A 57,671-nucleotide genomic window follows, 5' to 3' on the forward strand; every position below is an offset into this window, starting at 1 on the left:
CATTGCAGCTATTAAAGAGTATGTTCGCGAAGCTGGAATGACGGAAGATATTCAAGTAACTGGAAGCACCGAAGATAATGTCCCTACCATTCAAACAGGGATTGGCGTTAGTGTATTAGGCTTAGTAGATAAAAATAGTTTTTTTGCTGGCACCTCTTTACCCGGAGATCAACTTGTATGTATAGGCATCCCAAAGAGCGGCCCTAAATATGAGATTCGCATTGATGATCCAGAAATTATTTCATTAAAGGAATTATTGAAGATTCGAACATTGCCTTATGTTCACGATATTTTGCCGGTAGGTTCAAAAGGGGTTTTGCATGAAGCACAGCAATTAGCTGAAAGCAGTGCATTAATCTATTCTCCTATTAATTATGACGGAATCGATCCCGAGCAGTCTGCTGGACCCTCAACTTGTGTGTTAGTCTCTGTTCCTTCAAAAAATATAAATGAACTAAGAGATGAGATTCAAACCCCAAGCTTTGTCATTGGTGAACTAAGGAAGGAGTGAGTGTATTGGTTACAGAAGCGGCCATTCAAATTAAGAACTTGAACTACACCTATGAAAAAGCTGATAAACTGACTCTTACAAATATTAATCTTTCTATTCCTAAAGGGTATTTTACAGTTGTGATGGGGTCTGCAGGAGCGGGTAAAACAACTCTACTATTAACCTTAAATGGGCTTATTCCACAATTTATGGAAGGTGAGTGGGAAGGCTCCGTAAAAATCGGTGAAGACTACACAGATGAAACCCATATTCAGCAGCTTATTCAAAAAATTGGCTTAGTTATGCAGGAGCCTGAAACGCAAATCTTCGGGTTGACGGTCGGAGAGGATGTAGCTTTTGGACCTAGTAATTTAGGAGTTTCCGTCGAGGAAATTAATGAGAGAATCGAAGATTGCTTGTTTAAAGTTGGGCTATCAGGCTACGAAGAGCGTTCCACAGAATTTTTATCCGGCGGTGAGAAGCAGCGGCTTGCTGTTGCAGGGATTCTAGCGATTGGCCCTGATATTATCGTGTTAGATGAACCAACATCTGAGCTAGATCCTGAGGGGAAAGATGCCATTTTTCAAATTGTAAAAATCTTACAAAAACAACGTGGGATGACCGTTGTGATGGCAGAGCATGAATCAGAGAGAATTCTTGCTCATGCAGATCATGTGATCGTTCTTAAAGAGGGATCGATCATATGGGATGGTGACCCACAGCAATTGTTCGCAGAAGAAAAGTTAGTTCAATTGTTCAATTTGCGTCCTCCAGAAGTTTCAAAGGTTTATTGGGAATTAAAGAAAAAGGGAATTAAACTAGGCGAAAAATCGCCGAGAACTGTCGAAGAGCTATATGAATTATTAAAAAGCCAGCCACTAGCATACTCAGCCGCAACCTCGACAACGTGTCTGGAAAAAGAAAACCATTGTCACAACACCTCAGAACCTATCCTTCAAGTAGAAAACTTAAAACATGTATACCCAAATGGACAAGAAGCATTGAAAGGAATAAATACAACGATCTATCAAGGAGATTATATCGCCATTATCGGTCAAAATGGTGCAGGAAAATCTACCTTTTGTAAGCATTTTAATCGGCTATTATCGCCAACTGATGGGAGGATTTTGTTTAGAGGAGAGGATATCTCTAACAGATCGACTTCAGAGCTTGCTCAAAGCATCGGATATGTTTTCCAAAATCCCGATCATCAAATCTTCTCGCCGACCGTTTATGAAGAAGTAACATGGGGGTTGAAAATTAGAGAAGTGAGTGAAGAAAAACAAAGAAAGCTTGCTCATGAAGTACTTGAATTTGTTGGACTGAATGAATACGCGACCAAGCATCCTCTCTCTCTTAGTAAAGGTTTACGACAGCGATTGGCTGTTGCTTCAGTGCTTATTCTTGAACCTGAGATACTAATCATTGATGAGCCGACAACTGGTCAAGATTGGCAAGGAACACAGGATATGCTCCAATTAATAAATCGTTTGCATGAAAGAGGTCATACCATCATCATCATTACCCACAATATGTCGTTAGTGACAGACTATGCCAAGCGGATATTTATTATGGGAAAGGGGCAATTACTAAAGGATTGTCAGCCGAGTGAGACATTCAATGACCAAGAAATCCTGAAACAAGCAAAAATAACTCCTACCCAGCTCGTTCAATTAGCAGAAAAGCTGCATTTAAGCGATAGCGATATGACGGTCCCGACAATGGTAGAAAAGCTTCTGGATAGGGGGCATTCACTTGCTTGAATTTATTCAGAGTAATAGTTTTATTCACAGACTTGATGTAAGAGTAAAAGCCTTAGCGTTCCTGCTGCTGACGATTATCTCATTTATTTTTAATCATCCGCTTTTTAACGCTAGCTTTGCGATCGTCATTACGTTTATTTATGTCTATATGAAAATCCCATTTAAGCAATTGTGGAAGTTATTGAAGCCGTTGCTGCCCATTTTCATCGTGATGCTTACGATTTCCGGCTTTACTTATCCGGCGAGTAAGTTTAGTAGTGAGCTAGGACAACAAGTTCTTTTTTATGGCTGGTTTGATGAACGTCTTCCTTTCTTATATGGTGGGCTTTTCTTCGGGCTAACATTGGTTTTTAGAATCTACACAATGGTTATTTTGACATCTTTGTTTACGGCTTCAACACCATTGGAAGATTTTATCCAGTTATTGAATGTCATGAGGCTTCCTCAGCCGATCACGTTTATCGTCGTTACAGGTATTCGATTTATCCCAACGATGCAGAAAAAGGTTAACCAAGTTTATGATGCACAGAGGGCGAGGGGGGCTAAGCTTGCAGAAGGTGGATTTCTAAGGCAAATAACTACCTTTATCCCAGTGATGATTCCCCTTTTCGTTGACTCTATCCGAATGTCTGAAAAGCTTGCAATTTCAATGCTGAATCGTGGCTATGGGGCCACGAAAAAACGGACAGCCATGAAAACCTTGAAGCTACAAAACATCGATTATTTATTTTTAACCTCTAGTATAGCTATAATTGGCATGCTGCTTTATATACGAATATTAGGGTATGGAATCATTTAAGACAGCTTAAAGAGAAAAAGTAGAAGGAGTTGCACATACATGTCATTACACAAGGTTGTTGGTAGTTTAGTTGGTGTTGCCTTAGGAGATGCGATGGGAATGCCATCAGAACTATGGTCAAGAAGAAAGGTAAAGCAACGTTTTCAGCGAATCACAGAATTTCTCCCTGGACCAGACGACCATTTTATCGTGAAGGGGTTTAGAGCTGGGGAGTTTACAGATGACACTTCTCAAGCGATTAAAATCTGTCAATCTATCATTGCTAATCATGGAGTCGTGAAAGCTACACCTATCGCTAATGCAATCCTAGAGTGGGCAGAGGAACATGACGCATTTAATAAAAAATATTTAGGACCAAGCTCCGAAAAGGCACTAAGAAGCATCCAACAGGGCATTCCAGTTGAAGAAGCAGGCGGAATGGGCGATACAAATGGTGCAGCCATGAGAATAGCCCCAATCGGAATGATTAGTAAGTCGGAGAATCTTCAAGCACTAGTTGATAATGTAGAAGAGGCAAGCTTAGGTACACATAATACAAATATTGCGATTGCAGGAGCAGCGATGCTAGCAGCCGCAATTTCAACGGCCATTGATACCGATGATTGGGAATTGATTCTAAATAAAGCCTTTGAGGCTTATGATATTGGGTTTGAGCGTGGAAATGACTATTTCGGTGCCTCATCAAAGGAGCGGCTTAAGCTTGCTCTAGAATGGATTCGCAATGGGGAAGAAGAAGAAAAATTAATGGATAAACTGTATAACATCATTGGAGCGGGTGTTGCTACAACAGAAGCGGTTCCTACCGCAATTGCCCTTGCCTACTATGCGAAGGGAGATCCTATAAAAGGAGCCTTGCTAGCTGCAAACCTTGGCGGGGATTGTGATACGATCGGTGCGATGGTTGGTGGACTATGTGGTGCTTATTCAGGAATAGGTGCGATTCCAATGCAAATGGTTGAGCAGTTAGAGGATGTAAACAATGTGAAGCTCCGTCATATTGCTGAGGAACTTTATCAATATCGATATTAATTAAAATGGGTATGATAAAAAGTTCTCATCCAAAACAAAATTGCTGAAGTTTATCTATTCAAGTCCCAGGTGAAGATGACTCACTTGGGACTTTTTTGGTTGAAAAAATGCTGAATGAATCACCCCCCCTTAAAGGTAAGTGATTATTTTTGTATTAAACCTTTAAAAAGACTTTAATATTTTGTAAACGGACTCTTAAATGAGTAATATAAATATATAACTGAATTTTTTTACTAAGGGGATCGATTTATTTGGAAACAAAACGGGCGTTACCTATATTATTCTTAGTTATGTTCCTAGTAATGGTAGGCTTTGGAATTATTATTCCGGTGATGCCTTTTTATGCTGAGGAAATAGGAGCAAATCCGACAGAGCTTGGTCTGTTAATGGCGGTTTATTCCTTAATGCAGCTTATCTTTGCACCAATGTGGGGGAGAGTTTCAGATCGCATTGGACGGAAGCCAGTCATTATGATTGGAATTGGAGGATTAGGTGTTTCATTCCTTTTAATGGGCATTTCTAATCAGCTATGGATGCTATTCGCTGCCAGAATCATTGGCGGGTTTTTATCTTCAGCAAATATGCCCACGATCATGGCATATGTCGCAGATATTACGACACCAGAAAATCGTGCAAAAGGAATGGGGATTATTGGAGCTGCAACAGGCATGGGCTTTATTTTTGGTCCTGCCATTGGTGGTGTATTCTCAAAAACAAGCTTAACATTGCCTTTTTATATAGCAGGTGTGTCAGCATTCATTACCTTCTTTCTCGTCCTGTTTATTGTAAAAGAATCATTATCACTTGAAAGCAGACAGGGACATACTCAACATAAAACATCCATGCTCAAACAATTTACTGGGGCTGTGTCCATGTTATTCACATTGCAGCTGTTTATTTCCGTATCATTAGCTGGTCTGGAAGCAACATTTGCTTACTTTGCTGCGAAGAAAGCTGGCTTAGGCACTGTTCAATTAGGATATATTTTTATGATAATGGGACTGGCAAGTGCGATCGTTCAAGGTGGTTTAATTGGGAAATTAACGAAAAAATTTGGAGAGGGCACAGTCATACAAGGAGGAATTATTGTTTCAGCTATTGGCTTTGGGCTCATTTTGCTTGCTGATAGTTTCGTTACCTCTGCTATTTATTTAACGATATTTGGGATTGGCAATGGAGTCATTCGCCCAACTGTTTCCGCATTAATTACGAAAACATCTACAACTGGACATGGAAGCTCAACAGGATTGCTTTCTTCCTTTGACTCGCTTGGCAGAATAATTGGTCCGCCTTTAGGGGGATGGCTGTTCTCCATGCAAATTGGACTTCCATATATTTCTGGGATGATTTTATCGGCAGTAGCATTTGTCTTATATCGAACTTATCTAGTTAAATCCAAAACATTACAAGCAGCATGAAATAATCCAATGGATATTTCTCGAAAATCTAGGAGCCTTCCTTTTGGGAAGCGCTCCTTTTTTTGTTTAAAAATGACAAATTTTATGTTATCTTTACAAGTGATATAAAGTAAAAAAGGGGATTTTGATAGTTTGCTGAAAAGCTAGGGCATTCGCCGAACGGATTTGAAGAAAGCTATGCATTTTCAATGCAAATTTTGTGGATTGGGGATAATAATTTGGGACTTTTTTCAAAAGGGAAAAAAAGGGGAAGTTCGTTCGTAATAACATCTGCAACAGTAAAAAAAGAAGTTTTTATTAAGGTAAACAAAGGTTCTGATGTATTAAAACAAATTGAAATGATGAACCTCACACTTGATGATTTGTGTATGATTCGAACATTTCAACCAGTCATTGAGCAACATTTAACTGAAATAGTTGAGCAGTTCTATCAAAATCTTGAAAAAGAACAGTCTTTACTAGACATCATACACCAGAACAGTACATTTGAGAGGCTTAAAAAGACGCTCCGTACTCATATCTATGAAATGTTCAGTGGACAGGTGGATGAAGATTATATTAAACAGCGCTATATGATTGCTCATGTGCATGTGAAGGTCGGGCTTGAGCCAAAGTGGTATATGTGTGCATTTCAGGGGTTGCTGCAGTTAATATTCAATATCGTTGAACAACATACTGATAACACGAATGACTATAAACATGCAATACTAGCGATAACAAAAATAGTCAGCCTTGAACAGCAAATGGTTCTTGAAGCTTATGAATTAGAAAATGCGCGAATTAGAAAAGAAGCAGAAGAAGTTAAAAATCAAATCATGCTTAAAGTTAATCAAAATGCAGCAGACTTAGCTGCGATAAGCGAGGAAACAAGCTCTGCTATTCTTCAAATGACTGGGAAATCGAATCAAATAAAGGCAGTCACTCAAAAAGGGTCTGAAATTGCCATAAGTACAGAAAAAAAATCAGAAGAAGGAATTGAACGCTTAAAAAAGCTTGAAATGATCATGAATGAAACAGAACAAAAGGTGAAGAATATTTCAAGGGATATGGGACAGTTGGTCGACAATACGAGGAAGATTGAACAAATGGTTGTGCTTGTCACGTCCATAGCTGAACAGACGAATTTGCTCGCATTAAATGCAGCGATTGAAGCTGCTCGTTCTGGGGAGCATGGAAAAGGTTTCGCTGTTGTAGCTGAGGAAGTGAGGAAGCTTGCAGAAAGTACAAAAAGTTCGGTAGCAGAAGTATCACAGCTGATTCATGATATTTCCTTTACAACGACGAATATGTCATCCTCTATACTAGGGGCGTCTGAAGGAATTAAAACAGGAACAGAGGAATCACATAAAACAAATGAATTCTTTGATCATATCTTACAATCGATGAGTCAAGTCAAACAGCAAAATATTAAAATTGATGATGAGATTAGTGATTTCAATCAAATATTCGAAGATATAAATAAAGCTGCTGAACAAATTGCCATAAGTTCGGATGAGCTAACGAATATGACGACATTATTATAAAAAACAAATCCCGAATCAATTTACATAAGACTCGGGATTTGACTTCTATCATCTTTATTCGTACTTCGTTTACCTTAAGCAGCTACATTCTTTTGGTTGCCTTCTTTAATGAATAAGACAGAAATTGTACCAATTACAAGAAGTGCTCCAGCAAAATAGAATCCAGCGTTTAATGATCCAGTTATGTCTACTAACCAGCCAGTAATATATGGTGCTAAGATAGAACCACACATACCGATGAAGTTATAAAGACCGAACGCTGTACCTAATGCGTGTTTAGGAGCGTTATCTGCTACAACTGCAACAAGAACTGGGTTTGTACTAATTTTACCGAAAATACCGTAACCGATTAATGCTGCATATAGAACCCACATACTATCAAATGCAACGATTGAAACGATTGCGATAATTGAAAGTGGAAGCATAACTAGTAATACAGGACGACGTTTACCCATTCTGTCAGCGATCCAGCTGAATAGAATAGAAGCAGGAATAGCAGCCCATGGAACAAGTGAAGATACGACTGCAACTTCTGTTCCCTCGATTCCACGTGCATGCTGCAAATAGTAAGGAATCCATGTAACAACTACGAAGAAAGCGTAAATTGCACAGAAAATGGTAATGTAAGCAAAAATTAAATTTTTGGTAAATAAGTCTTTCATTTTAAGCTTTTCGGCAGGAGCAGCCTTTTCTGAACCAGTTTGAGCTTTTGCTTTTGGATTTTCTTTAATAACCCACCACATTGCTAAACCGATAAGAACAACTGGGATAGCAATAATGTAGAATGGAGCTCTCCAGCTCATTCCAAGTGTATCAACTGTGTAGCTAGAAATGAAGTAGCCTAAAGATAAACCAAATGCCATACCATTGTTAATAATCGCACTACCTACAGTAATATGTTTCTTAGGAATGGCTTCAGTTGAAAGTCCATATTGTGGTCCATAATAGAACCCTTGGAAAATACCTACTAATAGCCAAGCAATCATGAATAGTGCGAATGATGGCATCATACCTGTAACTGCTGCCATAATACCAAACATAATGACACCTGGTACAAGTACCTTTTTCTTACCGATCTTATCTCCCAGCATTCCAGAAGGTACGTTCATCCCTGCATAACCAATGAAGAAGATACTACTGATTAAACCGAGTTGTGCACCAGATAAGCTAAATTCTGCTTGGATATTATCCATTACTGGGTTAAGAATTGCACGAGTTGCATATAATGCGATCCACCCTAAAAAGAATACGGTTACAACTTTGATCCAATAGGGTATTAGCTCTTTTTTTTCAGAACTTGGATCATTCTGTTCCATAACTTTTGCCATCTTGTTTTCCTCCTAATTTAATTTATTTTCTGTGACAGCAAAGGAAAAATGTAATTATTTCAACCTCATACAAACTATAAAATATTAGGCATTGCAGTCGAATAAAAATGAAAGGGTTTACATTGCAAAAAGATTAAAAAATCATAAAAAAATCCCGCACGGCATTAATAGCAGGACGGGAAAAAATGGATTTGTTTTCTTGTGTCTCAGTCATTCAGTGCAATCAAAGACTTATTTTTTTGCAACACTTTTCAGCATATATCCGAGACCAGGATAGGTGACAATATATTCCTCTTTATTTTTAATGGATTCTTTAATTTTTCGGCGAATTCTTGCAATTCCAACCCGTAAATATTCAACATCGTCACGATATTGTGGTCCCCAAACTTCCGATAATAATGTTTCATGCTGAACTACTTTATCTAAATTAAGCGCCAATATTTCCATAACTGAATACTCGGTCTGTGTCAGCTTAAATTCTTCATCATTAATCCAACAACGCTTACTGCCGAGATCGATTGAAAATTCGCCTGTGCGAATGACAGATGACTGTGTCACAGAAGTGTCACCTGAACTTGCCATACTCCTACGCAAAACAGCATTTACTCTCGCGAAAAGTTCATCTAATGAAAAAGGCTTTGTTAAATAATCATCTGCTCCAACATTTAATCCTTGTACTTTATCTTTCGGGTTGCTTCGAGCAGTTAGCATAATAACAGGAACATTCGAGAACTTACGCAGTTTTTCTAATACGTAAAAGCCATCTTGTCCTGGCATCATAATGTCAAGCAAAATTAAGTCAGGTAAGACAAGATCGAATTTCTCAAATAGCTCTTCTCCAGAGCTCATCGTTGTCACTTCATAGCCAATAGACTTTAAGTTAGCAGAAACAAAACGCAAGATTTTTGGTTCATCATCAACGATACATATCTTTTGAACTTTCATTTTCACTCTCTTCCTTTCTTTATAGGAAAATAGAGGATAAAGGTGCTACCTTTCCAAGTCTCACTAATCACTTCGATTTTCCCTTCATGTGCTTCCATAATGCCAACGCAAATGGCCAGACCTAAACCTGTTCCGCCTGTTCTTCTCGTGGCTGTTACATCTACTTGATAAAAACGGTTAAAAATTTTCTCAATATGGTCTTTTGAAATGCCTATTCCATTATCGGTAACAGAGATCGTCACATAATCTTCTTCCATATCTAAAGTAACATCAATTTTCTTTACGGCTGAATCATTATAACGAAGACCATTCGTAAATAGATTGATCAATACTTGATGAACACGCATTTTATCAGCATAAAAAGTGAAATCCTCACTTAAGTGATTATGAAATTGTAGAACAGCGTTTTCTCTCAATGACAGAGGTATTTGTTCCATTGATTTTTTAATGACGTGATCAGCTCGAACCATATCACGCTCCACATACATCGTGCCTGACTCAATTTTGGATATATCCATCCAGTCATTTACGAGATGAAGGATTCTTTCAATATCTTCATGTATTCCTTCTAATAGCTCAAGCTGAAAATCCGGCTCCCATTCTACCTCTTGACGGAGCAATGTTTCAACACTGCCTTTAATATTCGTAATCGGTGTTTTAAACTCATGTGAAGTAAGGGAAATTAAATTATTTTTTAGTGTGTCAATTTCCTCTTCCTTTGTAATATCACGTAATAACAGGCCTTCACCAATCGTATCATCATCTAATATAACTGAAAATTTATGAAGGATATAAAACTTTGGCTTCTTTAATTTTTGTGTATGTTCTAGTTTTAGTTCACCTTTATCATTCGTAAAGAAGGCGGAAAGCTCCTCACTATCGACATCAAAAAGCTCAATGAACTTTTTAAATACATCATCTAAGCTAGATAATTCTTGCTCATTTCCGTTGCAGACGACATTTAGGAAAAATTCATTTACATATTCAACTTCTTTTTGATTGTTTACGAGCATTAAGCCTTCTGACATACTTTCCAAAACGGCTTCCAGCACTGCATGTTTATTGCGAATTTGTTCAAAGAAAAACTTGTTTTGCAGCATTACAGCTAATGAACGCGCAAATGTGTGAAGAAATTCCTGGTCGCTTTTCGTAATCGGTTGATCACATGAAAGATCAACAATTAAAAATCCTTTATTGTCTTTTTCAATTTGAATCGGCTCCATATATTGTTGGTCTCCAACCATATTCTCTCTTAAATATTCAAGTAAATTTTGATTTGTATAAATGGTTTTGTTTGTAACGGCCAAGTCATGAAAGAAAATATGAATAGAATAGTCCATTAACGGTTCAATCTTTTTCAAGCAATGCTGAATAAAATGAGCTAAATCTTTATTAGAAGAAACGGAAGTAATTAACTTATTCACAGCTTTAAGCTCCAAGTTTTTATTCCGTAAAATAGCTGTTCTTTCCCGGACTCTTCCTTCAAGCTCTTTATTCAAGTTAATTAAGCCTTTTTTGTTTTCTTCCACTTCATCAATCATTCTATTGAAATAATAAAAAAGTTCTTCCATTTCCTTCGGACCATGCCGTTTTTTTGTCACTGTATTTTTCTGTTTGATTCCACTTGTATAGTCTTTAATATAGTCAAGCAAGTGGCGCAGTGTTATTTCAAGTCGATTTGATAAGAAAAGGCTTACACCGACCATAATGATAGCCGTGCCGATAAGAAAGATGATAATTGTGATGATCGCCTTTTTATACGTATTTGTAATGGCCTCAGTGGGCTTAGCCACCCAAACAATCCAGTTAAATGATTTAACTTTTTCGTAAGTTATATATACATCTTCTTGCGGATTGTCTAGTTTAAAGAAGCTACTGCCTTCTTCATTGCGATTTTTACTAATATATTGGACAATTTCAGAATCGGAAAGGTTAACAAACTGTCTTTTTGTGTCAACATATGGGTGAACAATGACATTCTTATCTTGATCAATTAAAACAGCATAGCCTTCATTCCCGAAACTGCGGTCTTTAATATGCTCACCTAAGGCATTTAAATCTAAAGCTCCGAGGACATATCCAATTAATTCTCCTTCATCATCCAAAATAGGAGAGACGATAGCCACTAATAAAACATCTGTCCCACCACGTCCATGATAAACAGGAGAAATGACGGTCGATTTTGTTTTTACAAGCTCTTTGTAATAATAACGATCACTAAAATTAAGATTTTGTCGTTTGGCTCCATCTGTATAGACTTCCGGGTAAAAAACAATCGATTGTCCGTTACTATCCCCGACATACATATTTACAAAGCCAGGATAATTTAGTTTTATATCCCTAAGCTGTTTTTGAATCGCATTTTGATCACGTGCTTGAAACGCATCTCTGACACGCAGCGCTTCAGTTTGAATCGCCTTTTTATGGTCTAAAATATAATTGCCAATGAAATCAGAAAGGTACTTTGTTGTTTGTGCTTGATATTTTTGATTTTCACTAATTAAAGAGGACAATTGATAAATTTGAAAAACGCCAAGAAATGCGATCGAAAAAAAGGCAATTAATAAAAATGAATAAATAAGTTCTTTTTTAAAGGAGCGAGATTTTCTCATATGTGTTTGTCCTCCTTTCCTGTCTATTTTAAAAATGGCATCTGCTCAAGCTTAAATATAAAACAAAGCAAGAGTAGATACCATCTAAAAAATAAGGCTCTTTTCGCATATATTGTTGTTTTTGCCTTCAAATTTTGCACGTTGATTTCCGCAGGAGTCAAGTACCCTCCGCTCCAATCAACTCAGATAACTAAACAAAAATTACACTAAAAAGCAATAAACTTACAAAAACAGCCAAAAATTGATTTTATTTTGTTACATGTGTACCTGCTTGACCTTCCATTGCAAGATCTGCTTGATCTAATGAGCAAATGATAGCTCTGCCGCCTTGCTCAGCAAATCTGATCGCTGCTTCCATTTTAGGTCCCATACTTCCTGCAGAGAATTGGCCTTCGGTTACATATTGCTTCGCTTCTTCAAGTGTAACATGAGTTAAAGCCTTCTGATCAGGCTTTCCGTAGTTAATATACACATTTTGAACGTCAGTTAATACCATGAAGACATCAGCTTTCACTTCTTCAGCTAATCTAAAACCACTGCGATCTTTGTCAATAACAGCTTCAATTCCAGTAACGGTACCGTCTTCGTTTTTCACAACTGGAATTCCGCCACCACCAGCAGCAATGACAATGACATTATCGTCTGTTAATTTCTTAATGACATCTGAACCGTGGATTGATTTAGGCATTGGTGAAGCTACAACACGTCTCCAGCCACGGCCTGCGTCTTCCATCACTGCCCAGCCTTTTTCTTCTGCTAATTGCTTTGCTTCTTCCTCTGAGAAGAAAACGCCGATTGGTTTATTTGGATCTTGGAATGCAGGGTCATCTTTAGAAACTTCTGTTTGCGTTAAAATGCTAACGACAGAATTAGTTAATCCCAGCTTTTGTAATTCGTTTTTCAATGTTTGATCCATCATATAGCCAATGAAGCCTTGTGATTCAGCACTACATACATCTAATGGGAATGGAGGAACAATGTCTTTCGCTTCCTCATTTTGACGTAAAATGTTGCCAACTTGTGGACCGTTACCATGTGTAACAATAACACTATGGCCATTTTTAACGATACGAGCAATTATTTCACTGCTTTTACGAACGTTTTCTAGTTGGTTTTCATATGTTGCTTCCTGTTTTGGTTGTAAGATTGCATTTCCACCTAAAGCAATAACTACTTTTTGTGCCATTAATCAATTCCTCCAATTTGTAAGTTAAATAAGTTGTAGTGTTTAAGATTGTGGGACTTCGCGCTTTAATGCCAATAATCCAATGAGCATGCCAAAGGCTGTATCGACACCTGAGCTATGACCCATAGTGAGTAATTGTCCAAGTTGTTTTTTTAATTCTAGTTGATGATTCTCTTCTTGTAAATTATTTATTATATTGACGACTGATGAACTGAATTCTCCCTTTAATGCATACATTAAATACTCTTTTCCAATATCAGTTGTGACGGATTCAAGCTCAATGATTTTCTGTAGTGTTTGCAAAAAAACGGGACTAAATACGTTAAAGACTGTATGAATAGCCAATAAACCGACGAAATGGTCATCACCAGAAGGTGTTAATCCTTTTCCTCTTCCTAAAAAGTAGCGAATCACGCTTTCTATTTTATTGACATCATTAGAAAATAGAGCGTTCATTAAATGATAAAGCACAACAACCGTTCGATCATTTTGTTCAATCTGTTTGTCTGATAAATAATCAATGATAAATTGTCCAATATCAATATCTAACCCTGTTTTTTCTCCATTTGTTACGAGAATATTGATAAACTCTTCTAATTGAAGAGGGGACAATTTAACCTTATCTGATTGCTTATTGATTAAGTTGGAATAGGGAACACCACTTTTTAAATGAACAATCATCTTTGCATTTTCAAAAAACAATTCTTCTGTTGCTTCATTCCAAATAACAGTAGAAGAGGGACGAATAGAACTTACTAGCATTTTTACGTCCTTGCTCTGTAGATGAATTCCGAATGGGAGGCGGCCATTATTCGTCGTACCGAGAAAAAATAAACGCTCTCCCATTCGGATGTTCATCCCATTATTAAAAATGCTATGAACAATACCGATTTTGTTATTGATAAGGAATAGAGGAATATTTCGCTCATATTCCTCTACAAAAATGGTTTTATTTAGCAGCATTTGTGTTTTTAAATAAGGCCAAGCTTTGTTGCATATGCTTCAAGCGCTTTTTCAAAGCATTCTTTAGGAGCACGAACAGTACCAGCACCAACTTGTCCTACTCCAGCATTTTTATGGGCAATCCCAGTATTGATCACAGGCTCAATCCCTGTTTCTACTACTTTACGAGCGTCGATTCCGAGGCAAGCCCCTTGGAAATCCCAAGTTGGAATCGTAAAGTTACTGTTTTGGTCGATACAAATTTCCATCATTTCATTACTTGTTGCTAGAGCGTCATTGAATCCGCCAGCACCAACGAAGCGTGTAACACCAGGAGCTGCGATCATCGCCATTCCACCAACACCGAATGTTTCTGTAATAGCACTATCTCCGATGTCTGGGTTTGCATCATCTTGAGAATAGCCTGTGAAGAATAATCCTTGTGGTGTATTAACAGGTGCAGTAAACCACTCATCACCCATTCCGCTAATACGAATACCGAAATCTTTCCCATTACGGCACATAGCTGTTACAACAGTACCTTGTTCAATTGTTCTTGCACCATCAAGGACAGCTTTGCTCGTTGCCATTGCAATATTTAAGAAGAATTGGTCTGTATCAGCTAAGAATTGGATAACATCTTTACGATCTTTTTCATCCATGTCTAATTGAACAATTAGAGGGCTGATTTCTTTTAAGAAAATTAAAGAAGCTGCAATGTTACGTTGGTGGAATTCATCACCCATTGTAATAGCCTTAGCGATCATAACGTTAAGGTTTAGACCACCATCAGATAATTTCAATGCTTTTGAAATCGTTGGTCCTAATATGTTTTGCATCCATTTTAAACGAGTGATAACTTCTTCAGAGTAAGCACCGAAACGAAGAACTTTTCCGATACCTTCGTTCATAATACAGTATGCTTCATTTCCTTCTGAGCGGTTTTCAACTACGAATACAGGCATATTTGCAGAAGTAATACCACCCATTGGGCCAACAGCATTTACATGGTGACAAGGAATAAATGTCACTTCACCATTTTCAAGCATTTTCTTTGCTTCTTCTTCTGTTTCAGCCCAGCCTTCGAATAAAGAAGCACCGATACATGAACCTTGCATTGGGCCAGTCATATCATCCCATTTAATTGGTGGGCCAGCATGAAGCAGAACCTTGCCTTCATTTAATTCTTTAATTTTGTCTTTTGCAGGAACTACATCTACAAGGAATGGTGCTGAACCTGAAATCTTGTCAATAACCGCTTTATTCGCTTCATCCATCGTATTGAATTGCATGTGAATCCTCCTCATATTTTAAGTATTGTTGTTTTTGCCTTCAAATGTTGCCCGTTGATTTCCACTTCGGTCACGAAAACAATCTTATTTTAATAGGGCTAAAATCTTTCTCATTTTTTCGTTTCCACCAGCAATTGGTCTCCAATCAAATTGAACGACACGGCCACCATATGCAACGATGGAGTCTGTGAAGCTCTTTAAGCCTACATTAATAACGCTTGGTTTTTGATTGACTAAATCTCCCATTTCTTTTGAAACAGTTAAATCAAATGTTTTTGCAGGTGCTGTAACTTCAACATGTGTTTTTTCAACATCATTCACTTTTAAGCCAATAATCGCAAGTGCTGTTCTTACTGCTTCATTATTGCTGTCTTTTACAATCACTCCAGCTTCAGAAAGGAGCTTCTTCTGTGCATGATAATCTTGTGGATCACTTACAGTTCCACAAACAGAAGCAACGATTGGTAATGTACGTCCTTCGCTATTTGCGTGAGCAACAGCCTTTTTAATAGATGGAAGTAGAGCAGTTGCCATATCATCATGTGAACCATAGCCTAGAACGAAGTCAAGAACGATTACTGCAGTTTTTTCATCTGCACCAGCCTCTTCAATGAATCGAGCTCTTGTTTCAGGGTCGATCATTGGGTGAGGTTTCCCTTGTGTATACTTGTCGTCTCCTAAGTCTACAACTATATGACCATCCTTCTTGAACACATAGCCATCTTCATTTGTAATTTCTGAGCCAAGTCCTAATGCGTCAGAAAGTAATACAGCTGCTTCAGAAGCTAAAGTACCACCAGAGAATAATCCTTTAATTGTTTTTTGATCAGGTTTTAACTCGATATGTTCTACATCATAATTACCAGAGTTATAGTTTGCTTTAATTTCATTTCCTTTAGCTAAGTCAACCGCAATAAGAGCAGTTTCTTCTAAAGTATAAGCTTGGTAAACATTTCCTTCATATTGTGTTGGTTTTTCACCTAAGAAAATCGCTACAACTGGCTTAGACACACTTTGAAGTAAATCAACAACTTCATTTCGTACTGCTTTTGCTGGCGGTTTAGAAATAACACAGATAACTTCTGTTTGAGCATGGTTTTCTAATGCACGAATTCCGTCCATCATCGTAATCGCACCAACTGGTTCTTTAAGATCGCGGCCACCAGTACCAATTGCATGGCTTACACCTTCACCAAGTCGATCAATAATAGCGGATACTTCTTGAATACCAGTTCCAGAAGCACCTACAATTCCGATGCGTCCTTTTTTAATAACGTTAGCAAACGCGACAGGAATACCGTCAATTATGCCTGTTCCACAGTCAGGACCCATTACTAGCAAGCCTTTTTCATGGGCTTTTTTCTTTAAACGCACTTCATCTTCCATAGGCATATTATCACTGAAAATAAACGTATGAAGACCTAGGTCTAATGCTTTTTCTGCTTCTTCAGCTGCATATTGACCAGGTACGGAGATTAAGGCAAGAGTTGCATCCGGTAACGCTTTTTTTGCTCGATCCCATGTGCGAACTGTTTCATAATCTTGACCTTTATTGCTGATCGCTTGATTTTGTAAATATTCTTCAACTTTTTCTAGCACTTCGTTCACTTTGTTTTCATCATCTGTATCAATTACGATAGCCATATCATTGGATTCTGCTGATTCCAATTCTGCTGTATATAGCCCTGATGCTTTATAAATATCTTTATTCGCAGGTGTTCCCATCATAATTTGGGCTTTATTTACACCTTCCGTGGCAGAGATTGCATTCGTTAATAACATTAAGTTAATAGAGTCTTGATAGGAGTTCTTTTTAATAATTGTAAAAATCACTTTCCATTCACCTCGGTTTTTATTTTTTACTTCTTTGTGTGCCAAGCTTCAAAATGGCTATTTTTAGCACAACTAAAAAAACAAGTGACGAATGCCTTAACCTCAAATGCATTATAGATAATTCGGTATTGCAATCGAATAAAATTGAAAGGGTTTACATTGCAAAAACATAAAAGATTTTGTTCTTTACATTATATATTTGAATTGTGTACTATAATTCTAATTACCCAACAATGCCTTTTGATAAGGAGTAAGTCATGAGGATTTTGTACAGATGATTTACTTAAATGAAGGGGCTTTATATAGCAGTTCAAATAGATAATACATACTAGATGGAAAGGGTGGTCATCGTGAAACAGAAAATTAGAACAAAGCTAATCGTCATTACTGCCATTTTGTTAGCGCTTCCAATCCTTGTTATCGGGGCAGTCAGCTACAACTTAGCAAAAGAAAGTCTGGATGGGTTAGGTGCTATAGGGTTAAAAAATAATACAAAGATGGCAATACAAATGATAGACGTATTGAATGGAGAGGTAGAGAAAGGGAATCTCTCATTAGAAGAAGCTCAAGAAGAAGTGAAGGTAAAGCTATTAGGAAAAATGCAAGCTGATGGAAAAAGATCGATTGATACAGATGTAGATATGGGTGAGCATGGGTATTTCTTTGTATTGGACAAAGAAGGTATTGCAGTTGCTCACCCGAATAGAGAAGGTGAGAATTTATTTGGATCGCAAACACCGAAAGGAATTTATTCAACTCAAGAGCTTATTAAAATAGCTGAAAAGGGTGGCGGATATTTAACCTTTGACTTTGCTGTCCCAGGTGATTCTAATCGACTTGCCCCTAAAATCAGCTATTCTGAACTTGATCCGAACTGGGGCTGGGTGATTGTTGCTGGTTCATATTTAATGGATTTTAATAGTGAAGCTAGTCATTTACTCACTGTTTTGTTAATCGTCTTAAGTGGCGCACTTATTATTGGAAGTGTAATTATTATATGGTTTTCAGGTCATCTTTCTAAGCCACTTAAATTAATTACAGCTAAAGTTGCTGAAGTGGCTAACGGAGATTTAAGTACAGAACAGGTAACGGTAAGAAATAAGGATGAAATCGGTCAATTAACCGACAGCATTAATCAGATGACAAGTAACTTAAAAAATATGATTTTAGAAATCTCAAATACGTCATTACAAGTTGCTGCAACATCAGAGGAATTATCAGCAAGTAGTGAAGAAATGAGTAGATCAGTAGAACAGGTAGCTGGTTCGATTCAAGAACTTGCCACAGGAAATGATGACCAAAAGGTAAAAATGGTCGAAGCTGAACATTCTTTCTCAATTATTTCTGATGAAATTACGAGTATTGTAAAAAATGTAGATAGTGTAAACAATATGTCCCAGCAAACTTCTCTTGTCGCAGAAAATGGCAATGAAGTAATCAAGCGAACAATTGATCAAATGGTCATCATTCAAAATCAATCTGATTTGACAGGGAGTATGATGGATACGCTAGGCAAAAAATCAAATGAGATTGGAAAAATCGTTACGCTTATAACAAGTGTATCTGATCAAACCAACTTGCTTGCGTTGAATGCTGCTATTGAAGCTGCAAGAGCAGGAGAACATGGGAAAGGATTTGCGGTTGTAGCTGACGAAGTACGAAAATTAGCAGAGCAATCTAGGGAGGCGGCTAATCAAGTTAGCCAGTTAATCATTGGGATACAAGAGGATATTAATCATTCTGTGTTGGCGATGAATGAAGGCAGTCAATCTGTTGAAGAAGGAATTCAACTCGTTAATGATGCTGGACAATCCTTCCAAAAAATTGAGGAAGAGGTAAAAAGAGTTTCTCTCCAAATTAATGAGGTTTCGGCAGCGGTTCAAGAAATTTCAACAGGAGCGGAAACGATGGAGGTCGTCATTGATGATACGACAAAAATCGCTGAAGAATCAGCAAATCATTCTCAAAATATAGCAGCTGTTGTAGTAGAACAGAATGCATCGATGGAGGAAATTGCAGCTGTGTCGGTAGAACTAGCGAAAATGGCTGAAAAGCTTCAAAGTACGATTAGAACGTTCAAAATCTGATTGAAGACTTGATTAATGGCGAACTGCTTTGTTAGATTAAATAATGAAGCGGTTCGTTTCTTTTCTATCATAATGGAAGAACGATACCAATTCTGTGATCTAGCGCATATTATTTTGATTATTGTTTTGAAATAATATACAAGGAATATAATTTTGCAAAGAGAAAGTGGTTTATTATGGAAATACAAAAATTACGAACGCCATGGCAGCAATTAATTTGGTTAATGGTATTATTAACGATTTTATCTGGCATTATTTTGCGAGTATTATATCTTACCCCGATCGGAAAAATTAATTTTATCCATTTAATGCATGCCCATTCCCATTTAGCGATTTTAGGCTGGATCTTTCCTGCCATTATGGCGCTGTTTCTAGCGATAATACTTAATGGCAAACAAATTTCTAAAGGAGCAACAATAATATTTGTATTCATACAAATCATTAACTTCTTTATGTTCATTGCTTTTGTTATTCAAGGATATGCATTGTATTCGATTATTTTTTCAAGCTTGCATCTTATTTTATCTTATATTTTTATTTTCTATTTTTTTCGGGAGCTAAATAGAAACCAAATTAAATTGAATACGACTGCAGGTTTATTTATAAAAGGGAGCATTTTTGTTCTGTTATTAGGCTCTCTTGGTCCATGGATTCTTGCTTATTGGAATGCGGCTAGTTTAGACAAAAATTTTGTTTATGATCTTCTCGTTCACACCTTTCTCCATTTTCAAATTAATGGGTGGATTACCCTTGCTATTATTGGCGTGATTTTGTTTATTTTAGAAAAAGAAGGTGGGGCAAAACGTAGAAGTTTAATTGAAGTAGGATTTTGGCTTTATTCCATCTCACTACTACCTAGTATTATCTTAAATGTCGATTGGACAGTAGCATCTTCCTCTCTTATATTTATAGCTATCATAGGCTGGACGTTAAAAATAGGCGGAATAACCGTCATTCTCTATGGAATTGTGAAATGTAAAGATTTGAAGAATAGTTTCACTGGCTGGGCGCGGTTTTTCCTTTTGTTCGGTATATTCGCCCTGTTTGCCAAAACGGCTGTAGAAGTTGGCAATACGATACCAGCTTTGATTCCTTTCTCGATGTATACGAGAAATATTGTTGTCGGTTATTTGCATTTAGGTTTAATAGGGTTTGCTTCCTTCACCTTGATGGCCTTGTTTATTAAAATAAAATGGCTGGAAACAAAGTCAATGAGATTATCTATCTTGCTCATAAGCTTTATCCTTTATGAAGTGCTACTATTTGGAGATGGCCTGCTTTCGTCGCTATTGAATAAGCCAGTTCCTCATATTCATTTATGGCTCTTAATTGTTAGTGCTACTCTTGGGGTAGCAGCCTTGTCGTTATTTATGAAAGCCCGTGTTAAAGTTCATTTTTGATGATGCTATTTTGTTGATTGGAGCGGAAATCAACAGTATGTTTAACATAATCTTTGAACAAGGAAAAACGATCAAATAATGGTGATCCTGTTTTTTTAAACAGGGTCTATTTTGTTATATCTTAATAACTTGTAGATGGAAGACATTAGAAATAGAATCATTTTGAAGTGAAGCCAAATAAATTTTCCTCTATCGTGCTGATATCGACAAAATTTCGAACAGGCGTTCAACATTACCTTTGCTAAAATAATGGTATACAATTTTTTATTTTGGGAGTTTGATTGCTTATGTCTTTGTTTACCAGATGGATGGAAAGTCTAGCTGAAACAATAGAGATTAACGAAACATGTTTACGCAAAATTAGCCCTTTTAGCAAATGTGAAAAGTGCCTAGATATTTGTGAAGATAAGGCGATTACTTTTGACAATGGCAAACCTGTAATTGACGAGGACAAGTGTACTTTATGTACAAAATGCATCACCGAGTGTGTCGTTCATGCGATAGAAGGGAATGTCCCGAAACGTGAAGTTATTCATGATACACTTATATATAATGATGAAATTGCCCCATCAAGAACGGAACTATTATACTATTACAAACAAGGCGTAGTAAAATTGGCTGTTGATGGTGAATTAAATAGGGCTTGGGCACAACATTTAGAAAGTGCCAATCTGTATTTGCAAGTAATGGATTTAGAGCCATTTATGATCGTAAAAGAGAAACCAGAGAAGTCCCCCGCAGAATATACAAGAAGAGATTTATTTCGTCATTTTGCGAAGGAAAGCAAAGATTTGGCAGTGTCCTCGTTCACGCCGGCAAAATGGAGATTTAACCATAAAGTCTTTTCCTTAAATAAAGCTTTTCCTGACTGGGACTTCTATGAGATTGAGATGGATAAAGAGAAATGTAATTTATGTGAAATCTGTATTAAGCTCTGTCCAGAGGATGTCTTCAAAATTCAAGAAGAAAAAATCATCATGGACTTGTCGAAGTGCAATGGTTGCATGCTTTGTCAGGATGTATGCCCTGAGCAGGCAATCAATGTTCGTGAATACGTCCATCCGAAAAAAGTGATAGAACAAAGACTTCATTCGTTCGTCTGCCGGGCGTGTACAAGAAAAGCGTTAAGTTGGAAAGAGACGGATAACCTTTGTTTTGTGTGTGAACGTAAAAAAAACTTAGGCTACTATTAATAAGACAATAAGAAAAGGGTTGATTCTTATATAGAGCCAACTCTTTTTTTTACACTTCCCTCTATTAGATTAAGTGCAATTTAGTTTTGATATATTTACGAATGCATCATAATAAGCAATTCCCTTTGCTCCAGAAATTTTATTTCCCATGTCTGTTTTTAAAACGGAAATTAAATCATTAACATTAACTTGTGAATCAGGGTACCACCCTTGATAAATCATGAGAATATCCTTCGGAACTTGAGTACTATAAACCGATTTGATTTCTATTACTGCTTGATCATTGAAAACCTTGACTACTTCTCCATCAAAAATGCCTAGCTCCTCCGCAACCTTTGGATGAATTTCCACATGGGCTTCTTGCACTTCGTCTAAATTCAAAAACTGAAATTGTGAGTTAAGAGCATACGGATGATGAGGGGTAATCAACCAAAAAGGATAATCTACTGTCGGTGATTTCCCTTTCACAAAGAGTGGCATAGCGGGAAAACCATTTTGCTCCGCTTCTGGAGAGTAAAATTGATATTTCCCTGTTCCAGTAGGAAATTGTTTGTCTTCCCATGCAACTTTTGAATGGGTTGATCCAGTAAACTCTTTTTTTCTTAAATCCGAAACTGTCTTTATCCCATATAGGTCAAATACTTTATCGTTAAATTGAGAATTAAGATATTCTTCCTCTGTTGAATGGTGGATAGGAAAAGAACAGAGATTAGGCTCAATTTCATTAAGCCTTACAGCCAGCTCCTTCATAATGCTCCATTCACTTCGACTTTCGTAATAAGGAGGAATAGCCTTTTCATTTAAAGCAATTTCTTTATGCCAATAGCTTGTGACAATATCTGTTTCTTCAAAGTGGGTTGTTGTTGGCAAAATCAGATTAGACATTTCGGCTGTAGGGGTCATAAATTGCTCGACAGTTACGATAAAAGGAATATTTTCTAGGTGGCTGCGATTTAATTGAGGATGTGGCTCTTGGGTTAACGGGTTTCTACATGAAATCCACATCATTTCTATAGGTGGTTGTTTTGCTAGTGCCAGACCTTGTTCAATCCAATCATTCATGTCAATGAGACGATTGTTAACATCTCGTTGCCCAGTATTAGAAGATAGTTGATTTGAAAATACTTTTGTTTCTCCACTGGTGAAAAAAACACCACCGCCTTTTTTTCCAATATCCCCATGAGCCGCTCCTAGAGCTTGAATGGCACGAACGTTTTGTCCTCCATTCGAATGCCGTTGTATTCCGATCCCCATAATTTGCGTAACAGCATCAGCTTCCTTCAACCAAGTCAACAATATTTTTTTTGCTTCCTCAGGTACGTCACAAATTCTCAAGTATTCTTGGATTTCGATTTTCTTAATCTGTTCGATAAATTCTTTAAAGCCAAAAGAATGTTCTTCGATAAATTGCTGGTCTAAGGCATTAGAATCAAATAGCTCTTTTAGCAAAATGTTGGCGAATGCACCATCAGTACTTGGACGAATTTGAATATATAGGTCTGAAAGCTCAGCTGTTTGTGTATATAAAGGGTCTATGACAACAATTTTTGCTCCTCTTCTCTTTGCTTCTAAAAGAATAGGAATCAAGTGAATGTTTGTTGCTGCAGGATTTCCTCCCCAAATAATGATGAGTTTGGCCTCTTTTATTTGTGAAGGATCAGACACTTTAAAAGCACCTATGTCATAATTTATAGCATCTTTACCTGCCGATGAACAAGGTGCTCCGATGATTCTTGTTGTTTGACCTATGCTTGAAAAAAACTGTTCTGTAACAAAATGCTGGACACCTTCATTTCCTGAATATTTATATAAAGCTGTGGGTAGGAAGCTGAGATGTCGTTTATATATATTCATTAATTCATTAGTTAATAGCGAATAAGCCATTTCCCAAGTAATCTGTTTGAATTTACCTGATCCTTTCGCCTTTTGATAGTAAGGAAATTTTAAACGATCAGGATGGTAATTTCTCTCAATATAGGAATATCCCTTTGCACATAATTTTCCTTTTGTATATGGGTGAGTCGTATCTCCATTTAAATGAACGATACGTTCGTTTTCTACAGTGGAAATCATCGTGCATGCACTATAGCAGTTTCTTGGACAAGCATGTTTAAACTGATTCGATCCAAGCTTAATCATTTGTATATCCCCCCATTTTGAATATGAATTTTTTGTTATCATTCGTATTTTGTTCACAATATATTTAACAAAAATTCATGAGGCTGTCGTTTGATTCTGAATAAAAATCTTTTAATATTATAAATGATAAATAATATCTATAGGGTATTATCTTTAAGTGGGGCTTCTGATCCATAATTAAAAATGGTTGCCTATTCTTAATTAAAGTTTTTGATAGGAATAAATCTAATTCTTCAATGGTTAGTCACATATATACTTGAACTTGTCGAAATAGCTGTTAAAGGATCACAAATGCAGCTATAGATGTATGTATGACTCTACACTCCTGATGTTCCATCTTATCATATAAAATAGATGTTGAAGGGAGTTCGTAAGGTAAGGAGTCGAATTACGAAAGTGATGTAAAACTGTTTATTTGTGATATACTTCACAAGATGGGGTTGCTCCTTCTAATTTGGCTATTTTATTCATGAAGAAAGGAGAATTTCTATGATGGAACAGATGGCTTTTTCCCTAGACCTTAATAAATGTATTAAGTGTAAAAGTTGTGAGATGGCCTGCAACGAATATAACAACCTCAGCGGAATACATCGGAGGAAATTGCTCTCCTTTGAATCAAAATGTTCTACATCCTCTATTTATTTATCCATTTCTTGTAATCATTGTAGGAATCCAGTTTGTGTCTTTATTTGTCCAGAGAATAATTTTTACAAACGCCAAGACGGAATGGTTATCCATAACCCTAGTAAGTGTAGATCCTGTGAAAGATGTGTGAAAGCCTGCCCGTTTCATGCTCCTAAAATAAATCCGAAAACAAACAAAGCGGATAAATGCAATTTTTGTATAGAACGGATTGACCAAGGTTTAAAGCCAATCTGTGTGGAAAACTGTCTTACTGGTGCTCTTAAAATAGTAAAAGTAAAAACAAATAAGCTCAAACAATATGCACTTAACAATAAGGGTACTCCTTTTGCCACCTATACGAACCCATCCCTCCTTGTTAATGAACAAGAAAGAGGACGGATCTTTTTAAGAGAAGGATGAATGATTTATGAAAAAATCAATTCAAGATTTATTACCCTTTTTTCCATTGCATCAATGGACCATTTTAACTTCTTTACCGAAGAAACCACTTTATTATGATACAGTTAATCAGCTTGTTCACGGTCATTGGCTTGAAAAAAAAACATTGCTAATAATTGAAACGGAAGTTGAATGTAAAAGATTGAATGAAGGAGAAACGGCTAAACAATTAATTCAAGATCCAAATCTTGTTTGCATCGTTTTTTGTTTTCAGAATCGTATACCAATCGATGAAGAAATTCTTTTATTCTTTCAGAAATGTGGGCTGCCATGTATTCAAGTAGAAAATCGTTCATTAGTACAAATCTTCTTTCAAAGTGATGAGCCTTTTTATTCCTATAATCAAGTAAGCATGGAACTTGCCGGTTTTAAAAATGAAGGATTTACAAAATTAGCTTCGAAGTGGGCAATAGCATTGGATACACCGCTTCTGTATTTAGATGAAGAAAAACAACTTTTATGGCAAACGGGGGGAAAAGAGGAGATACGGGAGGCGACTCGATGGTTAAATGCTCATCGTAGAATAATTGAGATGGGCAACTATCAAAATTCTAATATATTTTTAGTTGATAACATACTCGATATAAAAGAGCCAAGCCATTCATTTGATCTTTACTATATGAATATTACTGGCTCGAAGAACCATGCACTAGTGGTTTCAGCGGATCTAATGAGTTGGCAAAGAAAAATCATTGATAAACTAGTAGGGTTGACTGCGATCTCATTGCAAACGGAGGAGGTTCTTCAAGAACAACAGGAACGATTTAAAGAACATTTTATTTATGATTTGCTTTATCATAAGTTTGAATCAAAAAGGATGCTGGTAAAGCAAGGGAAGACTTGGGGTTGGAACTTAGAAAAGCCCCATCATTTAATTATTTTGAACATTGAATTGCCTAATGAATTAATGATAAATATGAATTGGTTTGATGAAATAAACCAATTTTTGCAATCTGACGCAGCTAATATCAAGGAAAAGACGATTGTTCTTCCATTTCAAGATCAAATTATTCTCTTAATTGAAGATGAAGAAGTAAAGGCTAGTTTTGCTAGAAAAAATGATGTTAAACAAATAATGGGTCAATTAGAAGAATTGCTTTCTAGTAAATGGCCAGACTATGCTTTTATTTTTGGCATTGGCAAATGGTATCAAGATACTATAGATCTAAATAAAAGTTATCAGGAAGCAAAAATTGCTTTACAATTTGGCCGCGATTGGTTTGAGAAAAGGAATATATTTCATATTAATGATTTAGGAATACTCAGTTTGCTTAGTCATGTTCACGGGGAACTTCTTTCAGATTTTTGTCTGGATTACCTATCTGGCTTAATAGAGTTAGATCAGGAATCTGAAACAGAATATATTAAAACGTTACAAGTCTTTTTTCAATACAATGGAATCATTAATGAAGTGTCTGACGTGCTCCATATTCATCCGAATACATTGAGGAATCGTTTAAAGAAGATTGAGGAAATTACGGGATTACAGCTAAATGATTCAAATGAGATGATGAATCTAACGATTGCTGTTAGATTGCTTTCTTTTATCAATCTATAACAAAAATAGTTTTTAGCAAGCCTAGCTTAAGTATTAAAAAATAAGCTGGGCTTTTTTTGGTCCATAATTAGAAATGTTCGATTATTCATAATTGAAGTTAGATAGGAGTCAATCTAATTCTTCAATGATCAGTCACATATCCCATTGAACTAGCCTTCAATAGCTGTGAAAGGATCACAAATCCAGCTATTGAAGACTGTAGGAATCCACATCCCTGATGTTCTAACTTATTGTATAGAATTGATATTGAAAGGACGTTCGTAAAGTAGGCAGTTTACGAATGGGGTTCTAAATGATCATGATTGTGAATCAATTCACAATCAATTGGGCTCTCCTTTTCATTAGCTAGTTTAATTCGTTGAAATAAGTGTATCTAGTAAAAACAGCTAATGCATGAATAAAAGCGAAATATGAATGTAAGACAAACTTGGAAGGGAGGCATCAATTATGGAGATAGTGATGGATAAGGAAATTTCTTTAAATAGTAAAGACAGAGAAACGATCTATTCATTTTTAAAAATTGTATTTGATAAGCCTTTAGCAACAGAAACCTTACAACTCTGGAAAGAGAATTTCTCATCTGAGTTCATAGAGGTATTAACGGAAGATAACAAAGATTTACAAGATTTTTTTACGGATTTAAAAAGAACTGATCTTCATTTCATAGAACAGCGGGAGAGGGAAGTATATTTGGCAACATTCAATATATTTAATGAAGCTGGAAAAATTCCTGCTCCGCCTTGGGAATCTGTCTATGTTACAAAAGATCAATCATTGTTTGGTGAGAATGTATTTCAATTAAGAGAAAAGTTACATCAATTTGGATTACAGTATAAAGATGAAAACTTAGATCCAGAAGACCATATTTCAGTTCAATTAGAATTTATGTCTTATTTAATTAACTATACTGGGAACGCATTTGAAGAAAGAAATGAAAATGATTTTGCAAGGGGAATTATTCATCAATATTGGCTGCTTAATAATCATTTAATGCAATGGGTTCGCCCCTTTACTACTGATATTATTTCTTCTACGACTAGCACATTATATCGGGGAAGCGCCAAGCTTCTATTAAATTTTATTATAGAAGAATATGAATATATGAAAGACTTAAAGGAGGTCTTAGAAAATGAGTGAAAACCTTTTTAAGCAAATTGCAAATAAAGCAATGAAGCGTCGTACTTTTTTAAAGTGGTCAGGTGCAGTTACAGCTCCAGTAATAGTTGGTGGTACTGTTAATTCAAAAAACCTTATTCTGAAAGCAAATGCTGAGACAACAGAGGCTGCTGTTGAAGAAGTAATTGTTCCAACTTGTAGTACGCTGAATTGTGGCGGAAAATGCCTAATTAGAGCTCATGTTAGAGATGGACAAATCGTTCGTATTTCTACAGATAATGACGAAAGAGATGAGAATGCGGACAATGAACAATTCCCGCAAATTCGCGCTTGTTTACGTGGCCGTGGTTATCGTAAACATGTTTATTCACCACATCGGATAAAAAAACCGTTAAAGCGCGTTGGAAAACGGGGAGAAGGAAAATTTGAGGAAATTTCTTGGGAAGAAGCAATAAAAATTATTGCTAAGGAAAATAATCGAATTAAAGAAAAATATGGTCCAGCTTCTCGCTTTAGCCTTTATGCAACAGGGCAAACGGGAACAGTAGGTAGTGGTGATACGGTCATTCAAAGACTACTTGCATGTGATGGCGGGTTGTTAGGACGCTATTCAAATTATAGCTCCGGACAGCACGGCGCTGCGACACCATTTACGTTTGGTACAAGCTCAGCAGGTAACAGCTGCCGCCCACTATTAGATTCAAAGCTGATCATTTTACACGGTATGAACCCTGCTGAAACAATCATTGGTCATTTTAATATGTACCTTCGAATGGCAAAAGCAAAAGGGGCAAAAATTTATACAATTGATCCGCGGAAAACGGATACAAATGTAGCTTTAGCAGATGATTGGTTCCCTGTTAAGCCGACAACAGATAATGCGCTTATAGCCGCGATGGCGTATGTCATGTTTACAGAAAATCTCCACGATCAAGATTTTTTAAATAAATTTTGCGTCGGTCATGATGAGGAGCATATGCCAGAAGGTGTTCCAGCTGGCGAATCTTACCGTAGTTATGTAATGGGTGAGACAGATGGAGTGCCAAAAACACCAGAGTGGGCAGCAAAGATTACAGGGCTCCCTGCGAATCGCATCATCCAGCTTGCACGTGAAGTGGCAACAACGAAACCGATGGCTTGGGTTCAAGGAAACGGCATTAATCGTCATATGAATGGTGAGCAGATGTCACGAGGTGGTTCTATGATCGCAGCTTTGACTGGAAATATTGGTATCAGCGGTGGTTGGGCAGGACCAAACTTTCCTAGCGGTAAGCTAATCAAATATCAAGATTTTCCAATCCCAGATAATCCAACGGGTATTTCAATTCCTGTGTTCAAATATACGGATGCGGTTGTACGAGGTACAGAAATGGGTGCAGAAGATGGGGTTAAAGGTTTAGAAGAGGGACAAAAATTGCCATCAAACATCAAAATGATTTTCAATATGGCGGGGAACTGTTTAGTCAACCAACATAGTGATATTAATGAAACGATCAAAATTCTTGAGGATGAGTCATTATGTGAGTTCATCGTCACATCAGATATTTATATGACACCATCTGTAAAGTATTCAGATATTATTTTACCAACTTGTACATTCTTTGAACAAAATGATCTCGTTCCACCATGGAGCTTTGGTCAGCAAATTTACCTTTCTCAGAAAGTTGTTGAGCCTCTATATGGTTCCAAGACTGAATATGAATGGATGGCTATGCTTGCAAAAGAGTTAGGTATAGAACAAGAATTTACAGAAGGCAGAACGCAAGATGAATGGGTGAAATGGATGATTGAGGAGTCTCGGAAAAAGGATCCAGACTTTCCATCCTTTGAGGAAATGAAGAAAAATAGTGTTTATAAGTATAAAGACAATCATATTGTTAATTTCAAAGAACAAATAGAAGATATTGAAAACAATCCATTTGATACGCCATCAGGAAAAATCGAATTATTTTCTAAAAAGCTATGGGATATGGATAAACAGGAAACGATTCCTGCTGTTCCGAAGCATGTGGCAGTTGCAGAAGGCCCAGAAAGCAGCGTTACTGACAATTATCCATTACAAGTGTTTGGCTGGCATGTGAAAAGACGCTGCCACTCAACATGGGAAACGAGCGAGTGGATGGAAGAGGTACAAACACAAGAACTATGGATCAACCCGATTGACGCTAAGAAAAGAAAAATTAACGAAGGCGACAAGGTAAAGGTATTCAATGATCGAGGAACGACGATTATCCCTGCAAAAGTGACAAGCAGAGTAATGCCTGGCGTTATTTGTATGCCACAAGGAGGATGGCACACACCAAATGATAAAGGTGTTGACGAAAGAGGTGTCATTAACGTCCTCACAGGTCTAGAGGCATCACCATTCCATTGTAACCCTCAGCATACGAACTTAGCACAAGTTGAGAAGGCATAAAGGAGGAGGATGAAAAATGACACAATTAGGTTTTTATATTGATCAGGCTCGTTGTAACGGATGCAATGCATGTGTTATAGCTTGTAAAGATAAGAATGATAATCCCGTTAGTATTAACTTTCGAAGAATATATACAAAAGAGTCTGGTGGTTTTGTACAGGATAAAGATGGAGCATGGATTAATAATGTTCAAGCCTATAATATTTCACTTTCATGCAACCATTGCGATGAGCCAGGCTGTGTTAAAGGTTGTCCAACTCAGGCAATGCATAAGCGTGAAGAAGATGGAGTCGTTTTAGTTGACCATGATAAATGTATTGGCTGTAGATATTGCGAGTGGAATTGTCCATACGGTGCCCCTCAGTTTAATGAGGAACTAGGGAAAATGACAAAATGTGATACATGCTTTGACATCCGTGAAAAAGGTGAAAAGCCCGCTTGTGTTGCAGCATGTATTATGCGTGCGATTGATTTTGGACCAATCGATGAGCTGCGTAAAAAATACGGAAATACAGCAGATATTAAAGGAATTCCTAGTTCTACTATTACAAAACCAAATATTGTTATTAATCCCCATAAGGATGCGGCGATCTAATTTAAAGGAGTGATTAAGATGCATGAATGGCCGTTATTAATCTTCACAGTTTGTTTACAGGCTTCTATTGGCGGAATGTTTATGTTATGGCTTTTCTATAAGAAGATTTCTAAAAACGGAGAAGAAGAAGTTTTTCGCGTAATGAAAGCACCTTTGATTGCTATCGTTAGTTTATCCATTGTAGGATTAGCTTCCTCCTTTACACATTTAGGAGCGCCAAGCAATGCTTTTAATGCAATTAATAATTTAGGTTCTTCTTGGCAGAGTCGAGAGATCCTTGTTACTGGGATCTTTATCGGAGCAGCATGTGTAACGACAGGATTAGCTTTTGTACAGAAAAAAGTGAATTATTGGCTATTGCTTGTTTCGGCTATAATTGGATTCATTGATATTTATTGTATGGGTGCACTTTATGCTAAGACACTTGTAAGTGGCTGGAATTCTATAAACACGTATACATCATTTTGGGGAACCGCAATTGTGTTAGGCCCTGTATTAGCTGCTAGTTTCATCATACCGAAGTTACGTGAAAAGCAAAGTGAAGTAGCACAAAGCATTGTCAAATCTGCTTTCATTATCTCAATCATTGGAATTGCTATTCAACTAATAGGTGTTTCCCTATTTTCGACAGCAATGCCAGAGGTAAATATGATCAGTGGTTCAAATGCTTTATATACTTTAGAACAATACTCTGGAATGGTCGCCCTTCGTTGGATCATTGAAGTAATTGGAGTCGGAGTTTTAGGATTTTTGGCTATTTCAAAAAATAAGAAAGTACCACTAACTTTCGGATATGTCGCTTTAGCCGTCCTATTTTTGGCTGAGGGCATGAGCAGATATGTATTTTATGTGTTAGTCGCGTAAGAAATGATGACAGCCTATGATTATTAGTTAGATAGTTTTAGCTTTAGCTGAAAATAGACGGGCTACTTTAATAAGAAGATCTCTGTATTGATCAGGGATCTTCTTTTTTATTGGCTCTGTTAAAGGACAATGTAGATCTTTGTACGTGTTGATTGGAGCGGAAATCAACAGCCATGTTTAACAGAGCCTTTTTATTAGATAACATGAGCCCCGTTCTTCATATTCATTTGTGGCTCTTAATTGTTAGTGTTATTCTTGGGATAACAGTGTTGTCGTTATTTGTGAAGAAGAAAAGTACGATCAAATAATGATGCTCCTGCTTTTAAACAGGGTCGATTTTTTTACGTTAATATTTCTAGATGGGAGACAGATTTATGAAGCTTGATCGCCTATTAACAATGACGATGACTCTAATAAATCGTAAAAAAGTAACAGCACAAGAGCTGGCCGAGTTATTTGACGTTTCGGTTCGAACGATCTATCGAGATATTGAAACCTTAAGCAGAGCGGGCATCCCAGTTATCAGCTATCAAGGAGCAAACGGTGGAATCGCTTTAATGGAAGGCTATCGAGTTGATAAGCATGTACTAACGAAAGAAGAGCTTTTAGCGATATCACAAGCATTAAAAAGTGTACTCACATCCTATGATGATCCTCATGCAGAATCATTGTTAGAGAAAATAATAGGAATTGCTGAAGAAGAAACAAAGCGGTCGTTTGATCAAATATTTGTTGACTATAGTCCTTGGGGGAAGAATCCACTTTTAAAGGAAAAAATAACTTTGTTTAAACAAGCGATTAAGACAACAACTTGTGTGGAATTCTCTTATTCAAATGGTGAGGGGCAAATAACAAATCGGAAAATTGAGCCTCACACACTTGTTGATAAGGGACGCTCCTGGTATGTATATGGATATTGTTATTCAAGACAGGCATTTCGTTTGTTTAAGTTAGTGAGAATGAAAGACGTTAAACTATGTGAAGAAACATTTATCCGCAAAGAAATTCACTTATCTGAATTGCCATGGGATCATGAATGGTTTCAACAAGAGAAAGTCATTACTTTAAAGCTAGCCTTTAATCCAAATATCCGAAGGGTCATAGAGGAAAATTTCGGATTAGAGAATATTGAGGATGACAACCCGATCGTAAAAGTCGATATCCCTGAAGATGAGTGGCTATATGGATTTATTTTAAGCTTTGCAGATAAGGTAGAGGTGCTGGAGCCTGTCTATTTAAGAGAGATTGTAAAGGAAAGAGCACTAGATATTTATAACTTATATAAGAAAAGTTAAAAAAGATGCCTTAAATATGACAAACAGCTGTCAAGTTAAGGCTGGTATATTAAAAACAAATGAAAGGAGTGATAATGATGGAAACAATTTATTGTCAAAGCTGTGGAATGCCTTTAACAGATGAGAAACAATTTGGAACAGAAAAAGATGCTGGTCGAAATACTGATTATTGTATTTATTGTTATGAAAATGGTGAGTTCAAACAAGCTAATATTTCGATGGAGGACATGATTGAAATTTGTGTTCCGTTTATGAAAGAAAATGGAATGAGTGAGAAAGAGGCAAGAACGATCTTAAACCAATCTTTGCCAACATTAAAAAGGTGGAGTATGAAGTAAAATGAACCAACCTGTCATAAAAGAAAAAGCTGCATTCAAAATTGTTGGGATAACGACGAAAACCTCAAATGCAAACGAAATGACAATAAATGCTCAAATTCCTGCATTATGGGGAACTTTTTTTGAACAAGAAGTAAGTGAAAAAATATTTGCTGTGTCAGACTCTCCTATTACATATGGGCTTTATTCTGATTATGTTAGCGATGTAAATGGAGCATACAGTATGACGATTGGCCGTGAAGTACATTCAGATGAAGCACATCAGAGGTTCGTCGTTAAAGAAATTCCTGCTGCAAAATATGCTGTCTTCACTTCAGAAAAAGGGCCAATTCCTCAAATTGTAATAGAAACATGGCAAAATATATGGACTTGGTTTGCGCACGCAAACGTTGAAAGAACATATACAGGCGACTTTGAAGTCTATGATGAAAAAAGCACAAATCCAAACGAGGCACAAATCGAAATTTATATTGCGATAAAGTGAAACTATCGAACAAGGAGAGCATTACTTAAAGAATAAAAAAGAGATTGAATCCTTTTTTAAAAGATTTGAAGACTGAATGCTGAACGTTAAATTCAGAAGAGTTTGAAAGTAATCTTTCCATATTAAGTGGATAAGTATAAGGCTGCATATCACAGAAAATCTATATTAAATATGTATCGTTCAATATCGAAGGTTGACTATGCTAAATTAGTCAGCCTTCTTTTTTTCATTCAAACAATTTTTAATCTAGTTTTGAATAATTAACGAATGTTGTTCACAAAATATCTATGATTTACTTTTCTCAGTAATTCATAAGGAAAGTCGAAAGATTTAATACATAAGTGTTTGAATGATATTTAACAAAATCCGATGCTTTAAGAAAGTAATGGTTAGTAAGTCTAAAACAGGGTTTTTACAAATGTTTTAGCAATGTAAGGAGGTTTCTATGGATAAGGAGAGAAGGAAGATACCCTTTTGGTGGAAAGTGGTTGCGACCTTTACCATCGGATGGGTGCTCATGTATGCAGACAGGACAATTTTAAACCCTGTTATGCCTCATCTAGCTAAAGAATTTAATCTTACAAATGCAGAGCTAGGGCTAGTAAATAGTGTTTTTTTCATTGCCTATGCAATAGCTCAAATTCCATCTGGAACACTTGGTGACAAAATTGGCCGCAGAAAAGTCCTCGTTCCAGGTTTTGTTCTTTTCGGCTTGCTCACAGGAGCATCTGGACTTGCGACGACTTTCTTAATTTTTCTCATCATTCGGTTCGTAACCGGTTTGGGAGAAGGAACGTATTTTGGACCTGCTTATGCAGTTTCAACAGATAATATCCCAAAGAAATACTTAACGATGGGCACAGCTATTATTAACAGTGGCATGGCTTTGGGAATATCACTTGGTTATCTCTTGTCCAGTTATTTTACGCTGGAACTGGGTATGTCTTGGCGTATCCCTTTCTATCTCATGACCATCCCAACCCTTATAGTCGCGGGAATAATATGGCTGACCTTACGCCCGCGACCTGAATTAAAGGATATAACAAAAGAGCCTAGCACAGAAAAAGTTAACATTTGGGAGCAACTTAAAAATCGTAATGTCATTGCCATCTTGATTATGGTTTTCTGTTCTTTATACGGATTTTTCATGATTATTACATGGCTTCCACAATATCTTCAAGTTGAAAGAGGATTTCTGGGCAGTGAAGTTGGTTATATCTCCTCGCTTGTTCCATGGGCATCTATTCCTGCAGCCATTTTGTTTGGCATTTTTTCAGACAGGCTTGGGAGAAGAAAGCCTTTGATTATTATGCTCGTTCCTGTAGCAATTGTTTCTGTCTGGGCAGTTGCCTTTGTGGATAGTAATGCAGTTTTAATTACGGCACTTTTAGTCTATGGGTTTACCGGAAAACTAGCTCTTGACCCAGTTTTAATTTCGTTTATGGCTAGCAATGTTTCAAAACGAGCCTATGCAACGATGTTTAGTATATACAATTTTGTTGGTATGCTCTCTTCGATTTTAGCACCCTATATTACTGGCTATCTTTTGGATGTTACAGGAAATATGGCAATAGGTTTTATTTTAGCAATGATTATGATGGCAATCGGCCTTTTGGCCATTCTTTTTACAAAGGAGAAACAGGTTGAGGCAATAGCCTAACTAAAAAAGAACGCTTATTCAAACTCGATTAGGAGGAAATTGAATGTCAGACAGTGCAATTAACAACAAAGGTGGTACTCCCTATTGGTGGAAAATTGTAGTAGTACTTTCATTAGGTTGGGTATTTATATATGCGACAAGGACAATTCTTAACCCAGTCATGCCAAACATTGCAGAGGAATACGGATTAAACAATGCGCAACTCGGTATTATTAATAGTGTATTCTTTCTAACGTATGCTCTAGCCCAAATTCCCTCTGGAGCTTTAGGAGACAAATTTGGAAGAAAATATGTGCTTGTTCCAGGCTTCATTTTATTCGGATTATTTACCGGAATCTCAGGGATGGCCACGACTTTTGCAATCTTTATGTTTGCACGCGCAGTCGCAGGTCTTGGGCAAGGTACTTTTTATGGACCTGCCTATGCCATTTCGTCTGATGCCATTCCCCAAAAGAATAGGACAGTTGGTACGGCCATCATTAATAGTGGTATGGCGGTTGGTACTTCACTAGGTTATTTGACTTCGAGTACGTTGACACTGGAAAGGGGTATGAGGTGGGAAACTTCTTTTTATGTTATGACAATCCCAACAATCATTACAGCCTTATTAATCTGGTTTGTAGTCAAGGAAAAAAGAGGAAAGGCGGGAACAGTAGCCACTGCAGATAGGAGTGGACAAACAGCACCGGTAGAAACGTTAGGAGCACCAGTTAAGAAAGTAAAAATCAGTGAATTATTGAAAAGTCGTAACTTAATTGTGACATTCATTATGGTATTTTGTTCTCTATATGGATTTTTCATGATTTTGACATGGCTTCCGCAATATCTTCAAGTTGAACGTGGTTTTAAGGGTAGCGATGTTGGGTTTATATCCTCACTTATTCCATGGGCATCTATACCTGGAGCTTTACTGTTTGGATATATTAACGATAAATTGGGAAGGAGCAAACCACTCGTTTTTATTCTTGTTCCATTAGCAGCGTTATCGATTTTCTCTGTTGTCTATATTAAGAGCATCTCACTGATGATTTTCTTTTTAATTTTGTATGGTTTAACAGGGAAATTGGCACTTGATCCAGTTCTAATTTCCTTTGTATCAAAAAATGCCCCTCAAGAAGGGTATAGTACTGTATTTGGTCTTTATAACTTTATCGGGATGTCTTCTTCCATTATCGCACCTTATGTTACCGGTTATTTATCTGATAAAACCGGCAGTATGCAGTCAGGTTTTTTTCTTGCAATGATCCTTTTACTTATCGGTTTTGTTGCCATGCTATTCGCAAAGGAAGAACGGACAAGGAAAGCTGTCTGATTATATATACAAACTTTCCTAAGTTTAATAAGGATTGATAAAAAGGCTTTTAGTGAAATCGGACGGTTGATATATCGTCTTCGATGAAACTAGAGGCCTTTTTCTTGATAAAAAGAGTTTGGTAATAATCCACTTGTAATTCCAAAAGATCCTGATTCCTTTTCGCTTAAATGTTGTATAATATCTTGCATGGTTGCGCATTTCTGTGTCAATATCTATATATTGAAGAATTTCGTTTGGAGTTGAGAAGTTTGAATAATAAGGCAGTCATTTTAGGTTGTAACTATTATATCGGTTTAAGTACCATTCGTTGTTTAGGAGTAAATGGAGTACATACGGTTGCTGTCGATTATGATGAACATGACAGGTATGGTGCCGAGTCAAAATATTGCTCTGAAAGATTAATTGCTCCTTATTATAAAAAAGACCCACAAGGCTTTGTCCAATTTTTAATAGATTATGCGAAGAAACAAAACGAAACCCCAGTTCTTATTCCATGCCATGACGCATATGTAGAAATAATTGATGAATATTTGGATGAATTAAAAGATTGCTATCTTTTCTCACAGACACAAAAAGGGCTGGCTACAACGGTTATGAACAAGGAAACATTGCACAGTTTAGCTGTTGAAAAGGGAATGGCTGTTCCAGAAACGGTTAGACTAAATGATGAGGACTTTTTCGAAAAAATCGATACGATCATTAAATATCCATGCATCGTTAAGCCAACGGATTCCCCTACCTTTGTGGCAACCTTTAGAAAGAAGCTGTTTAAGGTTCATAATCAAGAAGAATTGAAGGAAGCTTTGCAAAAGGCTGCAAGCAAAGAGTTAGAAGTCATTGTGCAAAGAATTATCCCAGGTTTTGATGATCATATGTATACATTTGATGCCTATTTAAATCAGGATTCAAAAGTAACCCATTGGACAACAGCTCAAAAGCACCGCCAATATCCGATTAATTTTGGTGCTTCTGTTTACACAGAGCAAAGATATGTACCTGAATTATATGAAATCGGTGCAAAATTTTTGGAAGAGATCGGATATAAAGGGTTTGGAGAAATTGAGTTTAAAAAGGATGCTGAAACAGGAAAGTTCTATTTAATCGAAATCAATGCCAGAATTACGAATTTTAACACGATGCTGAATAAGGTAGGCTTGAATTTCCCTTATATTACTTATCGCGAATTAATTGGATCACCTCTACCACCAAAGGCAGTGAAAGAAGATAAAAACATCGTATTTTGGTATGCTTATGAGGACTTATTAGCGATTCGCGGTTATATTCGAACAGGTCAATTAACGAGAAAACAAATATTTTTATCATTATTTAAGAAAAAGGCGTATGCGATTTGGGATTGGAAAGATCCGAAGCCTGGCCTTATCTTTTTCAAAAAAATTGCACGTAAATTTTTAAAAAGATAGCCTTGTTAAAGGTCATTGAAAAACGCCATGTATGTTTAATATAGCCAAAAAGATAAGAAAAAATGTTGTCGCAGAAATGAGGTAGGGACAAATAATGAAACTTGAAAAGCTCCTTTATTCAATAGATGTTCAAAACATGATGAATGATCAAGATGTAACTATTCGCGGGATATCGTATCACTCCCAAAAAGTAATGACTGGAGATTTATTCGTCTGTGTTCGCGGGTATAAAACAGACGGACATAAATATCTTTCACAAGCAGTTGCGAACGGAGCGATCGCTGCAGTTGTTGAGGAGTTTCAAGAGGAGCTTAAAATTCCACAATATCTTGTTAAAGATGGGCGCCTGGCACTTGCCCAATTAGGAGCAGCTTTTTATGACAATCCATCAAAAAAGATGAAAATGATCGGAATCACTGCGACAAACGGGAAAACAACTACGTCTTATATAACAAATGCCATTCTTGAAAATGAAGGTCTAAAAACAGGACTCATTGGAACGGTTTCGATAAAAATTGATGACGTTTCGATTCCATCTGAGCTTACCACGCCAGAGTCATTAGATTTACAGTCATACTTAAATCAAATGGTTGAATGTGGAGTCTCTCATGTGAGTATGGAGGTCTCTTCCCAGGCGTTAGAAATGCATCGTGTGGAGAATGTTGCATACGATATTGTCACGTTTAATAATATAAGCCGTGAGCACATTGACTCACATGGCACGTTTGAAAAATATTTAGAAGTCAAATCAAGCCTCATTCGCAATGCGAGTGAAAAGAGCTATGCTGTTTTGAATTTAGATGATCCTTACTCTGCGTCTCTTGTCAATAAAACGAAAGCTCAAGTCATCACATTTGGTGTTAATAGCAAGGATGGCCATATTCATTGCAAAAATTTAGACTTAACGACAGGTAGAGGGAAATTTACTGTTGAAATATTAAAGGCTTTTAAAGTGAATGATACCGAATATATTCCAGGAGAATTTGATATTGAATTGTCTGTACCTGGCCTTCATTCAGTGTATAATTCAATGGTAGCCATTACGATTGCATTGCTTTGTGGTGTGTCTGTCTCCACGATTCAAGAAACATTGAGAAATTTTGCTGGTGTTGAAAGACGTTTTGAGTTTATTTTTGAAGACGACATTAAAATAATTGACGATCATTTCGCTAATGCAGGTAATATTAATGTGACTTTAGGAACGCTGAAATATATGGCCTACAAGAGCCTACATATAGTGTATGCGATTAGAGGAAATAGGGGACCAACGGTGAACCGGGAAAATGCTGAAACGATCGTGAGCTGGGCGAAAAAATTAGGTGTAAGCGAACTGATTGCAACGAAAAGTGTTTCTCATGTAACGGAAAAGGATACTGTTTCTGACGAGGAGCAGCTTGTTTTCGAAGAGGTTATGGCCGAAGCAAACATTAAAGTTCACTTAATTGACGAACTTCCTGAAGCGATTGCAGCAGCACTTAACAAAGCAACAGCTGGAGATTTAGTATTATTAGCTGGCTGCCAAGGGATGGATTATGGTGCAGAAATTGCTTTACATCAGCTCGAAAAAAGGAAGTTAAATATTTCTAAAGAAAAATTATTCCTTCCACTGCGTAACCGTGTTGCTGGTCACTCAGAAAAGGAGCTTGTAGGTAATCACCTCCAGGAGTAGATTTGTGTGGCAAGAGTCGTCCTATCGGACAAAATGGTGGGCATTTTGTAGTCATTGACCAAATCCACGGTTCTATCGGAAAATCAGTGAGGGAATCTGCAATTGTTGGTCGATAGAATGGTTCTAATGACCAAATTTATTTGAAATGCGAAGAAAACGGTCGATAGCCTAGTTTTAATGACCATAATTAAATAACTAGCAATAAAAAGTTGTCAATAGCCCCGTTCTAATGGTCTTATTTCCTGGGCTATCAACAAAAGAGCGTCAAGAGCTCGGTACCAGCGATCACAAACTGAAAAGTATCAGCAATTGGCGGTATGTATTTTCCGAATGCTATGTAATAGACGAAAAGAAGAATATTTAACGAAACTTATTATAAAGGTGATAATAAAATGTGCGGTTTTGTTGGTTTTGCTCATCCAAATCAAGAAATAGATAAAGTAAAAATCATTAATGATATGATGGAAGCGATCATTCATCGAGGACCTGACAGTGGCAAGCATTATACAGATGACAGTGTCGCATTAGGCTTCAGACGTCTCAGCATCATTGATTTAAAAGAAGAATCTGGTCAGCCGATGTTTAATGAAGATAAAAGCTGTGTCCTCGTTTTTAACGGAGAAATTTACAATTATCAGCATTTAAGAGAAGATTTATTAGCGAAAGGTCATATTTTTACGACAGAAACAGACAGTGAAGTGTTGCTTCATGGTTATGAAGAGTACGGTGTTGAAATTTTACAAAAGCTAAGAGGAATGTTTGCTTTTGCTATTTGGGATACGAAAAAGGAAACAATGCTTCTTGCAAGGGACTTCTTTGGCATTAAGCCCCTCTACTATACACAAAACACAACAGATAACTCCTTTATCTTTGGTTCTGAAATAAAATCATTCTTGAAGCAGCCTGCTTTTAAAAAGGAGCTAAATAAAGAGGCATTAAAGCCTTATTTAACCTTCCAATATTCAGTTCTTGATGAAACTTTTTTCAAAGGTGTGTTCAAGCTTAAACCTGGTCATTATATGATTTACCAAAAAGGTGAACTAGACATTAAACCATATTGGGATCTTCAGTTTAACGAAAAAGAAAATAGCTTAGAGCATTATGTGAATGAAATTAATGAAACGATGAAAGAATCCGTAAATTACCATAAAATCAGCGATGTAAAGGTTGGCTCCTTCCTATCAGGTGGGGTTGATTCAAGCTATGTAACAGCCTTATTAAAGCCAAATAAAACCTTCTCAATTGGTTTTAAAGATTATGAAGGCATTTTTAATGAGACAAACTTGGCGGAAGAATTATCTGGAATTCTATCCATCGAAAACTTTAAAAAACTAATGAATGCAGATGAATGTTTCGAGGCATTGCCAACGATTCAATATCATATGGATGAGCCGCAATCAAACCTATCATCTGTGCCGTTATACTTTTTATCTAAGCTAGCAAGTGAGCATGTAACGGTTGTGCTTTCAGGTGAAGGGGCAGATGAAATATTCGGTGGGTATGTTTGGTATCAAAAATCAGAGAAACTAGAACAATACGAAAAAGTTCCTTATTTTATCCGTCGCTCACTTTCGAAGCTTGCTAGTGCCTTGCCACATAATAAAATTTCAACATTTTTAGTCAAAGGTGGACAGAAGATAGAAGAAAAGTTCATTGGACAAGCTAAAGTGTTTGAGGAAGAAGATGCGCTAAAAGTATTAAAGGCTGAGTATAAGAATGGTCCATCTGTACAAAGTATAACAAAGCGTGTTTTTGACAAAGTGAAAGGGAAAGATGATACGACAAAGATGCAATATCTTGATCTTAAGCTTTGGCTGCCTGGTGATATTTTGTTAAAGGCTGATAAAATGAGTATGGCTCATTCTATCGAGCTTAGAGTACCATTTTTAGATAAAGAAGTAATGGCAATGGCTAGCAACCTTCCAAGTTCATTGCGTGTGAATCGAAAGGATACGAAGTATGCATTGCGAGCCGCTTCAACAGAAGTACTTCCAGATGAATGGGCAAATCGTCCGAAGGTTGGCTTCCCTGTTCCAATTCGCTATTGGCTCCAAGAAGAGAAATATTACAATATTGTAAAAGAAATGTTCGAATCAGAGATGGCAAAGGAGTTTTTCGATACGGAAGAGCTCATGAGATATCTTAATGAACATTTTACGAAGAAGCACAATTATGCACGTTATATTTGGACAGTTTATGTATTCCTTGTTTGGTATAAGAAATTCTTTAAAGAATTATAAATAGGGGTATAGGATCAAATTGAAGAAAATAATCGGTATTTCTACATTCGTTCTTGTCATAATCGTTGTTTTTTCCTTTAGTAAAAATCGATTTTTTATAAGTGAACAGCTCTCGTTTATAACTAGTAGAGTCTCCGATGTAGCTGTAAGAAAAGAAGAAGCAGGGAAGATTGCGATTTTGAATATGGATCAGAAGGCAAACCTTCCCATAAAAGATACAGAATTTACGATTATCGATATGGAAACAGATGAGGTTATTGCCCAATTAATAACCGATTTATCAGGCAAAGTAGAAACAGAGCCACTCAAAAATGGCCGATATAAAATTATTCAGCATCAAGTGATAAAACCGTATAAATTGAACAAGGAAGAATTTATTGTGGATGTGAGCAGCGGAACGAATGAGGTTAAGGTGGATAACAATGTAGTGAAGCATGTACTAAATTACAAGAGAACAGACGAAGGCAAAGTTCAAATAACCGAAGTTCTTATTCCAGTCGCTCCACTTTTGCAATTGCCTGAACTGCCAAATGGCTGTGAAATCACTGCCTTAACTGCTGTACTAAATTATTATGACTATCATGTTTCAAAAACGGAAATGTCTGATAATTTTTTGCGAAAAGAACCATTTATTAAAAAGAACGGCAAGCTTTACGGAGCAAATCCGTATAAAGCATATGCTGGAAATCCAAGAAGCAAAGATGAAGGTTATTTCACGTATACTCCGCCAATTCTTGAAGCGGCAAATCAATATTTCAAAACGGTTGATGGAGATGACTACACACTTGATATAAGTGGCAGCTCAAGAGAAGAGATTATGCAGCGCTTACGCAGAGGTGTTCCTGTTCTTATTTGGGTAACCCTCGATCTTGGCAAACCAAAAATAAAGTATTCTTGGTATTTCCACGACACTGGGGAAAAATTTGATTCACCGATAAATTTACATGCTGTTGTGTTAAATGGTTATGATGGGAAAAACGTTCATGTCATGAATCCGCTTGTCGGTCAAATGAAATATAATGCAGATGCGTTTTTTAAAAGCTACACAGATCTCGGAAGTCATGCTATGGTTGTCGTAAAAAAAGAACAAGTAAAGTCGATTGAATCATTAATGGGCAATAAGAAATCAATGGGGAAATAAACAAAACAAGAAGGTTGAAATATGGAAATGAAGAGTTTAGGTGTTATCGGTGGCATGGGACCGTTAGCGACATCCGTTTTTTTTGAAAGGGTAATTGAAAATACTGTGGCAAATGCTGACCAAGACCATATTAATATGGTCATTCTGAATCATGCTACATTACCTGATCGAACGAATGTGATTTTGAATAAGAAGGAAGATACTTTTTTACAAGCAATAGAAAAAGATATTAAACTTCTTGAGCATGCAGAAGTTGCAAATATTGCCATTCCTTGTAACACATCACATTATTTTTATGAGCAAATGCAAGCAATGACAAACATAAATATTATTAACATGGTCGAAGAGACCTGTAAGGAAATCCAGAAGAGGTTTGGGGAAAGAAGTAAGGTTGCGATTTTAGCTACAACGGGAACCGTGCAAAGTGGGGTTTATGCAAAAGGCTGTGATCAATACAAGATACAATTGCATGTTCCTAATGAGGTCTTTCAAGACGAGGTCATGAATACAATTTATAGTATAAAAAGTGATTTGCCTGTAGATGTTAGTGTGATAGAAGGCATCATAAGAGAACTAGTAACGAAAGAAAATTGCAGTTGCGTCATTCTTGCCTGCACCGAATTATCGTGTATGAAATTGAGTGAGGATGTAGAAAAGTTTTGTATTGATGCGATGGATGTTCTAGTTGAAAAATCTATTAAATATTCTGGTGGAATTATTAAAAGATAAGCACTATATAGGGAGGGGTAATGTTGACGTTTCATGAAGCGGAAAAGTTCAAGGAGTTTTTGGAAGATTGTTTTGGTGATGGGGTTACGATTAGAGAATTACGGCTATCTAATGAGGAAACCGAATATATTAAAAAAGTCTATCCAAAGGCGAGCTTTAATAAAAAACAGCCAACTGAAACTCCAGACGGAAAAGCTTGGTATAAAGTCATACTCCAACCCCCTGCTAAAACTAGAAAAAGTCAATCAAGTGCCAAAGAAATGGCCGTGATCAAACAGGAAAATATCCAGCTAAAGCAAGAGCTTGAAAGATTAAAGCAATCCATACAAAAAAATGCTGACTAATAAGCAATAGTTTCTAAATAAGCAAATACAACTCTAATGTCATTCAATGTAATGGCATTAGAGTTTTTTTTGTTCTTCGACAAATTTCTCCTTAATTGAAATATAAATGTAATATAATTTCGAGGCCTTTTTTCAAAATCCGATGTTATAATATAAATTATGTGAATATATACCAGCATATGACTGACATAGATTAATAGAATATACATAAATTTGGAACTAGTATCTAAAAGCTACCTTCTATAAAAAGTATGTTGACGAATAATAGAAAGGAGACTTGTTTCATTGAAACGGAAATTTCTTATTATAGGTGTGGGAGCAATTGTCTGTTTAGGCAGTTTATTTCCACCAGTGACAAATACGGCTCATGCGGTAGGTATGAAACAGCTCGAGCAAAAAAAGAAGGACTTACAAAACAAACGCTCAAATGTCAAAACAGAAATAAATGATGCGAAGCATGAAGTTCAAGAAATTAATGAGAAACAGGCTGCTACGCAAGCTGAGATTAAGCGACTAGACAAAATCGTTGAAGAAACGAATAGCCAAATTCGTGAAAAAGAAGCTCAAATTGAAGAAGCAAATGAAGAAATTGCACGACTTCAAGCGGAAATAGAAGTTTTAAAGGAACAAATAAAAAAGCGTGATGCTCTTCTAAAGGAACGGGTTCGTTCTCTACAAGAAAATGGTGGAATTATTAATTACATAGATGTATTGTTAGGTGCACAAAGCTTTGGTGATTTTGTTAGTAGAGTCAGTGCGGTCACAACATTTCTAGAAGCAGATCGCGACTTAATTCGAAAGCACCAAGAAGATAAAGAGGCTCTCGATAATAAGGAAGCAGAAGCTCAAGTTCAACTAAACGAATTGAATAAAAAGAAAGCTGAGCTTGAAGCATTGCTGAAAAAATCTGAAGAGCAAAGTAAAGAAAAAAATAAATTATTGAAAGTATTAAATGAACAAGAAGAGGAAATGCATGAAAAGCTTCATGATCTTGAGGATGAAGAAGGCATCTTAGCGGATCAGATAAAAGCCGTTGAAAAAGAACAAGAAGCTGAGAAAAAGAGACAGAGAGAGTTGGAAGAAGCGCTTAAGAGACAAGCTGCTAATAACAACAATGTCGGAGCGCTGCCAACGATTAATAATGGGACATTTATGAATCCTACAACCGGTAGACTGACATCTAACTTTGGCATGCGCTGGGGAGCCTTTCACTCTGGCATCGATATCGGGAAAAATGGCCGTACCGGAGCAGTGCCGATTGTTGCTGCAGCTTCAGGTACAGTAATCAGAGCCAACTATGATCGAAGCTATGGTAATGTCGTCATGATCACGCATTATATAGATGGAAAAGTGATGACAACTGTATATGGACATATGGAAAGCTTAAGTGTTTCCGGCTTACAGTCTGTGGAAAAAGGTCAGCTGCTAGGCTATATGGGTAGTACCGGAAACTCAACAGGTCCACACCTCCATTTCGAGATTCATAATGGTCCATGGAATGGAAGCCGAACCAATGCCATAAATCCGCTAAAATATGTATCATATTAATATAATAGGCATTTCACCAGTTTTTTAGGTGAAATGCCTTTTTATTGTCTAAAATAATGATTAGAAGTTTGTTCATTTAATGAGAGAGCAGATATGTAAAATAGATGTTCAATTCATGTAAATAAGGTCGATTCTCGGGCGGAAGAAAGAAGAATCGCCAACAATAAGGTTGAAAACAAAATATTACATGTAGAAACAGTAATATTTCTATATTTCTGAAAATGGTATAATGAAAAAAAGATAGATTCGGGGGTTGCAGCTTTGGATATTCAAATGATGACGAAAGATCCTTTAGAGATTCAAGGAATTCGCTGGGTGATCGAATCACATTTCACAGGGGTGAAGTTAACGGTCTTGGATTCGGTTAATGAGTTAGGTGAGGTGGTGCAAAGGCAAGGCTCACATTTTGTTATTCTTGATATGGATGAGTGGGGACAAGAGTTTGAACAGCTTTGCAGCCTCCTCCAGCAAAAAAGAATTCGTTGGTTAGGCATATCTTCAGAAAGAATATTTCAAACGGCTTACCGAGCGCTCACGTTTCGGGCAGAAGATGTGTTATTCCGTCCCTTTTCGCCAGATGAACTAATTAAGCGCATTCAGCAAATTCGTTTTCTGTTAAGAAATGAACAGCCTTTTTCAGTAGCTAATTCAACAAACCTAATCGATACATATGCCATTGATTATCCGAATTTCTTTTTAACCGAACAGAACGCAGCTGTTCCTATCATGATGGTTGCCTTATTGACACCAAATGTTGAAACACTGCAGCTTCTTTATCATGCATTGCAACGATATCCTTTTCCAGGCAACTATAAAATGTTTGTACTATCAGAATTTATCCTTTGTGTGCAGGAACCGCAACGGATTGAAACGATTCGTGAAGTGTATAATTCCTTTCTCGTTAGGTGGAAAGAGCGGATGGATGAGCCGCTTGCGATAGTCATTAATATGGTGCCGCAGGAAAGCTCTGTTAAGGAAATCTATCAGCAAACGAAGCGGCTGACGAAGAGAATTTTTTTCGAAGGATATGATGTAATTTTAGCAGAACAGGACCAAGCTCCATCACGCGAAATGGATCCATTTTTAACGCCGCTTGAACAGCGGGAGTGGATAGAAATGTTAGAAAAGCATGATATAAAAGCAATTAAATTATGGGTGGAGCATGAGTTTCTCACATATGAAAGGCCATATCCCGATCCGGAAATGATTCGAATCCGCATTACAAGTGTTCTTGCCCAAATTCGAAGACATATGAAATCATATCATCTCCAAAACTCTAGTCTAGAAGCTGCTTATCATGAAGTATTTCACTTTATCGTCCATAAACCGGTCATTCATCAAATTGTTCAAAAGCTGCTAAAGTTTACAGCTAGTTTACTTCAACAAGTGCAAAAACAGCAACAGGAAGGGACACATAGCCTTGTCGAAAAAGTAAAGGAATTAATTGAATTAAATTATTGGAATGCGAGCTGGAATTTAACGGCATGCGCAGATGCCCTTCGGATGAATAAAAGCACGCTAAGTCGCCGCTTTTCCGCAGAATCAGGCCAATCCTTTCGAGTCATACTTCATGAAGTGCGCATTCGTGAGGCAAAGCGTCTCCTACAAGATACAGATCAGCCATTAGAAGAAATTGCTCGTTTAACGGGCTATTCACATCAAACGTATTTTAATGCAAAATTCAAGCAGCTGGAAGGCTGCACACCGTCAGCTTTTCGGAGTGGGATGTAAATTAGGGTATTTTTAAAACTTTGACCGTTTACTTAGTGTACAATCATTCGTAACCACTGTAATTGATTTAATTGTTTCAAATAGATTTGCCGTTTTTAGCCTAATGCACAATGCATTTAGGTGAAGCATTCATTTTATCACTTACATATTTGTATCCAGAACCACGCTTTGCATGGACCGCTTAGAGTGGTTTTTTCATTTTCAAGATTGTTTTTCCAAAAGAAATCCTATCACCTTCACATTATAAAAAAGCTAATTGTTATTAAAATCAATATTTTATAATAACAGAAATAAATACAGAGATTTATGAAATATTTCATAAAAATATCACTAAACTATAAATTATTTTCAAAACATTCCTTATAAAATGAAAATATAAATTAAAGGAGGCAGATAAAATGGAAACGATTTCAAGTGAAAAAGTAGTTCGTTATCGTGGAACAGATTTGAATACGAAAGGGTGGCAGCAAGAGGCAGCACTTCGAATGTTAATGAATAATTTAGACGCGGAAGTTGCGGAAAGGCCAGAGGATCTTGTCGTATACGGGGGAATTGGCAAGGCTGCTCGTAACTGGGATTGCTTCGATGCGATTGTTAAGTCCCTGAAAGAGTTAGAGAATGATGAAACACTATTAATTCAATCTGGTAAACCGGTCGCTATTTTTAAATCACATTTAGATGCCCCTCGTGTATTACTAGCAAATTCTAATATTGTTCCTGCATATGCGAATTGGGATACATTTCATGAGCTTGATAAAAAAGGTTTAATGATGTATGGACAAATGACGGCAGGAAGCTGGATATATATAGGTTCGCAAGGAATTGTTCAAGGAACATATGAATCATTTGCCGAACTGGCAAAGCAGCATTATCATGGCTCATTAAAAAATACGATTACCGTAACGGCTGGACTTGGCGGAATGGGTGGTGCTCAGCCATTAGCGGTCACTATGAACGGAGGAGTTTGTATTGCCATTGAGGTTGATGAAACACGAATCGACCGCCGGATTGAAACACGCTATACAGATGTAAAAACAACTTCACTTGATGAAGCGATTCAATTAGCTAAAGAAGCAAAACAAGCAGGAAAAGCTTTGTCGATCGGGCTATTAGGAAATGCTGCAGATGTGCTGCCTGAAATGATTGCAAAAGGCTTCATTCCAGATGTATTAACAGACCAAACATCGGCACATGATCCGTTGAATGGCTATATTCCGTCAAAAATGTCTTTAGAAGAAGCGGCAGAGCTTCGAATAAATGATCCTGAACAATATGTGAAGCTCTCAAAAGCGTCAATGGCGAAGCATGTTCGTGCCATGCTTGAAATGATGGAGAAAGGTGCAGTTACATTTGATTATGGCAATAATATTCGTCAAGTTGCCAAAGACGAAGGTGTAGAAAATGCATTTGCATTCCCAGGCTTCGTTCCTGCCTATATTCGTCCGCAATTTTGTGAAGGAAAGGGTCCTTTCCGTTGGGTAGCGCTTTCTGGTGATCCTGAGGATATTTATAAAACAGATGAAGTGATTTTACAAGAATTTAGCTATAACACTCATTTATGCAACTGGATTCGTATGGCACAGGAGAAAATTCAATTTCAAGGTCTGCCTTCACGTATTTGCTGGTTAGGCTATGGTGAACGTGCTCGCTTTGGAAAAATTATTAACGAAATGGTGGCAAAAGGTGAACTGAAAGCACCGATTGTAATTGGGAGAGACCATTTAGATTCTGGATCTGTTGCCTCACCGAATCGGGAAACTGAAGCAATGAAGGATGGATCAGATGTTGTGGCAGACTGGCCGATTCTTAACGCAATGATTAATGCTGTTGGGGGAGCAACATGGGTATCAGTACACCATGGAGGCGGAGTCGGAATGGGCTATTCCATCCATGCTGGAATGGTGATTGTTGCCGATGGCACGAAGGAAGCAGAAGCACGACTTGAGCGTGTACTGACAACGGATCCTGGTATGGGAATTGTACGACATGTTGATGCAGGCTATGAATTAGCAGAGAAAACAGCTCGCGAAAAAGGGGTAAATATCCCAATGCTGAAGTAATAATGAGCGTTATTGCCAATGGAAATATAGTAGTTGAAAAACTAAGGCATTCGCCGAAAAACTTTGGCGAACCCCAAGTTTTTTAATAAGAGGGAATGAATTGACATGACAAAACCAATTTGGATTAAACATATTACACAGTTAGCTACTCTAGCACAAGAGAATAAAGATCCTCGTTCAAAAGAGGCGATGTCAGAGCTTGGGTTAATTGAAGATGGAAGTTTGTGGGTAGAAGGCGGAATGGTTCAAGCTGTTGGAACGACGAAAGAGCTAGAAGAATTATTTTCTGCAAGAGCGGATGAAGCAGAGATTGTGAATGCAGCAGGTCATTTAGTAACGCCTGGGTTAGTTGATCCACACACGCATGTTGTTTATGGAGGCAGTCGAGAGCGGGAGTTTGAAATGCGTCTTCAAGGTGCCACCTATATGGAAATAATGAATGCTGGTGGTGGCATTCATGCGACAACACGCATGACACGTGAAGCGACAGATGAAGAATTGATTGAACAAACATCACGAAGGCTTGATTCATTCCTTCAGCATGGCGTAACAACGGTTGAAGGAAAAAGTGGATATGGCATGAATTTAGAAACAGAGTTAAAGCAGCTGCGGATTATGAAACTTCTGCAAGACATGCACCCTATTGATCTCGTTCCGACCTTTATGGGAGCACATGCAGTTCCTTCCGAATTCAAAGGAAGGGAAGATGATTTTGTACAACACTTAATTGATGAGATGCTGCCTATTGTTGCGAGGGAGAAGCTAGCAGAATTCAATGATGTTTTCTGCGAAAAAGGAGTTTATACTCCCGAGCAATCTGAGAAAATTTTAGAAGCTGGGAAAAAACTCGGTTTAATACCGAAAATTCATGCCGATGAAATTGAACCATATGGGGGTGCAGAGCTAGCGGCAAAAGTTGGGGCGATTTCAGCAGAGCATTTATTAAAAGCTTCAGATGAAGGAATTCAAGCGATGGCAAAGTCAGGAACGATTGCCTGTTTACTTCCGGCAACCGCGCTCTATTTACGTGAAGAAGCAGCTGCCGGAAGAAAAATGATCGACGAGGGTGTTGCTGTGGCAATTTCCACCGACTGTAATCCTGGTTCTTCTCCAACAACCTCGATGCCGCTTGTGATGAATTTAGCCTGTATTTCGATGAGATTAACACCTGCTGAAAGCTTAACAGCAGCAACGTACAATGCAGCATGTGCCATTAATCGTCAAGACATAGTCGGCTCACTTGAAGTTGGCAAACAAGCAGACATTGTTTTATGGGATGTAAAAAACTATCAAGAGCTACAATATTTATTTGGGGTTAACCATGTAAAATCAGTATGGAAAAAAGGCATTCAGGTGGTGTGAGATCATGAGGGGAAATTGGCTGCAAAAACCAGAATGGTCTTGGAATCAAGTAGAAGGGGAGCCTACTTATGTTCATCAATGGGTACGTCCCCTCCACGAAATGAAAGAGCAACCGGAGCTTATCCTTTACGGAGCTCCAATTTCACGCTCATCGATTAGTGTTTCTGGTGCTTCCTTATACCCTTCTGAATTTCGAAGGATGTGGAAGGGATATGCAACCTATAATTTGGACGAAGAGGTCGATTTAACGACGTTTAAAGTAGCGGATGCAGGGGATATTGCCATGCACACAACAGATATTCTGTTATCCCATAAGCGGATTGAAGAGACAACAGCTGCATTAGTAACAAGTTATCCACAAGTATTGACTTGTATGATTGGTGGAGATCATTCCATAACTGCTTGTTCTATCCGAGGAATTAAATCAGTCTATCAAGCTGAAACGATAGGAATCTTACAGCTTGATACACATCTCGATGTAAGAGACCCTGCTGAATTAGGTCCAGCGAACGGGACGCCAATTCGGCAATTAATTGATGGTGGCATTGTTAAAGGGGAACATGTCATCAATATCGGGCTACATGGCTATTTTAATGCAAAGCCGTTAATTGATTATGCCAGAGGCCACAATATCCAAATGGTAACGTTAAAGGAAGCGCGTAAGCAAGGGGTTGTAAAGACGATTCAAGAAGCACTCAATCAGTTAGCTCCGACAGTTGATCGTATTTACGTGACAGTTGATATGGATGTCCTCGATATTTCTGTTGCACCAGGGGTTCCAGCATCCACTCCTGGAGGAATGACGGCTCTGGAATTATTCGATTCATTACTTGAGATTGGCAAGCATCAAGCTGTGAAGCATATTGACTTTGTTTGTTTAGATCCAAGCAAGGATTCCAATGTTGCCGAAACCGTTAAGACTGGTGTTTATGCATGGCTACAATTTATTACTGGGAAATCTATAAAATAAAATACGAACAATAAAGGGATTGGGAAGGAGATTTAATATGAATACGAATCAAGAGGTGAATAAGCAACATCAAGAAATCACGACAATGACATACGAATCTCCTGCAATGTGGAAGTTTTTTATTTATAGTTTTATTGGTGCCTTCATGTTTTTCGTTCCAGTAACGATTGGTGAGAAGAATTCGATTATGCTTGATCATATCGTCTCTTATATCCAAACACATGCTGCATCTGCCTTACCTTATTATGGCTTGCTCGTTATTGCAGCAGGCTCCATATATCCATTTTTATCTGGGACATGGAAAAAGTCGACGGTAAATATAATCTTTTCTTTTTTTAAAGTAATTGGTTTAATAGTTGGAATCATGCTTGTCTTTCATTTTGGACCAGCATGGCTCTTCGCTCCAGATATGGGCCCATTTCTATTTAATAAACTTGTCGTTCCTGTCGGATTACTCGTTCCGATCGGTGCTGTTTTCCTAGCGTTACTCGTTAGTTATGGTCTTCTTGAATTTATTGGTGTATTAATGCAGCCAGTTATGAGACCGATGTGGAGAACGCCGGGGCGCTCTGCCATTGATGCAGTCGCTTCGTTTGTTGGCAGCTATTCATTAGGATTATTAATTACGAATCGGATTTATAAGGAAGGAAAGTATACAGCAAAAGAAGCAGCCATTATTGCCACTGGCTTCTCAACTGTTTCCGCAACCTTCATGGTCATTGTTGCAAAAACTTTGGGCTTGATGGAAATGTGGAATAGTTATTTTTGGGTGACATTAGTTGTTACATTTTTAGTCACTTCGGTCACAGTAAGAATTTGGCCGCTTTCTAAAATGAAGGATGAATATTATGAAGGATCAACCCCACAGCCAGAAGTGAAAGTTAGTGGAAACCGCCTTGCCATTGCGTGGGATGAGGCTAAATCGACAGTTGCCACTTCTCCAACATTACTTAATAATATTAAGCTAAATTTAAAAGATGGCTTGTTAATGGCGATCGCGATTCTCCCATCCATTTTATCGATCGGTTTATTAGGACTAGTTCTAGCTGAGTTTACACCGCTGTTTGATTGGATCGGTTATATTTTTTATCCATTTACAGCACTTCTGCAATTACCAGAACCAATGCTCGTTGCAAAAGCAAGTGCACTTGGAATTGCCGAAATGTTTCTGCCTGCATTGCTCGTCACAGAATCTGTTTTAGTTGTTAAATTTGTGATAGCGGTCGTATCGGTATCGTCGATTATCTTTTTCTCTGCTGTTGTTCCATGTATTGTCTCAACGGAAATCCCAATTTCTATTCCAAAGCTTGTCGTTATTTGGATAGAGCGTGTGATATTAACGATTATTTTTGTCACACCGATTGCGTATTTAATTTTGTGATAGATAGGAAAGAGTCATTCAGAATGATGAACTGAACCCCAAAAGTTAGACCTGAAAAATCTAATTTTTGGGTTTTTTTTATGGCTAATATTCACTGACATTATTGTGGGTTATTTCTGTAGCAAAATCAAACATTGCTGCTTTGCTCCTATATTTTATTTAACAGCTGGCGGTTATTTTATAAGGGAAATTATGATGGTAAACTAAGAAGGTGTATTCTTTATGTTTTTATTGTTCATATTTGTGTTACTATTAGTTATTTTTCCGATGTTACAGAATTTTTCTGTAAAGCGTCCATTCACTCTTATTGTTGTTTTTCTCATTTCACTTATTTCGACAGTTAGTTTATGGTTTAATTATCAAGAAATCTTCGGGGAACAAGATGGAATTGCTATTTCAAAATCAAATTAGTTATTGGATAATTATTGACGGAACCCAATGGTCTTGGAGCTTATTTTTCGATCACTTTATTTACTCTTTAGTTGTTTCAATCCTTATCGCTTTACTTATTATCATTAGTTTTTTCACTTATAAACGAAGAAAGTCCAAGTAAAAGGAGTGGTCGTCGTAATATGACAATGACACAATTAAATGACTTAACTCTGAACTTAAAAGAGTATGTAACCAAAACGAATGAAGATCAGTTTAACCTATTTTTATTTATACAAGCTTTAGCATCAAAAGATTTCATTGCAGAAGATATTAATAAAATATATTTAGAAAAAGAAGTAGAGTATTATGAGGCTTCTCAAAGAGGGATACAATTTAAACATTCAGCCATCAGATATCCATACATGAGAATGCAAACGCTACGCAGATTAGCAGGAATTGTCTATTTTGAGCTTGAACAAAATGAATTTACAAAAACTTTGACTCTCATAAAAAAAGGTGTAAAACCTATATGGAATTACTTCAAGCTGGAATCTATCTTTACGATCCAATCGTATTTTACATTTCAGAAAAAAGGTTACTCCTATGATGAAGAATCCATTTTATTTGATATTGCAATGGCTAAATTCATTAGTTTTCACGCCCCAAACCTTGATTTGAGCATATCTGGATCCAATGTAATGAAAGAATTAATTCATTTAGGTGAATATAATCGTGTTGAAGATTATTTTCAATTCCAATTGCATCTTTATCATATTTGTATAGGTAATATCGCTGCTCCTCTTAGTTCACCTCTGGATTTGAAATCATTAATTGAAAAAATCTCTAATAAAAGACTGGCTCAAATGATTCAGGAGCTTAGAAAAGGGGCTAATGGTCACGAGGGCTATATAAAATATAGCCTAGATAATGATAAAAGATATAGAGCGATTATTGCTAAGTATTTTGACATCAATAAAGAACTTAAGAATGAGTGGAGTAAATCGATTAGTGTTAAAGAACAATTACGTATCGAACAATTAATTACGGATTTTTTAGAAGTAAAAGCGGGAAATGGAGTAATTTCCGAAGATGAGCTATTGGATTACTGTCATTCTCAAGATTTTTTATATCAAATTTTCGGGGAAATTGTAAATTTATCTCATAATCAAGGTGTTCAACTGACAGAACTTATGAAAGTAAATCAATTTACGAAGAAAACATGGGAATCCTTGTTATATATGTGTGTAAGTATATCTGAAAGTCTGAAATTGTCTGAACGTGAACAAATAATCTTATTTATTTTTGTTTTATATACTCAATATATCATTGAAGATTATTCACAGTTAGAGCAGGTCGTAACTGATGGTTCACATGAGGGAAATCTAGCAAAAGTGAATAAGTTGTCTAAAGAACTAGCAAAAATGAATAGAGAATACGAACAAGAAAAAGCTGCCTTCCTTGCGAAAGAAAGTAGTTATATTCAACAAATCAAAGATCTCGAAACACAAGTGAATTCCTATCAAAAGCAATTAACACAGAATGAAGATAATAACATGGTTCAAGAATTAGAGAGCGAAGTTGTCGGATTACGGAAGTACATATTTACAAGGGAAGAAGAGGTACCATCATCCATCCCTTTAGAGGAAATGATCAAGGTAATAGCCAAAAAGAAAATCATTATAATGGGTGGACATCAAAATTGGCAGCGTAAAGTGAATGAAGTATTGCCATTTGTTGAACTAGTTTATGTCGATTTAATCAATCGAGATTTCAAAATTATTTCTGGCTATGATTATGTATTCGTCAAGACGTCTGTCTTAAGCCATGGATTTTATTCTAAATTAATGAAAACACTTGGAAAAGAAAAACATAAACTCCGTTATTTAAGTGGCAAAGTGAATATTGAAAAGACAATTGAAGAGATTTATTCTGCCATAAAATAGAAACCTAAAAGGGGATAAAGAGAATGAACAATGAATACTGGCAAATGGTTGATGAAGGATTACATGGAGAATCACCATTAAAACTTATTTTGAAGGGCTGGGTAGAAGATTCTGTTGGTGTAGTCGCCGTAGTATATGCATCCACGAACCTTGAGAGTACTAAGGAAAAAATAAAACAACTTGCAGCAGATAATAAAGATGCCTATTATATGGTCTATAGTGTGCCGTTAGATACGGATTTAACTACAATTGTCCACTACCCTTCTATCGCTATATCAAAGGAAGATTTTGAGTAGAGCTGTCTGAATTAATATAAATATATTGAAATCGGAGAGGAAAATTTCCTCTCCACATTCCCGCTGGAATAAACCCCAATTTTTAGAACGGAGTTTTATCCATCTGGGAGACTGTTGCCTCTAGAGAGCGCTCCATTCGCTTTTTAAATTCTTCGGAAATATCACTATTGTTTAAATGAGTTTCTACAGGAAGAATACGGTATGTATATTTGGATTCTCCTGCTTCCTTATGGCGATATACCCAAGTTGGAATATATTCCACTTGCTGAATGGTTGTTTCATTCGTTTGGTTGTTCTTACGAATATCGAAATTGACGATGATTCCATCTTCTGTCAGCTCATTGTCTATGGTTTCTTTTCGTTGATTCGATATGAAATTACCCATGGAATAGATGACGAACGTTTTTTTGTCTTTAGCTTCGATCTGCTCTGACTTTTGAATGACATGGGGATGGCTTCCTAATACGATATCTACACCTTCATTTGCCATCAGCTGAGCAAATTCAATTTGCTTCGCATTGGGCTCTTCCTTATATTCATCGCCCCAATGCATAAAGGTGATGATAAGATCTGCGCCAAGTTTCTTCGCTTCCTTAATATCTTCAATGATCCTCTTTTTTTCCATGAGATTAATCATCGCGTTTAAATCATCAGCCGGATACTGATTCCCCAAACCATTCGTGCTTTCTGTATAAGAAAGAATGGCAATTCTAATTCCTTTAACTTCCTTCATTAAAACGTGTGAATCCGGCTTTTTATGATAGGTTCCTACTGTTTCTATCCCTTTCTTGTTCAATGTTTCAACTGTGCGCTTTAGTCCATTACTGCCTGTATCCAAGCTATGGTTGTTCGCTGTTGTTAGGACATCAAAGCCAGCATATTGAATGGCATCGATTACTTCATCTGGTGAATTAAAAATTGGATATCCCGTATAAGGGAGACTTGACCCAGCTGTAGTAGTTTCAAAGTTTGCGATAGCTAGATCGGCGGCGCTTATGATCGGCTTTATGTCCTCGAAAACAGATTTGAAATCATATGTTTTCGTTTGTGCTTCATAGGCACTTTCAAGCTGTGTAGCATGAAACATAATATCACCAGCGGCAGCAATTCGAATAGTTGTAAAGGTGTCGTCATCTGCTTTAGGATTCGCTGGATTCGATTTATTTAATTGATTACTAGTTATGGGTGACTGGACTTTGTCTTTGCCTATATAATAAAGACCGCCAAGCAGACCAATAATCATTATGAGCATGATAAATGTTCGGAGCTGTTTCCTAGACTTGCTTCTAGTTGCTCTCATGATCCATATCCTCCTTATTCGTTTAAATATTCTTCATAAGTTAATTCACTTTTGTAAACGTCGGTTGCCAATTGCACCCCGATATAGCGAATATGCCAAGGTTCATACATATAGCCCGTAATTTGCTCTTTCCCTTTTGGATAACGAATTATAAACCCATATTCATGTGCATGTTCCCGAAGCCACTTTCCTTCTTTCGTTTCTCCAAAACTCTCGACAAGCTCAAAGTTCACGCTTTCGCTCGTAACATCCATAGCAAGTCCTGTTTGATGTTCACTCTGGCCAGCTTTTGCACTATAACGATTAGCTGCCTCTTCACCATGCTTAGCAGAATAATTCTGAAAAAGCTGAGCTTGAGTTTGGTAAGAGCGATAACCTGAACGGGCATGTAAATAGATGTCTGCTTTTTTTGCTTCAGCAAACATTTCCTTTAAGGCAGCAGCAGCTACTTGTCTTAATTG

45 protein-coding genes (2 of these 45 cut by a window edge) are annotated in these 57,671 nt (G+C 37.0%); 35 read left to right on the plus strand and 10 right to left on the minus strand.

The annotated features are described in order from the left end of the window. The 6 genes from KDN24_RS03425 to KDN24_RS26340 all read left to right on the plus strand — a co-directional run. On the plus strand, window positions 1-511 hold the 3' portion of the coding sequence (locus KDN24_RS03425; protein WP_409975295.1) for an AIR synthase related protein. Its footprint begins 272 nt before the window's first position; only the last 511 of its 783 coding nucleotides appear in the window; its start codon lies off the left edge, out of view; the stop codon is at window positions 509-511. A gap of 5 nt (window positions 512-516) precedes the next feature. Beyond that, window positions 517-2,253, plus strand: a complete 1,737-nt coding sequence (locus KDN24_RS03430; RefSeq protein WP_409975296.1) for an ABC transporter ATP-binding protein — start codon at window positions 517-519, stop codon at window positions 2,251-2,253. Next, the gene (locus KDN24_RS03435) at window positions 2,246-3,052 is read left to right on the plus strand and encodes an energy-coupling factor transporter transmembrane component T family protein (protein ID WP_409975297.1); all 807 of its coding nucleotides are present in this window, start codon (window positions 2,246-2,248) and stop codon (window positions 3,050-3,052) included. Before KDN24_RS03430 ends, KDN24_RS03435 begins: the two co-directional genes overlap by 8 nt. 39 nt (window positions 3,053-3,091) lie before the next feature. Next, the gene (locus KDN24_RS03440; protein ID WP_409975298.1) at window positions 3,092-4,081 is read left to right on the plus strand and encodes an ADP-ribosylglycohydrolase family protein; all 990 of its coding nucleotides are present in this window, start codon (window positions 3,092-3,094) and stop codon (window positions 4,079-4,081) included. A 251-nt stretch (window positions 4,082-4,332) separates the two neighbouring features. Continuing rightward, on the plus strand, window positions 4,333-5,499 hold the full coding sequence (locus tag KDN24_RS03445) for an MFS transporter (protein ID WP_409975299.1): 1,167 nt from the start codon (window positions 4,333-4,335) through the stop codon (window positions 5,497-5,499). 218 nt (window positions 5,500-5,717) lie between these two features. Then, the gene (locus KDN24_RS26340; RefSeq protein WP_525931271.1) at window positions 5,718-7,022 is read left to right on the plus strand and encodes a protoglobin domain-containing protein; all 1,305 of its coding nucleotides are present in this window, start codon (window positions 5,718-5,720) and stop codon (window positions 7,020-7,022) included. A gap of 74 nt (window positions 7,023-7,096) precedes the next feature. Here the strand turns inward: KDN24_RS26340 and KDN24_RS03460 are convergent, their stop codons facing one another. From KDN24_RS03460 to fdrA, 7 genes are all read right to left on the minus strand, one after another. Beyond that, complete coding sequence (locus KDN24_RS03460) at window positions 7,097-8,350, minus strand: MFS transporter (protein ID WP_409975300.1); 1,254 nt, start codon at window positions 8,348-8,350, stop codon at window positions 7,097-7,099. A 231-nt stretch (window positions 8,351-8,581) separates the two neighbouring features. Further along, the gene (locus tag KDN24_RS03465; RefSeq protein ID WP_409975301.1) at window positions 8,582-9,295 is read right to left on the minus strand and encodes a response regulator transcription factor; all 714 of its coding nucleotides are present in this window, start codon (window positions 9,293-9,295) and stop codon (window positions 8,582-8,584) included. A gap of 2 nt (window positions 9,296-9,297) precedes the next feature. Continuing rightward, entirely contained in the window at window positions 9,298-11,907 is a 2,610-nt protein-coding gene (locus KDN24_RS03470; protein ID WP_409975302.1) for a sensor histidine kinase, read from the minus strand. 247 nt (window positions 11,908-12,154) lie between these two features. Continuing rightward, the gene (gene arcC, locus KDN24_RS03475; protein ID WP_409975303.1) at window positions 12,155-13,093 is read right to left on the minus strand and encodes a carbamate kinase; all 939 of its coding nucleotides are present in this window, start codon (window positions 13,091-13,093) and stop codon (window positions 12,155-12,157) included. A gap of 42 nt (window positions 13,094-13,135) precedes the next feature. Further along, window positions 13,136-13,939: an oxamate carbamoyltransferase subunit AllH family protein gene (locus tag KDN24_RS03480; protein WP_409975304.1), complete on the minus strand. Its 804-nt coding sequence runs from the start codon at window positions 13,937-13,939 to the stop codon at window positions 13,136-13,138. Window positions 13,940-14,064: 125 nt separating this feature from the next. After that, a complete protein-coding gene (locus KDN24_RS03485) occupies window positions 14,065-15,327 on the minus strand; it encodes a YlbE family protein (RefSeq protein ID WP_491348300.1) in 1,263 nt (420 codons plus the stop codon). Window positions 15,328-15,411: 84 nt separating this feature from the next. Next, window positions 15,412-17,160, minus strand: coding sequence for an acyl-CoA synthetase FdrA (gene fdrA, locus KDN24_RS03490; protein ID WP_409975306.1), 1,749 nt, complete (start codon window positions 17,158-17,160; stop codon window positions 15,412-15,414). A 350-nt stretch (window positions 17,161-17,510) separates the two neighbouring features. On the opposite strand from fdrA, the gene KDN24_RS03495 reads away from it, so the two are divergent. The 3 genes from KDN24_RS03495 (at window position 17,511) to KDN24_RS03505 (ending at window position 21,840) form a co-directional block, all read left to right on the plus strand. Then, window positions 17,511-19,247 (plus strand): methyl-accepting chemotaxis protein, encoded by a 1,737-nt coding sequence (locus KDN24_RS03495; RefSeq protein WP_525931272.1) that lies wholly within the window; start codon window positions 17,511-17,513, stop codon window positions 19,245-19,247. A gap of 176 nt (window positions 19,248-19,423) precedes the next feature. Then, entirely contained in the window at window positions 19,424-20,647 is a 1,224-nt protein-coding gene (locus KDN24_RS03500; RefSeq protein ID WP_491348301.1) for a hypothetical protein, read from the plus strand. Window positions 20,648-20,934: 287 nt separating this feature from the next. Next, window positions 20,935-21,840 (plus strand): 4Fe-4S binding protein, encoded by a 906-nt coding sequence (locus KDN24_RS03505; protein ID WP_409975310.1) that lies wholly within the window; start codon window positions 20,935-20,937, stop codon window positions 21,838-21,840. A gap of 69 nt (window positions 21,841-21,909) precedes the next feature. Here KDN24_RS03505 and KDN24_RS03510 read toward each other — a convergent pair whose 3' ends face one another. Next, window positions 21,910-23,979, minus strand: a complete 2,070-nt coding sequence (locus KDN24_RS03510; protein ID WP_491348302.1) for a molybdopterin-dependent oxidoreductase — start codon at window positions 23,977-23,979, stop codon at window positions 21,910-21,912. Between the two features lie 489 nt (window positions 23,980-24,468). On the opposite strand from KDN24_RS03510, the gene KDN24_RS03515 reads away from it, so the two are divergent. The 26 genes from KDN24_RS03515 (at window position 24,469) to KDN24_RS03640 (ending at window position 55,910) form a co-directional block, all read left to right on the plus strand. After that, a complete protein-coding gene (locus tag KDN24_RS03515) occupies window positions 24,469-25,023 on the plus strand; it encodes a 4Fe-4S dicluster domain-containing protein (protein WP_409975311.1) in 555 nt (184 codons plus the stop codon). A gap of 7 nt (window positions 25,024-25,030) precedes the next feature. Continuing rightward, window positions 25,031-26,620: a PucR family transcriptional regulator gene (locus KDN24_RS03520; protein ID WP_491348303.1), complete on the plus strand. Its 1,590-nt coding sequence runs from the start codon at window positions 25,031-25,033 to the stop codon at window positions 26,618-26,620. Between the two features lie 447 nt (window positions 26,621-27,067). Next, window positions 27,068-27,757, plus strand: coding sequence for a TorD/DmsD family molecular chaperone (locus KDN24_RS03525; protein ID WP_409975314.1), 690 nt, complete (start codon window positions 27,068-27,070; stop codon window positions 27,755-27,757). Continuing rightward, a complete protein-coding gene (locus tag KDN24_RS03530) occupies window positions 27,750-30,152 on the plus strand; it encodes a DMSO/selenate family reductase complex A subunit (protein ID WP_409975315.1) in 2,403 nt (800 codons plus the stop codon). The genes KDN24_RS03525 and KDN24_RS03530 overlap by 8 nt, the downstream gene beginning before the upstream one ends. Window positions 30,153-30,168: 16 nt before the next feature. Next, the gene (locus tag KDN24_RS03535; RefSeq protein ID WP_491348304.1) at window positions 30,169-30,747 is read left to right on the plus strand and encodes a DMSO/selenate family reductase complex B subunit; all 579 of its coding nucleotides are present in this window, start codon (window positions 30,169-30,171) and stop codon (window positions 30,745-30,747) included. Between the two features lie 18 nt (window positions 30,748-30,765). Further along, complete coding sequence (locus KDN24_RS03540) at window positions 30,766-31,611, plus strand: dimethyl sulfoxide reductase anchor subunit family protein (protein ID WP_491348305.1); 846 nt, start codon at window positions 30,766-30,768, stop codon at window positions 31,609-31,611. 374 nt (window positions 31,612-31,985) lie between these two features. Next, window positions 31,986-32,906, plus strand: coding sequence for a helix-turn-helix transcriptional regulator (locus KDN24_RS03545; RefSeq protein ID WP_409975318.1), 921 nt, complete (start codon window positions 31,986-31,988; stop codon window positions 32,904-32,906). A gap of 77 nt (window positions 32,907-32,983) precedes the next feature. Continuing rightward, a complete protein-coding gene (locus KDN24_RS03550; RefSeq protein WP_409975319.1) occupies window positions 32,984-33,244 on the plus strand; it encodes a zinc ribbon domain-containing protein in 261 nt (86 codons plus the stop codon). 1 nt (window position 33,245) lies between these two features. Then, window positions 33,246-33,728, plus strand: coding sequence for a GyrI-like domain-containing protein (locus KDN24_RS03555; protein WP_409975320.1), 483 nt, complete (start codon window positions 33,246-33,248; stop codon window positions 33,726-33,728). Between the two features lie 445 nt (window positions 33,729-34,173). Next, window positions 34,174-35,388, plus strand: a complete 1,215-nt coding sequence (locus KDN24_RS03560) for an MFS transporter (protein WP_491348306.1) — start codon at window positions 34,174-34,176, stop codon at window positions 35,386-35,388. Between the two features lie 43 nt (window positions 35,389-35,431). Then, window positions 35,432-36,700, plus strand: coding sequence for an MFS transporter (locus KDN24_RS03565; protein WP_409975322.1), 1,269 nt, complete (start codon window positions 35,432-35,434; stop codon window positions 36,698-36,700). A gap of 251 nt (window positions 36,701-36,951) precedes the next feature. Continuing rightward, window positions 36,952-38,124 (plus strand): carboxylate--amine ligase, encoded by a 1,173-nt coding sequence (locus tag KDN24_RS03570; RefSeq protein WP_409975323.1) that lies wholly within the window; start codon window positions 36,952-36,954, stop codon window positions 38,122-38,124. Between the two features lie 94 nt (window positions 38,125-38,218). Next, window positions 38,219-39,793 carry a Mur ligase family protein gene (locus KDN24_RS03575; protein WP_409975324.1) on the plus strand — a complete coding sequence of 525 codons (1,575 nt, stop codon included), beginning with the start codon at window positions 38,219-38,221 and terminating at the stop codon, window positions 39,791-39,793. Between the two features lie 392 nt (window positions 39,794-40,185). Then, a complete protein-coding gene (asnB, locus tag KDN24_RS03580) occupies window positions 40,186-42,033 on the plus strand; it encodes an asparagine synthase (glutamine-hydrolyzing) (protein ID WP_409975325.1) in 1,848 nt (615 codons plus the stop codon). A gap of 19 nt (window positions 42,034-42,052) precedes the next feature. Beyond that, complete coding sequence (locus tag KDN24_RS03585) at window positions 42,053-43,174, plus strand: C39 family peptidase (RefSeq protein WP_409975326.1); 1,122 nt, start codon at window positions 42,053-42,055, stop codon at window positions 43,172-43,174. A 21-nt stretch (window positions 43,175-43,195) separates the two neighbouring features. Further along, complete coding sequence (cuyB, locus tag KDN24_RS03590; RefSeq protein ID WP_409975327.1) at window positions 43,196-43,903, plus strand: cysteate racemase; 708 nt, start codon at window positions 43,196-43,198, stop codon at window positions 43,901-43,903. A gap of 20 nt (window positions 43,904-43,923) precedes the next feature. Beyond that, the gene (locus tag KDN24_RS03595) at window positions 43,924-44,247 is read left to right on the plus strand and encodes a hypothetical protein (RefSeq protein WP_491348307.1); all 324 of its coding nucleotides are present in this window, start codon (window positions 43,924-43,926) and stop codon (window positions 44,245-44,247) included. Window positions 44,248-44,532: 285 nt separating this feature from the next. Then, complete coding sequence (locus tag KDN24_RS03600) at window positions 44,533-45,795, plus strand: murein hydrolase activator EnvC family protein (protein ID WP_409975329.1); 1,263 nt, start codon at window positions 44,533-44,535, stop codon at window positions 45,793-45,795. 261 nt (window positions 45,796-46,056) lie between these two features. Then, entirely contained in the window at window positions 46,057-47,526 is a 1,470-nt protein-coding gene (locus tag KDN24_RS03605) for a response regulator transcription factor (RefSeq protein ID WP_409975330.1), read from the plus strand. A gap of 398 nt (window positions 47,527-47,924) precedes the next feature. Beyond that, window positions 47,925-49,586, plus strand: coding sequence for a urocanate hydratase (hutU, locus tag KDN24_RS03610; RefSeq protein ID WP_491348308.1), 1,662 nt, complete (start codon window positions 47,925-47,927; stop codon window positions 49,584-49,586). Between the two features lie 105 nt (window positions 49,587-49,691). Continuing rightward, window positions 49,692-50,948, plus strand: a complete 1,257-nt coding sequence (gene hutI / locus KDN24_RS03615) for an imidazolonepropionase (RefSeq protein ID WP_491348309.1) — start codon at window positions 49,692-49,694, stop codon at window positions 50,946-50,948. 4 nt (window positions 50,949-50,952) lie between these two features. After that, window positions 50,953-51,918 (plus strand): agmatinase family protein, encoded by a 966-nt coding sequence (locus tag KDN24_RS03620; RefSeq protein WP_409975332.1) that lies wholly within the window; start codon window positions 50,953-50,955, stop codon window positions 51,916-51,918. An 85-nt stretch (window positions 51,919-52,003) separates the two neighbouring features. Then, window positions 52,004-53,299, plus strand: a complete 1,296-nt coding sequence (locus KDN24_RS03625) for a YjiH family protein (RefSeq protein WP_491348461.1) — start codon at window positions 52,004-52,006, stop codon at window positions 53,297-53,299. 222 nt (window positions 53,300-53,521) lie between these two features. Beyond that, window positions 53,522-53,710, plus strand: a complete 189-nt coding sequence (locus KDN24_RS03630) for a hypothetical protein (RefSeq protein ID WP_409975333.1) — start codon at window positions 53,522-53,524, stop codon at window positions 53,708-53,710. A 161-nt stretch (window positions 53,711-53,871) separates the two neighbouring features. After that, window positions 53,872-55,614, plus strand: a complete 1,743-nt coding sequence (locus KDN24_RS03635) for a hypothetical protein (RefSeq protein WP_409975334.1) — start codon at window positions 53,872-53,874, stop codon at window positions 55,612-55,614. Window positions 55,615-55,637: 23 nt separating this feature from the next. After that, on the plus strand, window positions 55,638-55,910 hold the full coding sequence (locus tag KDN24_RS03640) for a hypothetical protein (RefSeq protein WP_409975335.1): 273 nt from the start codon (window positions 55,638-55,640) through the stop codon (window positions 55,908-55,910). Between the two features lie 82 nt (window positions 55,911-55,992). Here the strand turns inward: KDN24_RS03640 and KDN24_RS03645 are convergent, their stop codons facing one another. Further along, window positions 55,993-57,210 (minus strand): CapA family protein, encoded by a 1,218-nt coding sequence (locus tag KDN24_RS03645; RefSeq protein ID WP_409975336.1) that lies wholly within the window; start codon window positions 57,208-57,210, stop codon window positions 55,993-55,995. 14 nt (window positions 57,211-57,224) lie between these two features. After that, window positions 57,225-57,671, minus strand: the 3' portion of a protein-coding gene (locus KDN24_RS03650) for a M15 family metallopeptidase (protein ID WP_409975337.1). It continues 306 nt past the right edge of the window; only the last 447 of its 753 coding nucleotides appear in the window; its start codon lies beyond the right edge, outside the window; it ends in the stop codon at window positions 57,225-57,227.

It is taken from the genome of Cytobacillus sp. Bva_UNVM-123 (genome assembly GCF_046351715.2).
Lineage (GTDB): Bacteria > Bacillota > Bacilli > Bacillales > Cytobacillaceae > Cytobacillus.

Bases quoted from the DNA above. Each gene is read 5' to 3' on its own strand.
- KDN24_RS03535 (WP_491348304.1), top strand. From the start codon at position 30,169: ATGACACAATTAGGTTTTTATATTGATCAGGCTCGTTGTAACGGATGC.
- hutI (WP_491348309.1), top strand. From the start codon at position 49,692: ATGACAAAACCAATTTGGATTAAACATATTACACAGTTAGCTACTCTA.
- KDN24_RS03630 (WP_409975333.1), top strand. From the start codon at position 53,522: ATGTTTTTATTGTTCATATTTGTGTTACTATTAGTTATTTTTCCGATG.
- hutU (WP_491348308.1), top strand. From the start codon at position 47,925: ATGGAAACGATTTCAAGTGAAAAAGTAGTTCGTTATCGTGGAACAGAT.
- KDN24_RS03525 (WP_409975314.1), top strand. From the start codon at position 27,068: ATGGAGATAGTGATGGATAAGGAAATTTCTTTAAATAGTAAAGACAGA.
- KDN24_RS03500 (WP_491348301.1), top strand. From the start codon at position 19,424: ATGGAAATACAAAAATTACGAACGCCATGGCAGCAATTAATTTGGTTA.
- KDN24_RS03620 (WP_409975332.1), top strand. From the start codon at position 50,953: ATGAGGGGAAATTGGCTGCAAAAACCAGAATGGTCTTGGAATCAAGTA.
- asnB (WP_409975325.1), top strand. From the start codon at position 40,186: ATGTGCGGTTTTGTTGGTTTTGCTCATCCAAATCAAGAAATAGATAAA.
- KDN24_RS03520 (WP_491348303.1), top strand. From the start codon at position 25,031: ATGAAAAAATCAATTCAAGATTTATTACCCTTTTTTCCATTGCATCAA.
- KDN24_RS03625 (WP_491348461.1), top strand. From the start codon at position 52,004: ATGACATACGAATCTCCTGCAATGTGGAAGTTTTTTATTTATAGTTTT.
- KDN24_RS03515 (WP_409975311.1), top strand. From the start codon at position 24,469: ATGATGGAACAGATGGCTTTTTCCCTAGACCTTAATAAATGTATTAAG.
- KDN24_RS03645 (WP_409975336.1), bottom strand. From the start codon at position 57,210: ATGAGAGCAACTAGAAGCAAGTCTAGGAAACAGCTCCGAACATTTATC.
- KDN24_RS03550 (WP_409975319.1), top strand. From the start codon at position 32,984: ATGGAAACAATTTATTGTCAAAGCTGTGGAATGCCTTTAACAGATGAG.
- KDN24_RS03530 (WP_409975315.1), top strand. From the start codon at position 27,750: ATGAGTGAAAACCTTTTTAAGCAAATTGCAAATAAAGCAATGAAGCGT.
- KDN24_RS03595 (WP_491348307.1), top strand. From the start codon at position 43,924: ATGTTGACGTTTCATGAAGCGGAAAAGTTCAAGGAGTTTTTGGAAGAT.
- KDN24_RS03555 (WP_409975320.1), top strand. From the start codon at position 33,246: ATGAACCAACCTGTCATAAAAGAAAAAGCTGCATTCAAAATTGTTGGG.
- KDN24_RS03640 (WP_409975335.1), top strand. From the start codon at position 55,638: ATGAACAATGAATACTGGCAAATGGTTGATGAAGGATTACATGGAGAA.
- KDN24_RS03470 (WP_409975302.1), bottom strand. From the start codon at position 11,907: ATGAGAAAATCTCGCTCCTTTAAAAAAGAACTTATTTATTCATTTTTA.
- KDN24_RS03460 (WP_409975300.1), bottom strand. From the start codon at position 8,350: ATGGCAAAAGTTATGGAACAGAATGATCCAAGTTCTGAAAAAAAAGAG.
- KDN24_RS03540 (WP_491348305.1), top strand. From the start codon at position 30,766: ATGCATGAATGGCCGTTATTAATCTTCACAGTTTGTTTACAGGCTTCT.
- KDN24_RS03440 (WP_409975298.1), top strand. From the start codon at position 3,092: ATGTCATTACACAAGGTTGTTGGTAGTTTAGTTGGTGTTGCCTTAGGA.
- KDN24_RS03565 (WP_409975322.1), top strand. From the start codon at position 35,432: ATGTCAGACAGTGCAATTAACAACAAAGGTGGTACTCCCTATTGGTGG.
- KDN24_RS03465 (WP_409975301.1), bottom strand. From the start codon at position 9,295: ATGAAAGTTCAAAAGATATGTATCGTTGATGATGAACCAAAAATCTTG.
- KDN24_RS03560 (WP_491348306.1), top strand. From the start codon at position 34,174: ATGGATAAGGAGAGAAGGAAGATACCCTTTTGGTGGAAAGTGGTTGCG.
- KDN24_RS03635 (WP_409975334.1), top strand. From the start codon at position 53,872: ATGACAATGACACAATTAAATGACTTAACTCTGAACTTAAAAGAGTAT.
- KDN24_RS03575 (WP_409975324.1), top strand. From the start codon at position 38,219: ATGAAACTTGAAAAGCTCCTTTATTCAATAGATGTTCAAAACATGATG.
- KDN24_RS03545 (WP_409975318.1), top strand. From the start codon at position 31,986: ATGAAGCTTGATCGCCTATTAACAATGACGATGACTCTAATAAATCGT.
- cuyB (WP_409975327.1), top strand. From the start codon at position 43,196: ATGGAAATGAAGAGTTTAGGTGTTATCGGTGGCATGGGACCGTTAGCG.
- KDN24_RS03480 (WP_409975304.1), bottom strand. From the start codon at position 13,939: ATGGGAGAGCGTTTATTTTTTCTCGGTACGACGAATAATGGCCGCCTC.
- KDN24_RS03505 (WP_409975310.1), top strand. From the start codon at position 20,935: ATGTCTTTGTTTACCAGATGGATGGAAAGTCTAGCTGAAACAATAGAG.
- KDN24_RS03510 (WP_491348302.1), bottom strand. From the start codon at position 23,979: ATGATTAAGCTTGGATCGAATCAGTTTAAACATGCTTGTCCAAGAAAC.
- arcC (WP_409975303.1), bottom strand. From the start codon at position 13,093: ATGGCACAAAAAGTAGTTATTGCTTTAGGTGGAAATGCAATCTTACAA.
- KDN24_RS03485 (WP_491348300.1), bottom strand. From the start codon at position 15,327: ATGCAATTCAATACGATGGATGAAGCGAATAAAGCGGTTATTGACAAG.